We start from the raw sequence: 57,211 nt of genomic DNA, 5'->3' as shown, positions 1-57,211 counted from the left end.
AGCGCTTCGGCGCCCGTCGTCACGGACGGCGAAGCCGCTCGTCGCGCATCGGAGCAGTATGTTCCCGGTGAGATGATCACCATTCCGGTGATCAAGGAAGGCTCGGTGCAGGGCTATTTCCTCACGAAGCTTTCCTTCTCTGCGACCAAGGAGGGGATCAACAATCTCCGTGCTCCGCTCCGGCAGATGGTCACCGACGTGCTTTACGATCTGCTCGTCGGCTCGACGTTCATCGACCTTGCCGATACCGGCACCTTCGATCTGCCAACCTTCAAGACCACGGTGAAGGATGGCCTGAACAAGAAACTCGGCGAAGAGGTGATCACGGAGGTTCTCGTCGAGCAGCTCGAATACCTCACCAAGGACGACGTCAAGCGCGTCGCCAACAGCCAGAACGTGCCGCGGCAGAAGCCGGTTCCGATCGTCGACAAGAATGGCCATGTCGCCAGCGACAAGCTGCCGGAAGGCGCGGTCAAGGCAAGCAGCTCGCATTGACCGGAGAAACGCGAGCGCTTTGTCCGCTCGCTTTCCGACCTCGACCATTTCATTTTTGACGTCGGGGAATTCCGGGCGGAGGCCGCTGCAGGCTTTTCGTGGAAGCGCTCCTGCGAGCGCGACTGCCGTCAGTTTTTCTCCGGCGTACGGTACTGTTCGTTGACGAGGCCAAATTCGGCCATCAACCGGCCGATCGCCACATAGAAATGATAGAGCCCGGCGCTTGCCAGCCCGCTCTTGCTCCAGAGTTCGATGCCGCGTGGGATCGAAGCGCCGAGCAGCGCCAGCGATTTGCCGAAGGTCCGCATCCGCCCGCCGAAACTTGGGTCGCGTCGATGCTCGAGCATCGTCGAGATCGCGCCATTGCGCAGGCTGCGCGCCCGGATCCAGGATGCGCTTGTGCGGCGCGCCGGCACGGTTTCGGCGACCCAGGCATCCGCCGCCCAGGCGAAGCAGAAGCCCTGTTCCTTGCTGCGGCTGTAGAAATCCGCATCGCCGCCGCCGATGAAATTGAATGCCGGGTCCAGGAACGGCCGCGGCATCATGTCGAGCACCGGCCGGGTAACAAGCACGTTGCCGGAGGAATAGAGGATCGGCACCGGTCCGGTCGTGTCATAGTGGGGCGTGAAAACCGGGTGGCGCTTCCACTTCTGCCCGCCGTCGCCCTCGAAGACCGGGAGCTGCGGCCCGCCGACCATGTCGGCGCCCGTCGTTTCCTGTACCGTGATGAGGCAATCGAGCCACTCGGGTGCCGCGACCTCGTCGTCATCGATGATCGCGATCGCCTTGAGGTTCGGATAGGTTTCGAGCGCCATCGACCAGCCGGCATTGTAGGCATGGCAGTTGCCACGCTGATGCGCGACGATGACGATCGATTCGGAGGGATGGCCGAGGAAAAAGTCCTTGGCGGCCTGAGCGCCGGCCAGTCCTTCATCGTCGTTCTCCACGACGACGGTGGCGAAGGAGACGTCGGGCCTCTGGGAAACAATGGTTTTCAGCGACTTGACGACGTGTTCGGGCCGGCGAAACGTCGGCAGCACGACGACGAGTTCGATGTCGCCGGCGTCTTCCAGCTCTGTCCGGAAGTAGACGGAAATGTCCTGGCCGGTCGACGTCATGGCGAAACCTGTGCAAGCAAAATTGATGTGCAATACAACAAATCTTCCTAAACAGATGCTGAACCCGGACGGCAGATTTTGAAAGGGGGCTTTAAGCGCTCTTTCACCTCATACTGTTAAAGAAGTGCCCAGCTCCATTCATGACGTGTGGCAAAATGCATCTGGTCCTGGTTTCCTCACTCGTCCCCGTCGCCAATCCGGCGTCCGGATTCGACATCGCCAACCGGGCTGTTCTCGACGGCCTTCGTGCGCTCGGTCACCGGGTCAGCGTCATCGGTTTTCTCCAGCCGGGACAAACACCCGCGCTCGACGGCGAAATGCACCTCCTCGGCGAGCTCGAGGTTACCAATGCCAAGGTCGGCACGCTTCGGAAACTGCGCTGGCTCGCAACCGCGTTCCTTAACCGCACGTCGGTTTCATCCGGCAAGATGCTTACGGTATCGGCAAGCCGGATCCAGTCGATCCTCGACAGCCTTGCCCCATTCGATGGGTTGGTGCTCAATTCGGTGCAATTGCCGGCCGCCTTCGCGCAGGTCTTCCGACCCTATCCGTCGGTCTATGTCGCCCACAATGTCGAGGCGGATTCCGCCTTCGAGAGTGCCGAGCGGGCAAAGGGCACCATCGAGCGCTTTCTCTTCCGGCGCGAAGCGCAATATCTCGAACATTACGAGCAGCACCTGGCGCAGAACGCCGTCGCCGTCTGGACTTTTGCCGAGGCAGATCGCTTCGGTTTCGGCCGCGCTGTCAGTGAGCGTGCCTTCGTTCTGCCGCTGGTAACGGGTTGGGACGCGCCGGCGGCCCCGAACGGCGAACCTGATCAAGACCTCCAGCACGATCTCGGCCTGATCGGCACATGGAGCTGGCGGCCGAACAGGCTGGGCCTCGACTGGTTCCTCGCCGAGGTCGTTCCGCATCTGCCAGAGGATATGACGATCGCGATCGCCGGTCAGATGGATGGCGTGCCGACGGTCTCCCATCCCGGTGTCCGCTTCGTCGGCAGGGTGCCGGACGCGCGCGCCTTCGTCACCGAAAGCGCGGTCGTCCCGCTCATCAGCCGTGGCGGCACCGGCGTGCAGCTGAAGAGCCTCGAGACTTTCGAACTCGGCATGCCCTGCGTCGCGACGCAGGCGTCGTTGCGTGGCATCGATGCTATTCCCGACAATTGCTCCGCGGCCGATGATCCCGCGGAATTCGCGCGCCTCTTGGTCGACAAGGTTGCCAAGGTGCGGGCCGGCGATCGTCAGCGTCTCGACGGCTCGGCCTTCCACCGTGCCCAGAAAGTGCGGCTGATGCGGGTGATGCGCAATGAGCTGGCGGGCCTTGCGCCTGCGAGCGCTGCGGACGGGCCGTCGCTGCCGCCGGACTTGACGGTTCATGAAGGGGGACGATCGTGACGAAAATCGTTGCCACAAACAACGCTTCCCTGTCGCGGCGTCTGATCCTCGGAATGCCGGTCGTCGATCTCGGCTGGGCGAAGGCGTTCGCCTTTGCTGCAGAAGCCCTTTCGCGGCCAGGCGGGCAAACGGTCCTTGCCTTCCTCAATGCCAATAACGCCAACCTGATGATGCGCGACGGCGAATATCGTGCAGCGCTGGCGCGCCAGGTTGTCTTTCCGGATGGGCACGGCGTCGATATCGCTTCCTATCTTTTTTACGGGCGCATGTTTCCAGCCAATCTGAATGGCACGGACTTCGTGCCGTCACTGCTGACCTATGTCGAAAGGCCGCTGCGCATCGCCATGATCGGCGCGCGGCCGAAGGTACTCGCGCGTGCCGCCGAGAATTTTCAGGCGCATGCGCCGTGGCACGAGTTCCTGCCGGTTTCCGATGGTTTCTTCGATCGGGAGCGATCTAGGGAGATTCTCGCTGAAGTCCGTGCGTTGAAGGCCGATATCCTCCTGGTCGCGATGGGTAGTCCGGGCCAGGAGAAATGGGTCGATGCCCATGTCGGCCCTCAGGATGCTCGCCTTGTCATTTCCGTCGGCGCGCTCTTCGACTTCGTCGCGGAGGAGTTTCCGCGGGCGCCGAAATTCCTGCGCCGGCTGCGGTTGGAGTGGTTCTTCCGTCTGGCGATGGAACCGCGGCGCATGTGGCGCCGCTACGTTCTCGGAAACCCGCTTTTCCTGTGCCATGTCCTCTGGCACAAACTGTCGGGACGCTCGCGCGAAACGATCGCCGACACCAGCCTTCGGACGGGGACATCGTGAACGGTCAGACCATGCGCACTGCGGTTGTCACAGCGTCCTATGCGAACGATTTCGAGCGTTGCCGGCTCATGTGCGAAAGCATGGACCGCAAGCTTCAGGGCGATTGGAAGCACTATCTGCTGGTCGCCGATTTTGACGTGACGCTCTTCCGGCAACTCGAAGGGGCGCGACGGGTGGTCGTCAGCGAGGGCGATCTTTTGCCCTGGTGGCTGCATCCGGTTACGGATCCACTATCCGCCGGACGCAGGAAAGTGTGGCTCAGCCCCTTCGGTCTGCCGTTGCGTGGCTGGCATGCGCAGCAGCTTCGGCGCCTGGCGCTCGCGCGGCATATCGACGAGGCGGCAATGTTTGCGGTCGACTCCGATGTCGTCTTCCTGCGCGCCTTCGATCCCGCCAGCCTCTGGCAGGCGGACCGGCTGACGCTCTACCGCAAGGATGGCGCGATCGACGCGCATATGCGCTCCAACCATCTCGAATGGCTCGCCCATTCCGATCGCCTTCTCGGCATCGGCCCCTATAACCTGCCGGCCAATGACTACATCAATACGCTGATCACCTGGCGCACGGACACGTGCCGAAAGCTGCTCGACCATATCGAGGCGCAGCACGGCCGCAATTGGGTGCGGGCGATCACGCGGACCCGCGCCTTCTCCGAATGCACGATCTATGGCCGCTACGTCGATGAAGTGCTCGGCGGGGAGGGGCATGTGCCCTCCGATGCCGCGCTCTGTCACGTGCTCTGGTTCGAGGACAGCTACCGGCAGGACCTCTCAGGTCTCAGGGACTTCCTGAAGGATATGGAGCCGCACCAGATCGGCATCGGCGTTCAATCTTTCGTCGGGCACGACCTCGACGACATCCGTCGGGCGGTCGTCGAACTCGCCGCCTGAAGGTTCGACCGGCGTCAGATGACCCGTTCAGCGGGCTTCCTGAGCGCCGTGTAGGTCAGAACGAAGGAGAGGGCGTAGAGCGCGAAGAAGATCGCGTTGAGCGACGGCGCCCATGCGGCAACATCTGTCGTTGTCCGCAGCAACAGCACCAGCAGAGCCACCTTGACCACGCCGGCAATCATCAGGTTGAGCATGCGCCGCACCGTCCGGCCCGTCGCATAGAGCAGCTCGGAGTGATACTCGATCAGGTTGCGGAACGACGGAACGAGAAGGATCATCGCGATGATCGGAGCAGCGGCCGAGACGTTGCGGCCGAGGCCGTTCGGGAAGATCCAGAGATAGAGAGCCATGGCCGCGATGGCTGCAAGCGAAGCCAGCGCCACCAGGAGTTCGATCGACAACCTGATCCGCCAGCGCGCGATCGCCTCGGGCGTGCGCATGATGCGCTGGACGAGCAGGGTGTTGAACGACCGCACCGGAAGCGCCGTCAGGTCTGCAAGCCGCATCAGGATGGCATAAACGCCGGAAACCGCCGGACCGCCGATGGCAAGCACGGCGATCTTGTCGAATTCCGACTGGATGTAGAACAGCACCTCGGCACCGGCGACGGAGACGGAATCCGACCAGCGCCGGAAATAGAGCCTGGGCTTCCAGCGCAGCCGGACGCGAGGGTAGAACCACAAGAGCGCCACGGCGAGGCCAAGCGCATTCGCAGCCAGGTAGAAATAGGACCAGGCCTCAAGCGTCTTCCAGGATAGGAGAGTGAAGAGCAAGGCAGCACCGGTGCGGATCGCGGTACCGATCACCACGAGCAGCGCCGCGCGCCCGAAACGGCCAAGGCCGTTCAGCACGATGACCGCGGTTTCCAGTCCGCGCCAGCAGATGATTTCCGCCAGCATGAAGGCAGAAAAGGCGCTCGCCGTCATGTCCCGGGAAAAAAGGGCGAGGAAGGTGATGGCGCAGATGATCGCGATCAGCGGCAGCGAGAGCACCGCACCCACCAGGAAGCCGGCGCTGTAGGTCCCGACCAGCAGGGGCTTTACGGTGGCGACCCGGTAGAGCGGCGACATGAAACCGAAGGCAAGCACGCGCGAGATCATGATGCCGGCGGCTGACGCTGTGGCAAAGAGACCAAAATCGGCGATGACAAGCGTGTTCGCGACGGCGATGAAGTAGACGAGCGACAGCACAAGCCGCCCGGCCGAACCTCCGGTCATGGAGAGGTAGGCGTGGATCAGCGCCTGGTGGCGGAGATAAAGCGCTTTGACGCGATGAGGCACGGCCGACGTTCCAATAGCGCGTCTCCCGGCACGGCCGTTAGAAGCGCTCTATCTCTTTGTTTATGCTGAGTTCCGAGCGCAAGGCGCGTGTCGCATTTTGCTGGAGCTGCTTTGCTGCCTTCCGTCATAGGCGGGAAAGCTTAATAAGGCGTGAGATTGACCCCGTTTGCGTGTGCCGATCCACAGAAATTAACCATTTGTTTTCCATGTTTCCTTAGCTTGGCTTCACTATTCGGAATTCGCCGTCTCGGCAGCCGCGGGATCAGTCATGTTCAACATCGACGACGAGAAACGCCCGGTTCCGCGTGCATCGTTGCTCGATTTCGTAGCCGAGGACACGCGCGGTTCCGCGCGCGCGCAAAAGCCCCGTGCGGCCGGCGCTTCCGTGGCGAATTCTCCTCTGCTCAATCGCCTGTCCGCAGCCGAAGGCCCGACGGGCCAGTCCGGCGCTCGCGAGGCGACCCGTTCGGCAGCGCAAGCGACAATCGGCGAGAAAGCCTCGAAGGGAGCGAGTGGAGCGGCCAAGCATCGTCGCGCCCTGGGCGGCATGGGCGGCAGGCTGGTACAATGGTTGGCCGATAGCCGGGACGATGCCCAGGCGGCAGCCGCGCCCGCCGCTGACGCACCCGGTGACCGTCCTCTCGTCGACATCAAGACCGTCCTGCGCTCCGTCTGGCAACTGCGCAAGATCATTGTTGCGACGACCGCGCTCGGTGCCGTGGGCGGCATACTGCTCGCGCTCTCCACACCCAGCGTCTACGTCTCCGAAAGCAAGCTCTACATCGATCCGCGTGAGGTGCGGCTGACGGATTCCGATCTGTCGAAACAATCGCTGGCGACCGAAGGCATTCTCGCGCTCGTCGACAGCCAGCTTGAAGTGCTGCGCTCGCGCATCGTCATGGAGAAGGTTGCAACCGGCCTCGACCTCGAGAAGGATCCGGAATTTGCAGGCAAGGCCGGCGGCGACGCGTCCGCCCGTATGCTGAAGAAGCTGAGCGAGGCTATCCAGGTCTGGCGCGACCCGAAGACCTTCATCGTCACGGTCGAGGCGCAGACGCGCGACCCGGAGAAATCTGCGCTCATCACCAACCGGCTGGTCGAAACTTTTCTCGGTGAAGAAACCGCAGCGCAATCCGGCTTCTTCCAGAAAACAACGGTGGCGCTCGACGTCCGCATCAAGGAATTGAAAGCCGAGCTCGATGCGGCCGAGAAGGCGGTCGAGGACTATAAAGCGAGCTACGACATCGTCGGCGCCGGCGGCGAGCTGATCGCCGACAAGCAGCTCCTGAGCCTCAGCGACCAAGTGGCCGCCGCCCGCAACCGCATCGCCGAAGCAAAAGCGAAAGCGGAAGCCTCCGGCAAGGTGCAGCTGAACGACGTTTTGACCGGGGCCTATCCGGAGGAAATCAGCTCGCTGGCGCTGTCCGAACTGCGCAAGCAATTTGCCGCGACCAGGGCGCAACTGAGCGCGCTTGACGCGAGCCTCGGACCACGGCACCCGCAACGGATCGCCACCCAGCAGGCGCTGGAGGCCTCGCGCTCCGAAATCGGCAACGAACTGCGCCGCATTGCGGCCGCGGCCGGGACCGAGCTTGATCGCGCCCAGCGCACGGAGCAGGACCTGCTGCAGCAGCTTGCGGTGCAGAAGGCGCGGCAGATCGATTCGTCCGCCGAATTCGTCGAACTGCGTGAGCTGCAGCGGAAAGCCGCGGCAACCCGCGAAATTTACGAATCCTTCCTGAAGCGCGCCGGCGAAACGCGCGAAGAGGAAAAGCTGACGGCCAAGAACATCCGGGTGATCTCCAAGGCCGAGCCGGCGCTGCAGGCAAAAGGCCCCTCCCGCAAGATCATCGTGATTGCCGCCACCATGGCCGGCTTCTTCGCCGGCTTCGGCCTCGGCGTTTTGCTGGGCATCTACCGCAGCATGCACGGTTTATTTGCCGGCCCTGGTGCAGAGCCGCAGCGCGATCAGGATCCGGAACCACCGGAACCGGAGGATGATCCCAAACCCCCGCAGCGCTCGCAGCCGCAGGCCGATCCCACTCCTGCCAAGTCCGATCTACCGCCGCCGTTCAGCCCTGCGGCGCATCATGCTCAATCGCTGACAGCCGCCTACGCCGCTGCGCGTCGTGGCGAAGCTGAAGGGGCTACGGTCCGGCGCACGCCACCATACGCGGAAGCGGAGAACGATACCGAAATCGCCAAGGTCCAGGAAGATCTTCGAGCGCTGAGAACCCGCGTCGAACACTACTCCCTTCAAAAGCTGGCACGCGGCTAGGCCATCGCCGACGGGTGGGCTCTATTCCCCGACTGTGCGACGTTGCGATCGCTCTCTCATGATTTTGAGCGAAGCCGTCTCTCCTCTCACCCGTGAAAGGAAATACCGCGCGGTGGAACGAAACATCCGCCAACCTCGCCGCCGCCTCTTGCATTTATGCGTTTGGAACAGCATAGGGCGCTTTGAGGCCATCGCCTTTCCCCGGGCGAATTAGAGTGTGCCGCGTGAACAGGAAGCCAGGAGGAACATGCCGTGACGACTGTGATTGATGGCAAGAAAGTCGCCGCTTCGGTCATCGAGACTGTGAAGGCCGCGACCAAGGCGCTCGAAACGGATGCCGGTGTGCGCGCGGGCCTTGCGGTCGTGATCGTCGGCGACGATCCGGCAAGCCACGCCTATGTTTCCTCGAAGAGCAAGATGGCCAAGGAGTGCGGCTTCCTGTCGATCCAGCACACCCTGCCGGAGGCAACCACGCAGGAAGAGCTCGCTGCGCTGGTCGCGGAACTCAATGCGGATGCCGCCATTCACGGCATCCTCGTGCAACTGCCGCTGCCGAAGCACCTGAACTCCGAGCCGATCATCCAGTCGATCCTGCCGGAAAAGGACGTCGACGGCCTGCATATCGTCAATGCCGGCAAGCTCGCGACGGGCGATCTCGAAGGCGGCCTCGTCTCCTGCACGCCGGCCGGCGCAATGGTCTTCGTGCACCAGACCCACGGCGATGATCTCTCGGGGCTGAACGCTGTCGTCATCGGCCGTTCGAACCTCTTCGGCAAGCCGATGTCGGCGCTGCTGCTCGCTGCCAATGCGACCGTGACGACGGCGCATTCGCGCACCAAGGACTTGGCCGCCGTCTGCCGCAATGCGGATATCCTCGTTGCCGCCGTTGGCCGCCCAGAGATGGTGAAGGCCGACTGGGTGAAGCCCGGCGCGACGGTGATCGATGTCGGCATCAACCGCGTGCCGGCGCCGGAAAAGGGCGAGGGCAAATCCAAGCTGGTTGGCGACGTCGCCTTTGCCGAGGCCGCCGAGGTCGCAAGCGTGATTACCCCAGTGCCGGGCGGCGTCGGTCCGATGACCATCGCCATGCTGATGGCCAACACCGTGATTGCCGCCCATCGCAAGGCCGGCCGCAAGCCGCCGCGCTTCTAGTTCCTGCTCACATGGAATGACGAGACGCGTCGTGATTGCGGCGCGTTTTCATTTTTGCGGGGCGGGCCCGGTCGAGGCGCGCACGATGAGCTCAGCGCGCCAGAGTTCCTGTTCCGGATAGTCGCCACGTTTCAGGATTCCGCCGATCAGCCGTGTGGCGATCCGGGCTCCGGCCGCCCTGAGCGACGAGCGTGTCGTCGTCAGCGGCACGCTGAAATTCTCAGGTTTCAGCATCGGCAGCACGTCGTCATGGGCGATCAGCGAGATGTCCTCGCCGATTTTCAAGCCCGCCTGGTTGATCGCCCGGACCGCGCCGAGCGCCAGCACCGTACTGGAGCAGAGCACCGCGGTCGGCGGCTGCGCATGCTGCAGGAAGCGCTGCATGCTGCGGTAGCCGTGCTCGTCGGTCATCAGCGAATGTTCGACCAGAGCCTCGTCGAGCGTGAGGCCGTGTTCGGTAAGCGCCCTGAGCATTCCCTTCTGGCGGCGGATGGAAAAAGTCAGATAGTCCGGGCCATTGATCAGCGCGATCCGTTGATGCCCGAGTTGAATGAGAAGTCGCGCCGCATCGTAGAAGGCACTGGTGTTGTCGATGTCGAGGAAGGGGTAGTCGCGGCTTTCGCCGATCGAGCGCCCGTGGACGAGAAACGGGATCGATAGCGACTTCAGCATGGCAATGCGCGGGTCGTTGGCGCGCATATAGGCAAGGAACAGCGCATCGACATTGCCGCTGGCTGCCAGCCGCCGGAACGTCACTTCCTCGTCCTCCGGCGCACTCGGATTGAGCACGAAGTGGAAATCATGCTTGACCGCTTCTTCCGCAAGCCCCGCCAGGAACTCGCCGAAGTGCACATCGGAATCGATACCGGGCGCGATCGGCATGACCATGCCGATGGAGAAGGCTCTGCCGGTGGCCAATCGCTGGGCGGCGCGGTTCGGCCTGTAGCCGGTCTCGCGCACGGCCTGCAGCACGCGCTGACGGGTCTCGGCATTGACTTCCGGATAGCCGTTCAATGCGCGGCTGACCGTTGTCTGGGACAGGCCGAGCAGTTCCGCAAGTTGCTTGAGATTGACCGCCATGGTCAGGATTCCTCCCAAAGCGCTTTGGATATCCGTATGATTTTTGGTGTTTGGTCCCAGCGCCTCGGGTTGGTGTAGCATCCGTTTTTCGAGCAACAAAGCGGAATTCAACCATTGCGCGGTGCAAAACGTTACCGCAAAGCACAAATTCGTCGCATTGAGGACAGGGATGGGAAATCTCTTGACTCCTCGCGTGTCGCAATGGTTTGTTAGCGAACTCAAAGCGCTTTGAATTTTTGCGCATTATCGTCTGCCCGGCGGGATCCGGGTTCATCTTTGGGAGGAGAAGAACGTGAAGAGATCATTGCTGTTGGGCGCGGCAGCGTTTGCCCTGTTGGCAGGTGCCGCCGGCGCCGCGGACCTCAAGTTCAAGCCGGGCGAGGATTCGAAGTTCAACTGGGCGAGCTTCGAGGAGTTCAAGAAGGGCCACGACCTCAAGGGCCAGACGCTGACGATCTTCGGCCCCTGGCGCGGCGAGGACGAGGCGCTGTTCAAGAGCGTCTATGCCTACTTCACCGAAGCGACGGGCGCCGAGATCAAATATTCGTCCTCGGAAAACTATGAGCAGCAGATCGTCATCGACACCCAGGCCGGCAGCCCGGCCGAAATCTCGGTCCTCCCGCAGCCGGGTCTGATCGGCGATCTCGCCTCCAAGGGTTACCTGACGCCGCTCGGCGACGACACCCAGAAGTGGCTGCTCGACAACTACGCCGCCGGCCAGTCCTGGGTCGATCTTTCGACCTACAAGGGCAAGGACGGTAATGCCGCGCTCTATGCATTTCCCTACAAGATCGACGTGAAGTCGCTCGTCTGGTACTCGCCCGAAAACTTCGAGGACGCCGGCTACGAAGTGCCGAAGACCATGGAAGAGCTGAAGGCGCTGACCGAGAAGATCGCCGCTGACGGCGGCAAGCCATGGTGCATCGGCCTCGGCTCGGGCGGCGCGACCGGCTGGCCGGCGACCGACTGGGTGGAAGACATGATGCTGCGCACCCAGCCGGCAGACGTCTACGACAAGTGGGTCAAGAACGAGATTCCCTTCACCGATCCGGCTGTCGTCGGTGCGATCGATGAGTTCGGCTGGTTTGCCAAGAACGACAAGTTCGTCGATGGCGGCGCTGCAGCCGTTGCCTCCACCGACTTCCGCGACAGCCCGAAGGGCCTCTTTGCCTCGCCGCCGAAGTGCTACCTGCACCACCAGGCGTCGTTCATCCCATCCTTCTTCCCTGAGGGCACCAAGATCGGCGAGGACGCCGACTTCTTCTACATGCCGCCCTACGAGAGCAAGAAGGAGCTTGGCAATCCGGTTCTCGGCGCCGGCACGCTGGCGATGATCACCAAGGATACGCCGGCTGCGCGCGCCTTCATCGAGTTCCTGAAGACGCCGATCGCCCACGAAGTCTGGATGGCGCAGACGAGCTTCCTCACGCCGTACAAGAGCGTCAACGTCGATACCTACGGCAACCCGCCGCTGAAGAAGCAGGGCGAGATCCTGCTCAACGCCACCACCTTCCGCTTCGACGGTTCCGACCTGATGCCGGGCAAGATTGGCGCGGGCGCGTTCTGGACCGGCATGGTCGATTTCGTCGGCGGCAAGTCGTCGGCAGATGTCGCCGATGGCGTGCAGAAGGCGTGGGACGCCATCAAGTAAGAACCGGATGACGGGCGGCGGCGATGCCGCCCGTTGCGGATCCGGGTTCGCTGCAGAGGCGGGCAGAGGAAAAGTGTATGCGGTTTTCCGTTCGCTTCCCGCCTTCGTCTATGAGAAGCAGCGCACCCCAATGAGAACGGCGACAATCGCCAGCCCTGCACGCGACCGTGCACCGAGGGGGAGGGACATGTCATGTTGTTTCAGCTTTTGAAGGCTGCAGGGTTCATGTTGGGCGGGGTCATCGGCTGCGCCGCCTATTTCTGGGGAACCAGTTTCATTCTCGACCTGATGTTCCCGTCGAAGGGAAAATCAGGTGCCGTCGCGTCAAGAAATCTGCGTATCACCAACGCCATCCGTCCGTGGTTGTTTCTGGGACCGGCGCTCCTTGCGCTGACAGTGTATCTTATCTATCCCGTCTTCATGTCGCTCTGGTACAGCGTCCATGATCGCGCCGGACAGAACTTCGTCGGCGTCAGCAACTATGCCTGGATGGTCAACGACGGTGAGTTCCGCCAGTCGATCTACAATAATTTCCTCTGGCTGCTGGTCGTTCCGGCGCTCGCGACCTTCTTCGGCCTGGTCATCGCAGCACTCACCGACCGCATCTGGTGGGGCAACATCGCCAAGACGCTGATCTTCATGCCGATGGCGATCTCGTTCGTCGGTGCCGCGGTCATCTGGAAGTTCATCTATGACTTCCGCCCCGAAGGCGCAGAGCAGATCGGCCTCCTGAACGCCATCGTCGTCGCCTTCGGCGGCGCGCCGCAGGCCTGGATCACGCTGCCGTTCTGGAACAATTTCTTCCTGATGGCGATCCTCGTCTGGATCCAGACGGGCTTTGCGATGGTCATCCTGTCCGCTGCCCTTCGCGGCATCCCTGAGGAAACGATCGAAGCCGCTGTCATCGACGGCGCCAATGGCTGGCAGATCTTCTTCAAGATCATGGTGCCGCAGATCTGGGGCACGATCGCCGTCGTCTGGACGACCATCACCATTCTCGTGCTGAAGGTCTTCGACATCGTGCTGGCGATGACCAACGGCCAATGGCAGAGCCAGGTGCTCGCCAACCTGATGTTCGACTGGATGTTCCGCGGGGGCGGCGACTTTGGCCGCGGTGCGGCGATCGCCGTCGTCATCATGATCCTCGTCATTCCGATCATGGTCTGGAACATCCGCAATGCGGCCAAGGAAATGAAGGGGCACTGAGATGAATCCAGCGACACGCTCACCCCTCATGTGGGTCGTCCACCTCTCGGTCCTTATGATCGTCGCGCTCTGGACGTTGCCGACCGCCGGCCTGTTGATCTCGTCTCTGCGCGACAAGGATCAGCTCGCCGTTTCCGGCTGGTGGACCGCACTTTCGACCTCGTCGCAAAACACCGTCGTCCGGGCGCCAGGCCCAGAAAGCCAGGTCGAGCGCGAAGGCAAGTTCGTGATCTCCGGCAACCTGCTCGAAGGTCAGCCGGGCCAAATCTCCGCCTTCGGCTTTAACAGCCGCGAGCCGACTGCGTTCAAGGCCGGCGAAACCGCCGAACTCAACGACGGCGAAAAGCTGACCGTTCAGGCCGACGGCAATTTCGAGATCGTTTCCGACAAGAAGATGGAAGGTTCGCGCGGCCAGCGCGTCTTCGTCACCGCGTCTTCGCCGCCGCGCTTTACCTTCGACAACTATGTCGAGGTGTTAAGCGCTGAGGGCATCGGCCGCTCCTTCATCAATTCGCTCACGGTTGCCGTACCCGCGACGATCATCCCGATCATGATCGCGGCCTTCGCCGCCTATGCGCTTGCCTGGATGCCGTTCCCCGGCCGGGCGATCCTGATCGCCGTGGTCGTCGGTCTTCTCGTCGTGCCGCTGCAGATGTCGCTGATCCCGCTGCTGAAGCTCTACAACGGCGTTGGCACGATCCTGGGCGTGCCGGCCAAGACCTATGTCGGCATCTGGCTGGCCCATACCGGGTTCGGCCTGCCGCTGGCGATCTATCTGCTTCGCAACTACATGGCCGGCCTGCCGCGCGAAATCATGGAATCCGCCCGCGTCGACGGCGCCAGCGATTTCGATATCTTCGTTAAGATCATCCTGCCGCTGTCCTTCCCGGCGCTCGCCTCCTTTGCGATCTTCCAGTTCCTGTGGACCTGGAACGACCTGCTGGTGGCGATCGTGTTTCTGGGGGCGGGGCCCGACGAACTGGTTCTGACCGGCCGGCTCGTCAACCTGCTCGGTTCCCGAGGCGGCAACTGGGAAATCCTGACGGCTTCCGCCTTCATTACCATCATCGTTCCGCTGATCGTCTTCTTCAGCCTGCAGCGCTATCTTGTGCGCGGTCTGCTGGCGGGCTCGGTCAAGGGCGGCTGATTATCAAGGACCTCCAGAGAAAATGAGCATGACCGAAATGAGCACTTCCACTTTGCAGCCAGATCGGGACTGGTGGCGCGGCGCGGTGATTTACCAGATCTACCCGCGCTCCTACCAGGATTCCAATGGCGACGGCATCGGCGACCTCAAGGGCATCGTTGCCCGGCTGCCGCATATCGCCGCCCTTGGAGCCGACGCAATCTGGATTTCGCCGTTCTTCACCTCACCGATGAAGGACTTCGGTTACGACGTCTCGAACTATACCGATGTCGACCAGATCTTCGGCGGCCTTGCCGATTTCGACGCCGTGATCGCGCAAGCGCACCGCCTCGGCATCCGCGTGATGATCGACCTCGTTCTCTCGCACACGTCGGATCAGCATCCCTGGTTCGTCGAAAGCCGCTCGAGCCGGACCAATGCCAAGGCCGATTGGTACGTCTGGGCCGACTCCAAGCCGGATGGCACCCCGCCCAACAACTGGCTGTCGATCTTCGGCGGCTCGGCCTGGGCCTGGGATCCGACGCGCCTGCAATATTACCTGCACAACTTCCTGACCTCGCAGCCGGATCTCAACCTGCACAATCCGGAAGTGCAGGATGCGCTGCTCGGTGTCGAGCGCTTCTGGCTGGAGCGCGGCGTCGACGGCTTCCGCCTCGACACCATCAACTTCTACTTCCACGATAAGCATCTGCGCGACAATCCGGCGCTGGCGCCGGAACGCCGCAACGCCCAGACCGCACCGGCGGTCAACCCGTACAACTATCAGGAACATCTCTACGACAAGAACCAGCCGGAGAACCTCGCATTCCTGAAGCGGTTCCGCGCCGTCATGGACGAGTTTCCGGCGATCGCCGCCGTTGGCGAGGTCGGCGACAGCCAGCGCGGCCTGGAGATCGCCGGCGAATACACCTCCGGCGGCGACAAGATGCAGATGTGCTATGCCTTCGAGTTCCTGGCGCCCGATCCGCTGACACCGGCGACCGTCGCCGAGGTTCTCACGAATTTCCAGAAGGCAGCACCCGAGGGCTGGGTCTGCTGGGCCTTCTCCAACCACGACGTCGTGCGTCATGTCAGCCGTTGGGGCGCTGGCGTTGCCGATCGCGACGCGCATGCGAAGCTGCTTGCGAGCCTCTTGATGTCGCTGCGCGGCTCGGTTTGCATCTATCAGGGCGAGGAACTGGCACTGAGCGAAGCCGAGCTTGCCTATGAGGACCTGAAGGATCCCTACGGCATCCAGTTCTGGCCCGACTTCAAGGGCCGCGATGGCTGCCGCACGCCGATGGTCTGGGATGGTGCCGCGGTCAATGGCGGCTTCGGCAACGCGAAGCCCTGGCTTCCCGTGCCGGCAGAGCACCTGGAGCGTGCCGTATCGGCGCAGCAGGGTGATGACGCATCCGTCCTCGAGCACTACCGCCGCTTCCTGCATTTCCGCAAGGCGCATCCGGCTTTTGCCAAGGGCGAGATCGAGTTCCTGAACACGGATGGACAGGTGCTCGGCTTCGTGCGCAGCTATGGCAACGAGAAGCTTTTCTGCCTGTTCAACGTGAGCGGTACGCCGGCTGCGGCCACGCTGCCGAACGAACCGGTCGCCGCGCTTGAAGGGCACGGCTTTGCAGCCGAAGTGAAAGATAGAACGGTCAACCTGCCGGCCTGGGGCGCGTATTTCGCCCGGTTGGTGTGAAGCCGGCTGAATAATGATGAGAGCAAGAACTGACGGGAAGAACCGAAGGGGAGGGTGCAATGACGGGTCTGCTGCTTAAAGATATCCGCAAGTCCTACGGCGCGGTCGATGTCATTCACGGCATCAATCTCGACATCAAGCAGGGCGAATTCATCGTCTTCGTCGGTCCGTCCGGCTGCGGAAAATCGACGCTGCTGCGCATGATCGCGGGTCTCGAGGAGATCACCGGCGGCGACATGTTCATCGATGGCGAGCGGGTCAACACCGTGCCGCCGTCGAAGCGCGGCATCGCCATGGTGTTCCAGTCCTACGCGCTCTATCCGCACATGACGGTCTACGACAACATGGCCTTCGGCATGCGGATCGCCAAGGAATCGAAGGAGGAGATCGATCGCCGGGTGCGCAACGCCGCCGATATCCTTCAGCTCACCAAGTATCTCGACCGTCTGCCGAAGGCTCTGTCCGGTGGCCAGCGCCAGCGCGTCGCGATCGGCCGTGCGATCTGCCGTGACCCCAAGGTCTTCCTGTTCGACGAGCCGCTCTCGAACCTCGATGCGGCTCTTCGCGTCGCCACCCGCATCGAGATCGCCAAGCTCAACGAGCAGATGGCCGACACGACGATGATCTACGTCACCCACGACCAGGTAGAAGCGATGACGCTCGCCGACCGTATCGTGGTGCTGTCGCAGGGCCATATCGAGCAGGTGGGTGCGCCGCTGGAACTTTACGAGCGGCCGGCCAATCTCTTCGTCGCGCGCTTCATCGGCTCGCCGGCGATGAACATCATCCCCTCGGCGATTACCGCCACCGGCGCGCAGACCACGGTGAAGCTGGCCGGTGGCAAGAGCGTCACGCTCGATATAGCCACGGACGCATCGCAGAACGGCAAGACGGCGAGCTTCGGCGTGCGGCCGGAAGACCTGCAGGTCTCTACTGGCGAGGACTTCCTGTTCGAAGGCACGATCTCGATCGTCGAGGCACTCGGCGAAGTGACGCTGCTCTATATCGAAGGTCTGGTCGAGAAGGAGCCGATCATCGCCAAGATTCCCGGCATCCTGCCGGTTCATCGCGGCGACAAGGTGCGCTTCACCGCCGACAAGGCCAAACTGCACCTGTTCGATGCTGACGGTCGCAGCTATCGCGCCTAAGCTACTCCAGGAAAAGTGCACAGCGGTTTTCCGTCCGGAATTGTGGCTTGGAAGATCAATTCCAGGAAAAGTGCGTAGCGCCCTTCCGCCGGATTTGTCTAACGAGCAGATGTTCATCTCGACCCGCCCGTAAAATCGGGCGGGTTTTTTCAATGCAACCTACGGATCAAACCCTCTGTTAAATCTCTGCCGCTAATCTGTTTCAAAAGGGGATAGGAAAGGCATATCGATGAGAGGCGCGGCGCCCGTAATGCAGCAGCACTTCCTGAACAAGGAAGAGTCCTTCATGTACGATCGGGAAGCGAACTTTCCGATGGAGGACACACGGAACGAGGCGCGCATCGAATATACCGAGAAGGGCATGACGCAGTTGAGCTCCCGCCGCTGCGAGATCATCAAGCTCTCCAAAAGCGGCGCCGTCATCAGCATCCTGACGCAGTATCAGCTGCCGCAGAACTTCTATCTCGATATTCCGAGTGCCCGCATCCAGATGGTCGGCTGCCTGCTGAAGCGCGTGCATGCCAACAACGTCATCGAAGCGCGGTTCCTCCGCCTGCTGACCGACCGCGATCTCAATCGCATCTTCGTTTACAGCACCCATCCGAACCATCGCAACCGAACGCTCGACATCTACCGCTGAGGCCCAACGCGGCTTGAGGTGTGGGGCTTGACCGTCCTGTCGGCGCAATGAATGGTTGCGGTCTTCTTCAACGGATTGGGACCGGAACCATGCAGCGACCCTATCGGCTTTCCTGCCATTGCGGCGACATCGCAGTCGAGGTCGACGAGGAGCTTTCTGGCCTCGTCGAATGCAACTGTTCGACCTGCCGGCGCTCCGGCTTCCTGCATTGGAAGGTGGACGCCGCCAAGGTGAAGCTGCTCACCGAGAAACGTCGCCTGTCGAGCTACATCTGGCGCGGTCTCAACGAGGGCCATCACTTCTGCCCGACCTGCTCGACGCCGATCATGCGCAGCGGCTATCCGGACAACAAGATCTCCATCAATGCCCGCTGCATCGAAGGCGTCGATGTATTTACGCTGGAGATCGAACGCTACGATGGACGCAATGACATGTTTCCCGGTCCGCTGCCGTAAGCGGATAGTGTGGGCGCCCAGCTCGCCACTGTCTCGAAGAAAAGTTCGCTAGAAAAGGCCGCCGCCCCGGCTGAGGAGGCGGCGCTATTTGTGTCCTAGTGGAAGAGAACGCTCGCTCCATGGTCGGCAGCACCTGCAATCGCCCGGAACGGCGCGAAAAGCTCACGGCCCATGCCGAAATCGTTGTCCGAGAGGTCGGCATGCGCAGGTACCCGCGTCTTCAGCGCGATGTCCTCGACCAGCACCTCGATCGTTCCGGCGACCGCGTCGATACGCACGATGTCGCCCTCCTGGATCCGGGCGATCGGGCCACCGTCCTTGGCCTCCGGGGTGACGTGGATTGCCGCCGGCACCTTGCCGGAGGCACCGGACATCCGACCATCGGTGAGGATGGCGACGCGCTGGCCGCGATCCTGCAGAATGCCGAGCACGGTCGTCAGTTTGTGCAGTTCCGGCATGCCGTTCGCCTTCGGGCCCTGGAAGCGCACGACGGCGACGAAATCGCCCTCGAGCTTGCCGGCCTTGAAGGCGGCATTGAGCTCGGCCTGGTCGTGGAAGATCTTGGCCGGGGCCTCGATGACGTGGCGATCCGATTTCACGGCGGAAATCTTGATGACCGCCTTGCCGAGATTGCCGGTCAGCATCTTCAGGCCGCCGCTATGCTGGAAGGGTTGGTCGATGGTCGCAAGCACCTTCGGATCAGCGCTTTCCTTCGGTGTCGGCACGCGCTCGACGCTGCCGTCGGCTCCAAGCCGAACGTCGATCTTGTAGGCGTCGAGACCCTGTCCGACGACGGTGCGGACGTCATCGTGCAGCAGCCCGCCCCGCAGCAACTGGCTGATCAGGAAGCCCATGCCGCCGGCGGCATGGAAGTGGTTCACATCGGCAAGCCCGTTCGGATAGACGCGGGCCAGTAGCGGCACGATATCCGAAAGCTCGGAGATATCCTGCCAGGTGAGCACGATGCCGGCGGCGCGCGCCATGGCGACGAGATGCATCGTGTGGTTGGTCGAGCCGCCAGTCGCATGCAGGCCGACGACGCCATTGACGATCGAGCGCTCGTCGATCATCTCGCCGGCGGGCGTGAACTCGTTGCCCATGGCGGTGATCGCCAGCGCCCGCTTGGCGGCTTCCTTCGTCAGCGCGTCGCGCAGCGGCGTGCCGGGATTGATGAAGGAGGCGCCGGGCAGGTGGAAGCCCATGATCTCCATCAGCATCTGGTTGGAGTTGGCGGTGCCGTAGAAGGTGCAGGTGCCCGGCCCGTGGTAGGACTTTGATTCCGCTTCGAGCAGCTCGTCGCGGCCGACCTTGCCTTCGGCGAAGAGCTGGCGCACCCGCGCCTTCTCGTCGTTCGGCAGGCCCGAGGTCATGGGACCTGCGGGCACGAAGATGGCGGGCAGATGCCCGAAGGTCAGCGCCGCAATGACGAGACCCGGCACGATCTTGTCGCAGACGCCGAGATAGACAGTGGAATCGAACATGTTGTGCGACAGGCCGACGCCGGCAGCCATGGCGATCAGGTCGCGCGAGAAGAGCGAAAGCTCCATGCCCGGCTGCCCCTGAGTGACGCCGTCGCACATGGCCGGTACGCCGCCGGCAACCTGGGCGATGCCGCCCGCTTCTCGCGCGGCATCACGGATCAGCGCCGGATAGGTCTCGAACGGCTGGTGCGCCGAGAGCATGTCATTATAGGAGGTGATGATGCCGAGGTTGGCCACGCGGTCGCCCGCGAGCGCCACCTTCTCGGCGGGGGAACAGACAGCAAACCCGTGGGCAAGATTGCCGCAGCCGAGCACGCTGCGGTGCGGGCCGCTCGACGCCGCGCGGCGGACGCGGTCGAGATAGGGTTCGCGGTGCGGTTTCGAGCGCTCGACGATGCGAGCGGTGATCGAGGCAATGCGGGAATCGGCGGACATGACAAATCCTGTTCCGGAGTCTTCGACTCCTCATCTTCAGCCAGTCATCGGTCCGGAGCGCGGCGAGCTTGGGAGAGCGCACGTCGCGTCCCGGCATGTTCTCAGAAACACTTTCCCGTTCCGGCGGGAGCGCGCCACCGGCTGAACGTGTCTCCACTTTGATATTGGGCCGATTCGACCCAACAGCAGTCGATCTACGGCGCCCAGTAAATCTGCACCGGCGATGCGGCACGACGCAGCATCGCGCGGATCGGCATGTCCTTCTCGTCGCCGGCCTGTTCAGCCTTGGCGAGAACGGTCTTCTTGCCTTCGCCTTCGATGTGTAGCACCAGAAGCCGCGCATCCTGAAGGCTGGCGAAGGTCAGCGTCAGGCGGGTTTCGCCCGCACCTTCCGCCTCCATCGTGATCACGCCGCGCGGCGTCGCCGGATCGATGGCACGCGCGAGTTGCGATCCGCCCGGGAAGAACGACGCGGTGTGCCCGTCCGTTCCCATGCCGAGAATGGCGACGTCGAACGGCGCGCCGATTGCTGCCGTTTCCCGGCTTGCGATTTCAGCGGCCGCCTCGGCCGAGGGCGCCGCATGGTAGAGCGGCAGGAACTTGGCCGCGGCCGCCTTGCCCTGAAGCAGGTTGCTGGCAACCAGGCCATGGTTGGAACGATCACTTTCCGGCGGCACGAAACGTTCGTCAACGAGCGTCACGGTTACCTTGTCCCAGGCGATGTCCTTTTTGGACAGCGCTTTGAAGAAAGCCTTGGGGGTCGAGCCGCCGGAGACTGCGATGCTCGCCGAACCGCGTGCTGCAATGCCGGCAGAAAGTGCGCTGCTCACGGCGTCAGCCAGGCCTTCCGCCAATGCCGCGCCGTTTTCGAAAGTATGAAGCTCTGTCGTCATCATTGCACCTATATCGCATCGTTCCAGGTGCGGCCGTCACGCTCGATCAGCGCGATCGACTGGCTCGGGCCCCAGGTGCCGGCGGTATAGCCCTGGACCTGCTGCCCCGTTTCCTCCCACGCCTTCAGGATTGGGTCGACCCACTTCCATGCGGCCTCGACCTCGTCGCGGCGTACGAACAGCGTCTGGTTATTGCGGACGACGTCGAAGAGCAGCCGCTCATAGGCGTCGGCATTGCGCACGGCAAATGCCTCGGCAAAGCTCATGTCGAGCGAAACGTTGCGCAGGCGCATGCCGCCCGGGCCAGGATCCTTGATCATCAGCGACTGCTTCACGCCTTCGTTCGGCTGCAGGCGAATGACCAGCTGGTTGGCCGAGATGCGGCCGGCATTGTTGTCGAAGATCGAGTGCGGGATCTGCTTGAAGGTGATGACGATTTCCGACATGCGACCGGCAAGGCGCTTGCCGGTGCGGATGTAGAAGGGCACGCCGGCCCAGCGCCAGTTGCTGACCTCAGCCTTGATCGCCACGAAGGTCTCGGTGTTCGAGACACCGCCTTCGAGCTCTTCGAGATAGCCCTTGACCGGACCGCCGGCAGAGGCGCCGGCGCGGTACTGGCCGCGCACCGTCACCTGTTCGACGTTGGACGAGGTGATCGGCTTCAGCGCGCGCAGAACCTTGAGCTTTTCGTCGCGGACCGCTTCCGCGTCCATCGAGGTCGGCGCTTCCATGGCGACGAAGCAGACGAGCTGCAGAATGTGGTTCTGCACCATATCGCGAAGTGCACCGGCCTTGTCGTAATAGCCGGCGCGGTTTTCGAGACCGACGGCTTCCGCCACGGTGATCTGCACGTGGTCGATATGGGCGGAGTTCCACAGCGGCTCGTAGAGCGCATTGGCGAAGCGCAGCGCCATCAGGTTCTGCACCGTCTCCTTGCCGAGATAGTGATCGATGCGGAAGATCTGCTCTTCGCGGAAGACCTTGCCGATCGTGTCGTTGAGCTCGGTCGCCGATGCGAGGTCGCGGCCGATCGGCTTTTCGACGACGATGCGGGTATTCTTGGTGATCAGCTTGTGATCGCGGATGCGTTCGGAAATGTCGCCAAAGATCGCCGGGCCGACAGCGAGGTAGAAGGCGCGGATACGCTCCTTGCCCTCTTCGAGAATCTTCTTCAGCGCATCCCAGCCCTGGTCCGACTTGGCGTCGACGGAAACATAGAAGAGGCGCGCGGCGAACTTGGCGACTTCCTCTTCCTTGTACTCGTCCGCCTTCAGATGTTCCTTCAGCGCATCGACGGCGAATTTGCGATAGTCCTCATGGCTGAGTGCTGCGCGCGACGCGCCGATGATGCGGGTCGGCTCGGTGATCTGGCCTTCCAGTTGCCGGTGATAGAGCGCCGGCAACAGCTTGCGCTCCGCAAGATCGCCGGTGCCCCCGAACACCACATAGTCAAATGGTTCGACGGGAATGATCTGGCTGCTCATGGGATATCTCGATCTGTTCAGGTCACGGACACATATAATCTAATCGATTTAAATGCGCTAGGGTGCGGCGCAATAAAATGCCGCCGCGAGGGCTTCTCAGAACCTGTCGCGTAATGCGTACCAGCTTAACGCAAGGAAGAGAAGGGCGGAGCGGAACCGCGTACCACCGGGAAAAGCCGGGATTTTCAGGGCTTTCAGCAGATCGAGCTCGGTATCCTTGCCGAGCGCCAGGTCGGCATAGAGCTTGCCGCAATAGTTGGAGAGCATCACACCGTGACCGGAATAGCCGCCGATGGAGGTGACGCCGGGCATGACCTCGCGACAGAAGGGCGTGCGCGGCATGGTGATGCCGACGGAGCCGCCCCAGGCATGGGTGATCTCGATATTGGCGAGTTCCGGATAGATCTCGCTGATCTGCCGGCGGATGTGGGTCGAGATATCTAGCGGATTGTCAGCGGTATAGGCCTCACGGCCGCCGAAGAGCAGCCGCCCGTCCCGAGACTTGCGGAAATAACGTACGACGAAGCGCGAATCATCGACCGACTCGCCGCCGGGAATGACGTTTGGGTGGTCGGAAAGCACCGTCGTTGCGCCGATGAAGGACCGGATCGGCATGACGTGGCTGGCGCTCACCGGCTCCAAGTTGCCGATATAGGCGTTGCAGGCGACAAACACGCGATCGGCGGTGATCGTGCCGCGGTCGGTGGTGATGACGATCGCGCCTCCGCTGCGGTCGATCTTCAGGGCTTTCGTCTGTTCGAAGAGATTGGCACCGGCAAGGGCGGCCTGCTTCGCCAGCCCGACCAGCAGCTTCATCGGGTGGATATGGCCGGTGCCGGCATCGCGGATGCCGAAGTGGTAATGGCTCGACCCGAGCCGGCTTGCGGTTTCCTCCCGATCCATGAAGGAGAGATGCGGATAGCCAAAGCGTGTTGCCATCGCTTCCGCATGGTCGCGATAGTCCTTTTCGAGGCTTTTCTTGTGGCCGACCGAGAGCTGGCCGGGCACGAACTCGATGTCGATTTCGTGTGTGTTTGCGAAGTCGAGCACGTAGCGCTTGGCATTCTCCGCCATGTCGAAGAGCGCCTGTGCCCGCTCATGACCAAGGTTTTCTTCGGTCTCGTCCGCCCAGGCGCGCTGCCCGGTGCCGAACTGGCCGCCATTGCGGCCGGAGGCACCGTCGCCGAAACGGCAGGCGTCGATCAAGGTGACGTCGACGCCCTGCCGCGCCAGGTTCCAGGCGGCCTGCAGCCCCGTATAGCCGCCGCCGATGATCGCGACGTCGGCTTTCCGCGATCCCGGCATGGCGGGATACTCCGGTCGATCGGGAACCGTTGCCTCATACCAGGAGTAACCGGGCGAGATCGGGCTTTGCCAGGGCATGGAGAACCTCTGAGGTCAGACGTTGAGAAGCAGGAATTCGCGTTCCCAGGGACTGATGACCTGCATGAAGGTTTCGAACTCGCCACGTTTGACGCCGGCATAGATGGCGATGAACTCAGGGCTCAGCACCTCCGCAAGCGATGGTGCCGATTCCAGCAGTGCCACAGCTTCGAGCAGGCCGCGCGGCAGGTCGATCTCGCCCTCGTTGGCCGTGTCCTCGGTCGGTGCCGTCGGCTCGCGCTGTTCGACGATGCCGAGATAACCGCAGGCAAGCGAGGCCGCGAGCGCCAGATAAGGGTTGGCATCCGAGCTCGGCAGCCGGTTCTCGATGCGCCGGGCGACCGGTTCCGACACCGGGATGCGGAAGGCGGTCGTGCGGTTGTCGTAGCCCCAAGCGGTATTGACGGGCGCCGACATGTCGGGCGTCAACCGGCGGAAGGAGTTCACATAGGGCGCCATCATGACCAGCGTGCGCGGCACGTAGTGCTGCATGCCGCCGATGAAGTGGAAGAACTCCTTCGATGCCGATCCATCCGGGTTCGAGAACAGGTTCCGGCCGGTGTTGATTTCGACCACTGACTGGTGGATGTGCATCGCCGAACCCGGCTGGCCCTGCATCGGCTTGGCCATGAAGGTGGCATAGATGCCGTGCTTCAGCGCCGCCTCGCGGATCGTGCGCTTGAACAGGAAGACCTGGTCGGCCAGCTCGATCGGATCGCCGTGGCGAAGGTTGATCTCGAGCTGCGCCGGTCCCTCTTCATGGATCAGCGTGTCGATCTCGAGACCCTGCTTCTCGGAGAAGTGATAGATGTCGTCGATCAGCTCGTCGAACTCGTTGATGCCGGCAATCGAATAGCCCTGACCGCCAAGGATCGAGCGACCGGAGCGACCCTTCGGCGGATGCAGGGGATAGTCAGGGTCGTCATTGGTGGCGACGAGGTAGAATTCGATTTCCGGCGCGACGACCGGTTTCCAGCCCTTCTTCTTATAAAGGTCGACCACGCGCTTCAGGACGTTGCGCGGCGTGTAGCTGATCTGCTCGCCCTGCGAACCGACGATGTCACAGATCACCTGCGCCGTAGGGTCGGTCTCCCAGGGCACGACCGAAAGGGTCGAGAGATCAGGCACGAGCTTGATGTCGCTGTCGCGCGAATCGTAGCGGAACTGCCCGGTTTCGTCAGGATACTCGCCCGAGATCGTGTGCCGGTAGACGGCCGAGGGGAGCGCCAGCGAGGTGTTGGACGTGAATTTCGAGGTCGGCATCATCTTGCCGCGCGGCACGCCGGCAAGGTCGGGCGTGATGCATTCGACGTCTTCGATGCCGCGGATCTTGAGCCAGTCCGTGGCTTCCTTCCAGGTCTTCACACCGCGGAGGGAGTGCAAGGCGGGGGGTATTTTCGAAGTTTTGCTGATTTTCGTTGTTTGTTGGGCAGCACTTCTCTTGGAGGGCATAAATCACCGGTTTTGGCTTCGGATGACGCATCATAACCACAGATTGGCAATTGGCTAGATGGGCTTGGTCATTGACTTTCTTCTTTGCCACCGGGAAGGAAAGACAAAAGAGCTGGGGTGTTTCGTGGCTGAGAAGAAGGATGTGGTCATCATCGGCGCCGGTGCCGCGGGCATGATGTGCGCCATCGAAGCGGGCAAGCGCGGCCGCCGCACGGCTGTGCTCGACCATGCCAAGGCACCCGGTGAGAAGATCCGCATCTCCGGCGGTGGTCGCTGCAACTTCACCAATATCCATGCGGGGCCGAAGAATTTCCTTTCGGCCAACTCACATTTCTGCAAGTCGGCACTGGCGCGCTATACGCCGCGCGATTTCCTTGGCCTTGTCGAAAAGCACGGCATCGCCTGGCACGAAAAGACGCTCGGCCAGCTCTTCTGCGACCACTCGGCCAAGGACATCATCAGGATGCTGCTCGCGGAAATGCGGGATGTGCACGCCGAGTTGCGGTTGGAGACAACGATCGAAAGCGTCGAACGCCACGGGGCGGGCTTCCGCGTCATGACGGATGAGGGGCCTATCGATGCCCAATCGCTCGTCATCGCCAGCGGCGGCAAGTCGATTCCGAAGATGGGTGCGACAGGGCTCGCTTACCGGATCGCCGAGCAGTTCGGCCTTGGCATCGTCGAAACGCGGCCGGGCCTCGTGCCGCTGACCCTCGATCCGGCGCAGCTCGAAACGATCGGCGAACTGGCGGGTGTCGCAGCCGACGCCGAAGCCCGGTTCGGCAAGACGGCTTTTCGCGAGGCGGTGCTGATCACCCATCGTGGCCTGAGCGGCCCGGCGATCCTGCAGATCTCTTCCTATTGGCGCGAGGGACAGGAGATCGAGTTGCGGCTGATGCCCGATATCGACATCGCCGCGATCCTCAAGGAGATCCGCCGCACCCACGGCAAGCAGGCGGTGCAGACGGCGCTTGGCGATATCCTGCCGCGCCGGCTCGCCCAGTTTTTCGCCGACGGCGCGAAGCTGACCGGCCGTCAGCTTGCCGACCTCTCGGACAAAACGATCAACCAGCTTTCGGCCTTGATCCAGGCCTGGACGATCAAGCCCGCCGGATCGGAAGGCTATCGCACGGCCGAGGTCACGCTCGGCGGCGTCGATACCAAAGGGCTCGATTCCAAGACGATGCAGGCGAAGGCGGTACCCGGGCTCTTCTTCATCGGCGAATGCGTCGATGTGACCGGCTGGCTCGGCGGCTACAATTTCCAATGGGCCTGGGCATCGGGCTTTGCTGCCGGGCAGGACGCCTGATCTCCCCGCTTTTGTTGGGTCGTGCTTCAGCGATTGTTAACGGCTCTGATCGAACCTTTATTCTCGTCGGCACAGCCGGCGGTTGGTGTGATCGGATTGTCGCGTAAACGGAAATAACACTGTTTCCTATTTTTTGACTTTCCTCCGCCCCGGCATGGCTGCAATATATGTGTGACTGGCAAGCCGGTTCATCCGGGCCGATGGTTGCCGGTGAATGTGACAAGGACAGGATGCCATGAACCAACCACGCCGCCGTCCCCGCGCCATCGCGGTCGCCCGCACCGATGAAAGCCGTCAGCAGAAGGCCGCCACCACGCGCCTCGCCCTCATCGCTTTCTTCGCCGTAGCCGCGCTTGCAGCCCTTCCGGCCCTTTGGTTCTGATCTCAGGCAACCGGCCCTCGACGGCCGGTTCCTCGGGCGCAGTTGAAGCGCCCTGCGCCCCTTCGGATTTTCTGCCGCAGGTGAAACACGCTTATATAAATTTTAATCGTTCAAATTAGATAGTACGACGATGTGAGTTTCGTCAGGTTCGCATTGCCTGGAGGGGTGACGCGGATCCGCAATGATTGCCGACGGACTTGCGGCGTGCGCCGTATGATTTTCCGAAAAACATCAGCCTGTTTGCGCATCGGGTGGCTCTCGATCGTTCGCGCCTTCACGCCCCGTCGTTGAATGCGCAGACGTCCCGAGCTGCCGGGGAGGCGAATGCGAGCTGCGAGCCAAGGTGTTTTCAATGTTCATTGATAGAATTCTTGCCCGTTTCAAGATCCAGACGAAGGTGCTGTTTTTCATCCTGCCCTTCGTCGTCAGCATCTGTGCCGTCGGTATCACCGGCCTCTATGCATCCGGCCTGCTTCAGGGCCGCATGGAGATTTCCAACAGCGTGCTGCAGACATTGAGCGGCTTCAAGGATGTCTATGCGGGCATGAACGCCTTCCTGCATTCGACGACCGAGGAAACCAGGCAAGCCGTCCAGTCAAAGATTTCGGCCCAGAAGGACGTGCTTGCGGCAACGGCCGCACAGGTCGCCGGTCAGAGTGGCCAGGATGAGCTGACGGCCGCAATCGCCGCGACAAACGACATCGAGGCACGCATCGATGGCCTCTGGAAGCTGCATGTCGGCGAGCAGGAGCTGCGCGCAGCGATGGCGGCGAACCTCGACGCGCTGCTGATCGAGCGCTCCAAGATCAACGAGGAATCGAACCGGCTGCAATATGCTGTGCGGAAGAACGAAAACGCTGCCAAGACCATGCTGCGCGAAGCCGAAAAGCTGATGCGCGCCAGCCGCTTCTTCAACGAGTTCGGCACCGAGGTCAGCAAGGCGATCACCGTCGACGACAAGCTGAAGGCGGTCAAGGAACGCTTCCCGATGATCGGCCGCACCGAGCGCGACATCTTCCGCCTGCTGCCGAAGGATGAAAAGTCGCTTGCCGAAACGATCACTTCGGCCTCGAGCGAGATCGGCGCGCTGCTGAAGGCGCCGGCCGGCCCGGAGACGCTTGCCGGCATCTCCAAATATGTCGACCGTTTCCGCACTGCGAGCTTCCGCCTGGAGGCGGCATCGGTCGGCAAGATGCGTGACGCGACGCGGATCTTCGCCGAACTCGACGAACAGATCGTCAGCACGGAATCGGTGTTGACCGCGACCCGTCGGCTTTCGTCGTCGATCACCGATATCCAGATTTCGGCTGCGACCTTCATGGGGCAGACGACTGAGGACAACCGTAAGAAGCTGCTCGACAAGTCGCTCGCCGTCCAGCAGAACATGGCGACGCTGCGCGGCGTCGCCAGTGACGGTGCTTCCTTCGACAAGATTGCCGACACCCTGATGCCGATCCTCACCGCGATGAAGAAGGACCCGGCGGCGCTCGTCGAAATCACCGTCAAGCGGACCGCCGACTTCGACGCTGCCGGCCAATCGATCGACCAGATCTGGGGCGATCTCACCGGCTTTGCCGAGCAGCAGAAGGTGGCCGCCGGAACAGAACGCCAGGAAGCAAACCAGATCTCGGTGGCCGCAACCGTCGGCGGCGTCGTCATCGCGCTACTCGCCGGCATTGCGTTGACGCTGACGCTGAAGAAGCCGATCGGCCAGATCACCGCTGCCATGCGTCGCCTCGCCGATGGCCGCCTCGACACCGCGATCGACGGCGACGCCCGTCGCGACGAAATCGGCGACATGGCGCGCGCGCTCGGCGTCTTCAAGGAGAACGCGCTTTCCAAGGTGCGTATCGAGGCCGAGAGCGAAGAGCAGCGTACCCGCGCCGAAATGGAGCGCAGCCGCAACGATCAGGAAAAGCGCGAACTCGACCGCCAGATCGATCTGGCCGTCAGCGAGCTTGCCGCCGGTCTCGGCCGTCTCGCGCAGGGCGACCTCTCGCGCCAGATTGAGGTTCCGTTCCACGGTCGTCTTGAACAGTTGCGCGAGGACTTCAATGGCTCGCTGATCCGGCTGCAGGACACGCTCTCCCAGATCCGTGCCAATGCGCAGGCGATCCAGGAAAGCGGTTCCAGCATGCACCATGCAGCCGATTCGCTGTCGAAGCGGACGGAAGCCCAGGCGGCATCGCTTGAAGAAACCGCCGCTGCGGTCGACCAGATCACCGTGACCGTTCGTTCTTCGGCCGAGCGTGCCGGCGAAGCCAACCATGCCGTGATCCAGACGAAGCGCAGTGCCGACAGCTCGGCGACCGTCGTCACCAACGCGATCGCCGCCATGGGACGCATCGAGGAGGCCTCGCGCCAGATCGAGCAGATCATCGAGGTTATCGACGACATCGCCTTCCAGACGAACCTGTTGGCGCTGAACGCCGGCATCGAGGCAGCGCGTGCGGGTGAAGCAGGCAAGGGTTTTGCCGTTGTCGCTCAGGAAGTGCGTGAGCTGGCGCAGCGTTCGGCAGAGGCCGCGCGCGAGATCAAGGGGCTCATCAACAAGTCGACGAACGAGGTCAATGCCGGTTCGCACCTGGTCAAGGAAACGGGCGAAGTGTTGGCATCGATCAGCGCGCAGATCGTCACCGTCAGCCAGCATGTGGAGATGATCGCGACCGCAAGCCGCGATCAGGCCGTTGCGCTCAACGAGGTCAACGGCTCGGTCAACCAGATGGACCAGATGACACAGCAGAACGCGTCCATGGTCGAGGAAGCGACGGCGACGAGCCGGTCGCTCGCACACCAGGCCGACACGTTGATGATGCTTGTCGAGCAGTTCCGGCTGGAGCCGCAGGCAGACGACTACAATTCCCGGGCGGCCTGAGGCGACCGGCAATCGAAATCGCTGACGGCGGACTTTCCGCCTTCAGGCGAAGGCACGGCAAACCGGTATCGCCGTGCGACATAACAAGGGCAGGGGCTAACATTGCACCGCGTGGCCGCAGGGCTCCGCGGTGCTCTTTTTTTCAGCGTCAAGGCGCCTCATGCGCCGCTGGGCAATCCTGACGGACAGGGCGTTCAAGAAGCGCCGAAAATATCCCGGCGGCTTCGGATCGAAGTCTTCGTCCCAACGCCGGTTCTTCAAGGCCATGTCGGCGATATAGACCATTGCCATCATTTCCATGGTGATGCTCCTCATTTGGTGGGCATCACCTCTTTTATGCATCCAAAGCAGTTTTACATACACCGGATATCGCCCTATATTTTTCAGCTATGAAAAACCTGGATTGGGATATCTACCGCTGTTTCATGAGCGTGGCGCGCACCGGCGGCCTGACCGGCGCGGCACAGGCGCTCGGTTCGAGCCCGGCCACGGTCGGGCGGCGGATGCTGGAGCTCGAGGAGCGGACGGGCCGCGCCCTGTTCCTGCGCAGCCAGACCGGATACCAACTCACCGGCGACGGCGAACTCCTCTTCGAGCAGCTTCAGGAGATGGAAGCGGCGGCGCGCCGGGTCGAGAGCTGGCGGCGCGAAGGCGAAGGCGTGACCGTCCGCATCACGCTCGGAACCTGGATCGCCTGGTTCCTGGCAGAGAACTTCCCGGCGCTTTGTACCGAAAGGGACGGCTTCGGCCTGGCGATGACCATTGGCGAGACGCGCGCCAGCCTTGCCTACCGCGAGACGGATATCGGCATCCGCGCCTTCGAACCGGAGGAAAGCTACCTGGCAGCGAGCCCGGTCGGCGAACTCGCCTATGCCGCCTATCGCCGGAAGAACGCGCCATCCGCCGCCAATGCGCGATGGGTGGCCGTCGGTGCGGAAGAGGCGATCTCGGCCTATCTTCGCTGGCCGCACGAGCAGGTAGAAGGGCGGGCTGAGGGGCGCATCGTCGCCACGGTGACGAGGCCGCGCTCGCTCTTGGATCTCGCCCGTGCCGGTGCCGGCTGCGCCGTGCTTCCCTGTTTCGTCGGCGACCTCGATCCGATGCTGGAGCGGGCGGGCGATGAGATCCCGGCGCTCAGGCACCGGCAATGGATCGTGATGAACAACGAGGACCGCCACCGAAGGGAAATCCGCACGGTGGTCGACCGCATGACGAAGCTGTTGCGTAGCCATGCCGACGTCTTTGCCGGAAAACGGCCGCGTCGCGGTTGAGCGCCGTGAAGCCGGCCTAAGTCTCTGCCGGCGGGTGCGGGATACCAAGTTGCACGGCGGAGGCTTCGGTCAGCGCATCAGGAGCTTGACGAGGGCGGCCTGCGAATTGACCCGGGTCTTGGCATAAATGCTTTTAAGCTGGGTACGGATCGTCTCGTAGCTGACGCCGTTGGCATGCGACATTTCCTTCAGCGTCAGGCCGGCGGCGACGCCGGTCGCGATGCGGATTTCGGCCGGCGTGAGGCCGTAGCTGTCTTTCAGGTGGTCGAGGCGTTGGTCAAAAACCAGCGAGGACGCCGGCTCGACCAGCACCGCGACGGTGGGGCCATCGAGGAGTTCGGTGAAGATACTGGCGGTCCGCCGGACGAGCGTGATCCGAAAGGCGCCATTCTCCGCGGTCCTGACGACGCGAACCTGCGGCTGTGCCGGAGTGCCGACCGGCGAGGCCAGAAGCTCCACTGCCGCGTTGGTTTCCGGTTCTTCCATGAACAGGCGCCCATTGATCGTGACGCGAAACGGTGAGCCCTTCGCCGCCATCCGCTGCGCACTCTCGTTCATGGAGCGGATGCGAAGATTGTCGCCGACATAGACGACGCCGACGCCGATCGTATCGAGAAGCGTCTGGCCTTCGTGCTGCTCAGCCACCATCAGGTCGCGCCGCCGCAGGAAATCGAAGGCGCGCTTCAGATGGGGGGCAAGCAGGGTATATTGATCGGCCGCCTGCCGGTTGAACTCTTCGTCCGTTGACGACGTACAGGTCGATACGAGCAATGTGCGCGTCGGGCTGCGCACGATGGTGACGCCGACGGTGGTCTCGCAGCCGGTCTGGCCCTTCAGCCAGTCATTGTAGAATTCCGATTTCAGCAAGTCCGCGCGCGAGACGATATGTTCGCCGGCGAGACCGCGGCCCACGGGCACGAGCACCGACTTCGGTATCCAGGGATTGATCGCCGCGAAGTGGTTGTTGAACTGGTCGATGGCTTCCGGCGTAAAGCCGGAGACGTAGGGCACGCATGACGCCGGCGATGTGAGATCGTGGTAGTGCAGTGCCGAGCGCCCGTCGGGCATTGTCGTCGTCAGCCGGTCGAGAAAGTCCTGCCAGCCACAGTCACCAAAGGCGGCGCCGTAGATCAGCTCCGTCAACTCGGCCGTATCGGCAGCTCTCGGTGATCGATACATGCGCATCTCTGCCTAAGGTAGGTTCGGCTAATATAGGCAGGAGCGGGCGGTTCGATCAACCTGAAATAGTGGGTTGCCGGTGATCGCTGCGTCGTGAACGATCACCTCGAGCACGGAAAGGCCGGCATCGCTGCCGGCCTTTCTGATCTTGTGCGCCGAGATCTCGCGCTGCAGTTTTAATTACGTTCAACGATAAATTGTGTTTCGGACGAAAGATGCAGCGAGCGGACGAAGCGAGACGGATGAAATCAGGGCCATCGCAAGCGTCATCGCAATGAGCGTCATGGCCTGCCCTGGGTCACGATGACCGGGATCAGGAGGTCGCCCCAGTTCCCTTCGCCGCCGTGGTGGCGAGCCGAGCGGACGAGTTCGACCGAAACGCCGGCATCGACGGCCTTCATCACGGACTGGTTGAGGCGGTGCAGGTCGTTGGCGACCATGCGGATCGCTGCCTGCTGGTCCGGGGTCATCGCCGAAGACTGTTCCTCGGCCCGTTCCTTGACGCGTGTCTGGACTGTCATTGGACTTCTCCTTGAGGTTCGAGGCTTTTGAATTGCTCGGGGAGCGCGGCGGGCAGGGATTGCCACGCTCCCCTGCCGTTCACTCTGCGGCCGGGCGGAACTGGTCGTGCTCGGTCGATTCTTTCATCGCGGTCGTCGAGGACTGACCGCCGGTGATTGCCAGCGAAACGGCGTCGAAGTAGCCGGTGCCGACTTCCCGCTGATGCTTGGTCGCCGTATAGCCGTTGACCTCGGCGGCGAATTCCGCTTCCTGCAGTTCCGAATAGGCGGCCATCTGTCTCGCCTTGTAGCCGCGCGCCAGTTCGAACATGCCGAAGTTCAGCTGATGGAAGCCGGCAAGCGTGATGAACTGGAACTTGTAGCCCATCGCGCCCAGCTCGCGCTGGAACTTGGCGATCGTCGCGTCGTCGAGGTTCTTCTTCCAGTTGAACGACGGCGAGCAGTTGTAGGCGAGCACCTTGCCCGGATGCGCCTTGTGCACGCCCTCGGCGAACTTGCGGGCCTGCTCCAGATCTGGCTTGGAGGTCTCACACCAGATGAGGTCGCAATGCGGCGCATAGGCGATGGCCCGGGCGATGCAGGGCTCCAGCCCGTTCTTCACCTGGTAGAAACCTTCGACCGTGCGCCCGGCGTCATAGTCGACGAAGGGACGGTCGCGCTCGTCGATGTCGGAGGTCAAAAGCTTTGCCGCTTCCGCATCGGTACGGGCGATGACCAGTGTCGGCGTGCCCATGACGTCGGCGGCCAGTCGTGCTGCGTTCAGGTTGCGGATATGGGCGGCCGTCGGGATCAGAACCTTGCCGCCGAGATGGCCGCACTTTTTCTCCGAAGCGAGCTGGTCTTCGTAGTGGACGCCGGCGGCCCCCGCTTCGATGAAGGCCTTCATGATCTCGAAGGCGTTGAGCGGGCCACCGAAACCGGCTTCCGCGTCGGCGACGATCGGCGCGAACCAGGTGTCGACCGAAAGGCCCTTGCCTTCGGAGGTCTCGATCTGGTCGGCACGCTGCAGCGTGCGGTTGATGCGCTTTGCAAGCTCCGGTGCGGCATTGGCCGGATAGAGCGACTGGTCGGGGTACATCGCCGATGCGGTGTTGGCGTCGGCAGCAACCTGCCAGCCCGAAAGGTAGATCGCCTTCAAGCCGGCGCGGACCATCTGCATGGCCTGGTTGCCCGAGAGCGCTCCGAGCGCGTTGACGAAGTCATCCTCGTGAATGAGTTTCCACAAGCGGTTCGCGCCCATTTCGGCCAGCGAATAGCGGATTTCGACCGACCCGCGCAGCCGCTTCGCGGTCTCCGCGGTGTAGGGGCGTTCGACGCCATCGAAGCGGCCTTGCGGTGCGCTGGGAACAAGCTTGTAAAAATCAGTCATTACATCCTCCTGTCAAAATCGAACATCCATTCGACTTTCGTCGCACGGCGCTTTGTGTTTCGAGTTCATGTGACAGTTTTTACATTGCGCTGCGGTATTCGGCTATGGGAAACAATGAAATGGCGTGATCAAAAGGGTTATCTTGTCTTGCCTTTGACAGGTGTGCGAAGTAAATTTGTAAAAGGTGTAAATCGCCGTGCGCTTTGCAGATTGTAAAGGTAGTTACAAATGGCCGAGAACAAGATCTTCGCCGGGCCGCGTGTGAGGCGCATCCGCAACGGCCTGTCGCTGACACAGACGGCCATGGCCGAGGCCCTCGGCATCTCGCCGTCCTACCTCAATCTGATCGAGCGCAATCAGCGGCCGCTGACCGTGCAGCTGCTTTTGAAACTCGCGTCGGTCTACAAGGTCGATCTCGACGAATTGCAGGGGGAAACTGGTGGCAGCCTCGCGCAATTGCGCGAGGTTTTCGCCGATCCGCTGCTGTCGGCCGAACTGCCCGGAGAGCAGGAGCTGATCGAGGTGGCTGAAGCCGCCCCCAATGCGGCCGGTGGCGTCGTCAAGCTCTATCGCGCCTATCGCGAGCAGGCGGCCCGCCTCAAGGATCTCGCCGATCTGTTGGCGGGGCAGGGGCACATGGAGGCGCTTTCGGGCACGCGGCTGCCGATGGACGAGGTGCGCGAAACCTTCGAGGCCAGGCCCAACCATTTCGCCGCGCTCGAGGCAGCGGCGGAAGCCTTTCATGAGGCGCTGTCGCCAGGCGATGACCTTGTGGGCGCGCTCAAGAACTGGCTGAAGAAGGAGCATGGCCTGGTGGTGCGCAGCCTGCCGGTGCATGCCATGCCCAATCTGCGCCGCCGTTTCGACCGGCATTCCATGCGCCTCTTCATCTCCGAGCGGCTGTCGCCCTATGACCAGCTCCGCGAGATCGCCATGGAGGCGGTGTCGATTGCCTGCCACGAAGCGATCATCGCCGAACTCGAACCCTTGCGCTTCTCGACGGCGGAGGCGCGCCGCATCGCCCGCTTCGAGCTTGCGCGCTATGGCGCGCATGCACTGATGATGCCCTATGCCGCATTCCTCGCCGCCGCGCAGCGCGCGAAGTATGATGTCGACGTGCTGCGTGCCCGCTTTCAGGTCTCCTTCGAGCAGGCCGCCAATCGGCTGACCATGCTGCAGCGGCCGGGCGCGCAAGGAGTGCCCTTCTTCCTGATGGAGATCGACAATGCCGGCCACCGCTTGCGGCGGGCCGGCGCATCAGGCTTCCCGCAGGCGAAGTTCGGCGGCGGCTGTCCGAAGCTCAATATCCACGCCGCCTTTTCGGTGCCGGGGCAGGTTCTGGTCGATCGTGTCGAAATGCCCGACGGTGCCGCGTTTCTGACCGTGGCGCGCACGCTGGATGGCCCGCAGGCGGCGTTCCAGGAGCGGGTTCGGCGCACGGCCGTGCTCCTCGGTTGCGAAGCGTCCTTCGCTGATGAGGTGGTCTACGGTTCGGCGATGCTGCCGGCGGTCGCGATTGGTGCCGCCTGCCGGCTCTGCGAGCGGCAGGGCTGTCTCGCACGCGCCGAGCCACCGGTTACACGGCCGCTGGGGCTCGATGAGATGGCGACAGGGCTCAGCGTCTTCGATTTTCAGTAGCTGACGGGATGCTGGTTCGGCAGCAGCGGTGCATCCGGCGCGAAGCATTCCGCCGGCAGCCCCGTGGTGTATCCGCGGGTGATATGCGCCTTGTCCGCATAGGCCTTGTTGCGCATCAGGATCGCGTGCAGTTCCGGCAGGTTGTAGAAGGGCACGCCCGGATAGAGGTGGTGCTCAAGGTGATAGTTGATGTTGTGGGGGGCGAAGAACAGCTTCTCCCAGGCATGCGGATAGACCGTGCGTGAACTCGTCAACTCGTCGCTATAGTCCATACTGCCAAAGTGCTCGGCGACGCTGCGTATATAAAGGAACAGGCAGAAGAAGGTGAGGAACGGCACCACCCAGTAGAGCGCCACTTCCCGCCAGATGCCGAACAGCGTGAAGATCGCTGCGGCGGCCACATAGAAGCCGATGCGCAGCAGCTTGTATTGAAGCGTCGAGCGGTCGTTCTTTCCCATGCGTTTGGCCATGTGCAGCATGTCGCGCAGCGAATTGACCGCAACGAGGTAGCCAAGCAGCTGCGTTATGCCGCGAGCAAGCTTCTGCGGGAAGGTGAATTGCGGCATGCCGAGCTTCGCCGTCCAGTCCGGATCCTCGTCGGTATTGGCATGCTGGTGGTGCGCGAGATGGTTCTGGCGATAGCCGTCGACGGTGGCAAGCACCGGCCAGGCGAGCACGAGATCGCTCATCCAGTCGCTGAGTTTTCTATTGCGGATGATGCGGTAATGCGCCGCCTCGTGGATCATGCAGCCGAGTGCATGCATGCGTCCGGCGATCAGCACAACGGCGAGCAGATAGACCAGCGGATTGCCGGCATATTCGCTGACGGCGATCGCCGCTGCGATCATCGCCCAATCGAAAGCGATTGCGCCCAGCGCCTTGTTTGGCTTGAGCACGGAAAGGCGTTTCAGTTCCTTCGGGTCGATCCTGCGGCTTCGTCCGCCTATGGCCTTCTCGCCAACGATCTTCGCGCCCATCGCAATACCTGAACCTTGATGCACAACCGGCGGGAAAATCGCACGGCGATCATGGTTAATCAATTGTAAACGTCGGTCTGTACATGTCGAGCATCGACATGGTTAATTGCGGAGCGTGGCACTGCGCGGTTTGAGCGGCGGCGCGGCGGTCCGCCATAAGTGCCCGATTTTCCTCGACTTGTGAAAAGCGCCGGCCGACGCGGCCGCGCTTTTTATTGGCACGAAAGCGCTTGAGGTTATCGAGAAACATGCCTAACCTCCCCGCCTGAGCGATGCGGTGTGGGCCCGGACCTTGCGTCCCGAACGGGCCATGCCGGCGTGAAAAAATAAAGAGGGGAGTTGTATGTCCAAACTTATAGTTACAACCCTGGCGGCAGCCGTCTTGGCTGGCTCGACCATGCTTGCCTCGGCGCAGGAGCGGGTGGTCAACGTCTACAACTGGTCGGATTACATCGACAGCAGCATTCTCGAGGACTTCACCAAGGAGACCGGCATCAAGGTCGTCTACGACGTCTTCGATTCCAACGAGATCCTGGAGACGAAGCTGCTCGCGGGCGGTTCGGGGTACGACGTGGTCGTGCCGACGGCGACCTTCCTGCAGCGCCAGATCGCCGCCGGCGTGTTCCAGAAGCTCGACAAGTCCAAGCTTCCGAACCTTGCCAATATGTGGGACGTGATCATGGAGCGTACGGCCAAGTACGATCCGGGCAACGAATACGCCATCGACTATATGTGGGGCACCACCGGCATCGGCTACAACGTCGACAAGATGAAGGAAATCCTCGGCACAGACGAGAAGCCCAACTGGGACGTCATCTTCAAGCCGGAACTGGCTGCCAAGTTCAAGGATTGCGGCATCCATGTTCTCGACTCCCCGACGGATGTGATGCCGTCGGCGCTTGCCTATCTCGGCCTCGATCCGGATAGCCACAAAGCGGCGGATCTCGAAAAAGCGGCGGAATTGCTTGCCAGCGTTCGACCCAACATCCGCAAGTTTCACTCGTCGGAATACATCAACGCGCTCGCCAACGGTGACATCTGCCTTGCGGTCGGTTTCTCCGGCGACGTCTTCCAGGCCCGCGACCGCGCGGCCGAAGCGAAGGCCGGCGTGACCGTCGACTACGCGATCCCGTCGCAGGGCGCGCAGATGTGGTTCGATATGTTCGCGATCCCCGCCGATGCGCAGCACGTCGAGGAAGCCCATGCCTTCCTCAACTACATGATGAAGCCGGAAGTGGTCGCCAAGGCATCGAACTATGTCTTCTATGCCAACGGCAACAAGGCCTCGCAGCAGTTCCTCGACAAGGCCGTTCTGGAAGATACCGCCATCTATCCGTCGGAAGAGGTGATGCAGAAACTGTTCACGGTGACGCCCTTCGAGGCGAAGGAACAGAGGGTATTGACCCGACTCTGGACAAAGGTAGTAACCGGCCAGTAAGAGCGGAAAACGAATTGCCCGGACCTCAAAATCCGGGCAATTTTCTTAATGGGCGCCGGGGAAAACAAGAGCGCCCAATCGGCTGTATCATTCGGGGATAGATGATGAAGTCTCTCGGCAGTATTCGGCGGTCCTTTGCCCCCTGGGCGGATCCCGCTTCCAAGCCATTCATTTCCGTCAAGAACGTCACCAAGAAGTTCGGCGACTTCATCGCCGTCGACGATCTCTCACTCAACATCTATACGCGCGAATTCTTCGCCCTTCTCGGCGCCTCGGGTTGTGGGAAGTCGACGCTGCTGCGCATGCTCGCCGGCTTCGAGCAGCCGACATCGGGAGAAATCATCCTCGACGGACAGAACCTTGCCGGCATTCCGCCCTATCGCCGGCCCGTTAACATGATGTTCCAGTCCTACGCGCTGTTCCCGCACATGACGGTGGAGAACAACATCGCCTTCGGCCTGAAGCAGGACGGCATGCCGAAGGCCGATATCGCCGAACGCGTCGGCCAGATGCTCAAGTTGGTGAAGCTCGAAAAGTTCTCAAAGCGCAAGCCGCACCAGCTTTCCGGTGGCCAGCGCCAACGTGTGGCCCTGGCGCGTTCGCTCGCCAAGCGCCCCAAGGTCCTGTTGCTCGACGAGCCGCTTGGCGCGCTCGACAAGAAGCTGCGCGAGGAAACCCAGTTCGAACTGATGGATCTGCAGCAGGAGCTAGGCCTGACCTTCGTCGTGGTCACGCACGACCAGGAAGAAGCGATGACCATGGCCGACCGTATCGCGGTCATGAGCCATGGCAAGGTCGCGCAGGTGGCAACGCCCGCGGAAATCTACGAGGCGCCGAACTCCCGCTTCGTCGCGGACTTCATCGGTGATGTGAACATTTTCGAGGGCGCGGTTGCCGGAGCCGAGGGCGGCTATGTGCGCCTTGAGGGCACCAATGGCTTCCCTATCCGCATGGCAACCGCCGAAACGCCGGCGGCCGGCGCGAAATCGGCTGTCGCAGTCCGTCCGGAGAAGATCCGGGTCAGCCGGCAGCCCCCGGCGCATGCGCCGGTCAACGCCGTCCAGGGCGAGATCTGGGATATCGGCTATCTCGGCGACATGACGGTCTTCCACGTGCGACTGAAGGACGGGAGGGTGATCAAGGCATCATTGCTGAACGCGGTGCGCGCCGTCGAGGATGCGCTCGGTTACGACCAGGAGGTCTGGATTTCCTTCGGCGAAGACGCCGGCGTCGTTCTGAAGGATTGAGAGCATGACACGCGTCGCATCCGCTCTCTTCAGCCGCCTCGTCATCATCATCCCCTATGCCTGGCTGCTGTTTTTCTTCCTCATCCCCTTCTTCATCGTCTTCCGCATTTCGCTGTCGCAGACGGCAGTGGCGATGCCGCCCTATACGCCGGTCTTCGATCTCTTTGGCGGCCTGTCCGGAATCCTCGAAAAGGCGCGGGAATTCTCGTTCGACAACTACGTCTGGCTGACCGAAGACGTTCTCTACTTCAACGCCTATGTATCGAGCGTCATCATCGCGGGCGTTTCGACGGTTCTCACGTTGCTGATCGCCTATCCGCTGGCCTACGGCATGGCGAAGGCGCCGAAGACCATTCGGCCGACGCTGTTGATGTTGGTGATCCTGCCGTTCTGGACGAGCTTCCTGATCCGCGTCTACGCCTGGATCGCGATCCTCAAGCCCGAGGGCCTGCTCAATCAGTTCCTGATGAGCATCAACGTCATCGACCAGCCGTTGATCATCCTCAACACCAACTGGGCGATCTATATCGGCATCGTCTATTCCTACCTGCCTTTCATGGTGCTGCCGATCTATTCTTCGCTCGAGAAGATGGACCACTCGCTGACCGAAGCGGCACTCGACCTCGGCTGCACGCCGTTTTCCGCTTTCTGGCGCGTAACCTTCCCGCTGTCGCTGGCGGGCGTGGTCGCCGGCTGCCTGCTCGTCTTCATCCCGGCCGTTGGCGAGTTCGTCATCCCCGACCTGCTCGGCGGCTCGGAAACGCTGATGATCGGCAAGACGCTCTGGAACGAGTTCAACGCCAACCGCGACTGGCCGGTATCCTCGGCAGTGGCGACGATTCTGCTTCTGATCCTGGTGCTGCCGATCGTCTATTTCCAGAACGCGCAGGCGAAAGCCGACAGCGAGGGGAGGTAGGACGTGGGTACCTGGTCACGCTTCAACATCGCCTCGATCGTGCTCGGCTTCGGCTTCCTCTACTTGCCGATCGTGCTTCTGGTGATCTTCTCGTTCAACGAGTCGAAGCTCGTCACGGTCTGGGCGGGCTTTTCGACCAAATGGTATGCGCAGCTCTGGCACAACCAGGCGCTGCTCGATGCTGCCTGGGTGACGATCCGCGTCGCACTGATCTCGGCAACCTTCGCGACCGTGCTCGGAACGCTTGCCGCACTGGCGCTCGTTCGCTTCACGCGTTTCCGCGGCCGCATGCTTTTTTCCGGCATGGTCTATGCGCCGCTTGTCATGCCCGAGGTGATCACCGGCCTCGCGCTCCTACTGCTCTTCGTCGCCATCGGCCTCGACCGCGGCTTCTGGACGATCACGCTGGCGCATATCACCTTCACCATGTGCTTCGTCGCCGTGGTCGTGCAGTCGCGGTTGCTCAGCTTCGACCAGTCGATCGAAGAGGCGGCACTCGATCTCGGCGCCACCCCGGTCCGCACCTTTTTTGCGATCACGCTGCCGGTTATCGCGCCGGCGGTGTTTTCCGGCTGGGTGCTGGCCTTCACGCTGTCGCTGGATGATCTGGTGATTTCGAGCTTCACGACGGGACCGGGCGCCACGACGCTGCCGATGAAGATCTACAGCCAAGTGCGGCTCGGCGTGACGCCGGAAATCAATGCGATCTGCACGATCCTCATCGGCATTGTCGCAATCGGGGTCGTCGTTGCCTCCATCGTCACCAAGCAGCGTGAGGCACAGCGCGAGCGCGACGAGCGGGCCGCTTTTGCGCAATCCTGAGCGGGAGCGGCTCCACGCTTGGGCGTGAAGTGGCTTTGTCCGTTGTGAACGGCAACCAACGGCCGGCGTCCGTGACGCCGCCGTTTTCAGTTGGGTTCGCCGAGGACGGACAGGGGCGAGATCACCGCATTCGGCCAGGACCCGCCGACGAAGAAGCGCAGCCTTTGTCCGGCATTGAGCGTGTCGATGAACGTGCCGGCGAGCGCCAGGCTGCCGGTGCGATAGGGAATGACGCCATTGACCGAGAGGCTGCCGGTTTGGCTGGTGAAAAGCGCCTGGTTCAGTCGCGCCGACCCCTGGCCGAAGCTGGCTTCGATGTCGGCCGTCTGAAAGGCGAAATTGCCATCGCTCGCCTGAGCCAGCGAGAAAAACTCTCCGGCCCTGACAAGGTCCGCGAAGGCGTTTGCGTCGAATCCGGAGAGGGTGCCGTTGGCGAGCGAGAGCCTGATGCGCCCCGAAGCCTCGGCCGCCTGCTCAGTCCAGAACGGATGCTCGGTCACCAGGTCGAAGTTGACGTTGCCGCGGCCGGACGGGATCGGGCCGGTAAAGCCGAAGTCCGCGAGCGCTGCGGCGAGGTCGGCATTTTTCAGGACAAGTTCCAGTTTGCCGCCCTTCGCCAACCCCGCTTCCGAGACGGCGATCCGGCCACTGAGACGGCCATTGGCATAGGTGCTGTCGGCGATGTCGATGGAAGCGCGCCCATGGTCGACGATGATGCCGGCCGCCACGTCCACCAGCCGCAGCGGGCCAACCAATGCCTCCTGCGCCGACAGGCGGACATCGGCACGCCAGGTCTGCATGAAAACGTTGCGGATCTGCTTGGCGATGTCGTCAGGCTCCGTCGGCAACTGATCGATGAGGGGTTGCAAACCGTTGAGGCCGATGCGGTCGAAGGCGAGCGTGCCCTCAATACGGGGCGTATCATTGGCTGGCGTGGAGACGTCGAGAACACCGGTCGCGTTGGCGCCGCCCAGAGCAAGCTGCAGATCGTCGAACTTCAGGGAGCGATCACCGGTCGTGACATTGGCACTGAGGTTGAAACTGCTGTCGGGCAGGGTGCGCTCGGCTTTGCCCTCGAACCAGGCCGCCAGCGTGTGCAGGGATGCCGTCGAAAGCTGGAGCCGACCCGAGCTGATCGGTGTCTGCGAGAGACTGCCGACGCCTTCGAACGAGAGGTTCAATGGCGTTGAGGTCAGCGATGTCCTGAGCATCGTATCGCGGCCGGCAAGAAGCGCCAGCGGTTCGTTGCAGTCGAGCGTCCAGGTTACCAGCTGTCCACCAATGCTGCCTGAGAACTGGGCGCCCAGAGGCTCGGAGAAGGACGGCCACTTGACCGTTCCGGAGATGCCGGAAAATTCGCGGGTCTGATTGGTGATGAGGTCGATGACCTGCAGGCGTCCGTTTTCGACTGTGACGTCACCAAAGGGCGTATCGTCGCCAGAGGTCGGTCGCTCCGGCGCAGTCAACCAGTGCGGGCGTTGCCAGTTGAGCGTGCCATCCGTCCGCCTTTCCAGTGTGACGACCGGCTCGATCAAGCGGATGTCCTCGAGGTCCGGGTCGCCATCGATGGCTGAAAGCAGGCTGAAGGACGCGGTTATGCTGCCGATATGCACGAGCCTGCGCGATGTGCCATCTGCCGTCTCGATCGTCGCGGAGCGCAGCGTCAGGGTCGGTTCCGGCCAGAAGCTGATCTCCGGATTGCCTGTTATCCGGCTTTTCCCACCGGACCAGGCGTCGAGCATGTGCTCCACCGTCGGGCGCACGTCGGCGGTCGAAATCAGCAGAGGCAGTGCGGCATTGTAGGCGACAGCAAGCCCTACTCCGATCGCTGCGGCCCAGAGGACGTGGCGACGGCCGAGCCGCGACCGCAGGCGTGCGTCGCGCATCTTATGCAGGAAATTCCGTGTCATGTCTGCCTGGTCGCCATCGCTTGGATCACGCATGTTGGATAGGCCTTCGGTCTTCAGAAATCAAATGCGACGGACAGGAAACAGACAGGTAAATGTCGCCGGCTCGATGCCGAGACGACTGCAGGTACTGTTTATTTTGCGATGCAGCATGGTATAGAGAGCATGGAGCAGGAGTGGAGGAAAGCATGCAAGCAGAGCAGCCGTTGTGGGTTCCGAGTCCAGAGATCCGTGCGCATAGCCCCATGGCTGAATTCATCGCCTGGTGCAGCGAACGCTTCGGCAGAACCTTTGCGGATTATGACGCGTTCCATGCATGGTCGGTGGCCGAGCGTGGTGACTTCTGGACCGCAGTCTGGGAGCATTGCGAGGTCATCGGCGAGCGCGGCACGACCGCCCTCGTCAACGGCGACCGGATGCTCGATGCCCGTTTCTTCCCCGAAGCGAAGCTGAACTTCGCCGAGAACCTGCTTCGCGAAACAGGCGATGGCGATGCGCTTGTCTTCCGCGGTGAGGACAAGGTCGACTATCGGCTGTCGTGGAATGATCTGCGTGCTTTGGTGTCGCGACTGCAGCAGGCGCTGAAAGCTGAGGGTATTGGCCCAGGCGATCGCGTCGCGGCGATGATGCCGAACATGCCGGAAACCATCGCGCTGATGCTGGCGACCGCCTCGATCGGGGCGATCTGGTCGTCCTGTTCTCCCGATTTCGGGGAGCAAGGCGTTCTCGATCGCTTCGGCCAGATCGCGCCGAAGCTGTTCATCGCCTGCGACGGCTACTGGTATAACGGCAAGCGCCAGGACGTCGACGCGAAGGTGCGCGCGGTCTCCGCGAGCCTTGCGGTGCCGGCGCTGATCATACCCTATGCCGGCGACAGCGCAGCGCTTGCGGCCTCGGTTGCGGGCGGCAAGACGCTTGGAGAATTTATCGCACCGTTCGAGGCGAAGACGCTGACCTTCGAACGGCTTCCGTTCAGCCATCCGCTCTATGTGCTGTTTTCGTCGGGCACGACGGGTGTTCCCAAGTGCATCGTGCATTCAGCCGGCGGCACCTTGCTGCAGCACCTGAAGGAACACCGCTTCCACTGCGGCCTTCGCCGCGGCGAAAAGCTGTTCTACTTCACCACTTGCGGCTGGATGATGTGGAACTGGCTGGTCTCCGGCCTGGCGGTCGGCGCCACGCTGTGCCTCTTCGACGGCTCGCCCTTCTATCCCGACGGCAACGTGCTCTTCGACTATGCCGCCGCCGAGAAGTTCGCCGTGTTCGGCACTTCGGCCAAGTACATCGATGCGGTCCGCAAGGGCGGCTTCGTGCCGGCCAAGACCCATGACCTCTCGACCCTGAGGCTGCTCACCTCCACCGGCTCGCCCTTGTCGCCGGAAGGCTTCTCCTTCGTCTATGAAGGCATCAAGTCGGACGTCCAGCTCGCTTCGATCTCTGGCGGCACCGATATCGTCTCCTGCTTCGTGCTCGGCAATCCCTTGAAGCCGGTCTGGCGCGGCGAGATCCAGGGCCCGGGCCTCGGCCTCGCCGTCGACGTTTGGAACGACGAGGGGCAATCCGTGCGCGGTGAAAAGGGCGAGCTCGTCTGCACCAAGGCGTTCCCGTCGATGCCGGTGATGTTCTGGAACGACCCGGAGGGCGCCAAGTATCGCGCCGCCTATTTCGAGCGCTTCGACAATATCTGGTGCCATGGCGACTTTGCCGAATGGACCGAACATGGCGGCATCATCATTCACGGCCGCTCCGACGCGACGTTGAACCCCGGCGGCGTGCGCATCGGCACCGCGGAGATCTACAATCAGGTCGAGCAGATGGAGGAGGTCGTCGAGGCGCTCTGCATCGGACAGGATTGGGAAGACGACGTGCGCGTCGTTCTCTTCGTTCGCCTCGCATCTGGTGTCGCGCTGACCGACGATCTGACCAAGGCGATCAAGAACCGCATCCGCATCGGGGCGTCGCCACGCCACGTGCCGGCGAAGGTGATTGCGGTCACCGACATCCCCCGCACCAAGTCGGGCAAGATCGTCGAGCTTGCCGTCCGTGACGTCGTGCACGGCCGTCCGGTGAAGAACAAGGAGGCGCTCGCCAATCCCGAGGCGCTCGACCTTTTTGCTGGGCTCGAGGCCCTTAAAAATTGAGGGCGCGTTAACGTGTTCGCGCTCCCCGAATTAACCAAGCCTTCAGACTTGCTGAAAAATCACTAAATTTGCGGAGTCGCCTGGTAAGGTCTTGTTAAGGATTGGGGGCGCATGGTCATGTCAACTTGAGGCCGGTCGATGTAGGTCGACGCCCGGCAGCGATGCCGGCGCAGACATGATGTCATCCCTTCTCGAGCACTTGTTGGTTTAGCATTCGACTATCGAGGTGGCCTCCCAGCCACCTTTTTTTTATGCCGTTGCTGCCGTCAGAAACGCCCAGGGCAGGCTTTCCCAAGTCTTTCAGGACCGGCCTTCGAGAGACCGAGACACGGCAATGACCGGGATCATGCCGGCGATGACGATAATCATCGCGGCAACCGAAGCATCCTCGACCTTCGCCCGCGAGGCATCCTCGTAGACGAGGGTGGCGAGCGTGTTGAAGTTGAAGGGCCGCAGCATGATCGTGGCGGATAGCTCCTTCATCGTTTCGATGAAGACGAGCAGGGCCGCAGTCAGAACAGCCGGGCGCATCATCGGCAGCAACACGGTGCGCAGGGTTTGTCCGCCCGTGCGCCCGAGCGCGCGCGCGGCCATGTCGAGATGCGGAGAGAGCTTCTGGAAGCCGGCTTCGAGCGTGCCTTCCGCCATGGTCAGAAAGCGCACGCTGCAGGCATAGATGATGGCAAAGCCGGTGCCGGTCATCATCAGGCCGGTTGAGATGCCGAAGGTTTCCCGCATGCCGGCGTCGATCGCATTGTCGAGAGCAGCCAGCGGAAAGAGCACGCCGATCGCCAGCACCGTGCCGGGCACACCGTAGCCGAAGGAGGCGAGCCGCCCGGCCGTGTCGGAGACGCGGGAGTGCCCGGTGCGCGCCGCATAGGCCAGCACGAAGCCGAGCAACACCGTGGCCATCGCCGTCGCGCCCGAAACCAGGATGCTGTGGAAGAGCGCGTTCAGAAGGCGAGGCTCCACGAACTGGTCGATCCTCTTCAGGGCAAAATTGCCAAGGATGAAGAACGGCACGGCGAAACCGGAGAGGACGGGCAGCAGGCAGGCGAACATCGCCGCCCACTTCTTCCAGCCGGTCAGCGACAGCCGGACGGCGTCGTGGACAGCCGAGGTCGTCTTCTGGCTGGAAAAACGCTGGCGGCGGCGTGCGGCCCGTTCGATCATCATCAGGCCGATGACGAAGACCAGCATGATGCAGGCGATCTGCGCGGCGCCCGCAAGACTGCCGCGGTTCAGCCAGGTATCGAAGATCGAGAAGGTCAGCGTCTGCACGCCGAGGAATTCGACGGCACCGATATCGTTCAAGGTCTCCATCGCCACCAGCGTCAGGCCGATCATGATCGCCGGGCGAGCCATCGGGATCTGGATGCGAAAGAACACTTTCAGCGGACCCGCGCCGAGCGTGCGCGCGACGTCCGCAGCTGCCCGTCCCTGCATCAGGAACATCGAGCGGCAGGCGAGGTAGATGTAAGGATAGAGCACCGAGCTCAGCACCAGCACCGCGCCTCCGAGCGAGCGGATATCCGGAAACCAATAGTCGCGGCTCGTCTTGAAGCCGAAGATCAAGCGGATCAGGCTCTGCACCGGCCCGGTGAAGGTGAAGAGCTCACCGAAGGCATAGGCTGCAAGATAGGCGGGGATGGCGAGCGGCAGCACCAGGGCGGCGGAAAGAAATCGGCGAAGCGGAAACTCGCAGCTTGCCACCAGCCAGGCGGTCAGGATGCCGATGATTGCGGTGGTGGCACCGGTCAGCGAAACGAGGAGCAGCGTTCGCCCGGTCGCGCGCGGAATGACGTTTTCCATGAGATGCGGCCAGTTGCCGCCCCCGCCCGACACGGCGAGCCATGCGATCGCGATGATCGGCATCAGCACGATGACCGACGTCAGGCCGGCCCAGGTCGCCAGGAGAGGATGGGAAAGACCGGTTCCTGCACGTGCAAGACGCCGCTTTGTGCTCTGAGTGGTGGACTGCAATCGATCGATTCCGAAGCGAGACGGCAGGAATAGCTAACCGGTGGCCAGCAAACTGGCCACCGTGAGTCAACATTTCCTTATAACATCCGGTCTCAGTTCGCCAAGACGCGTTGTGACGGGAAGGAGATTTCCACCAGCGTGCCTTCGTTCGGCGCGGAGGTGATCGAGAAGTGTGCTCGGTTCGCTTCGGCCATGGCCTTCGTCAGCGGCAGGCCGAGCCCGGTGCCGTCGCCGCGCTTGCGTGCGCCCGTCGTCACCTGTCGGAATGGCTTCATCGCCTGGTCCAGCTCGTTGCGCGTCATGCCGACGCCGGTGTCGCGGATCCGCAGGATGACGCTGCCGTTCGCCTCGTAGGAGGTCGACACGACGATCTGACCGCCTGAGGGCGTGAAGCGGATGGCATTGGCCAGGATGTTGAGCGCGATCTGCTTGATCGAGCGGCCATCGGCGACGACGTTCGGCACGGTTGCCGAAAGCGAGGTGCGGATGATGACGCGCTGGCTGTTGGCCTGGGGCTGGACGAGAGACACGGCCTCGGAAACCGCCTCGTTGATCTCGACGGCGCCGAAGTCGAACTCCATCTCTCCGGCTTCGATCTTCGAGATATCCAGGAGATCGTTGACGATATCGAGCACATGGCGGCCGGAGCGGCCGATATCGCCGGCATATTCGATATAGCGCGGGTGGCCGACCGGGCCGAAATGTTCACTTGCCATCATGTCGGAGAAGCCGATGATCGCGTTGAGCGGCGTGCGGATCTCGTGGCTGACGCGGGCTAGGAACTCGGTCTTGTGGGCGTTTGCCGTTTCCGCTGCGCGCTTGGCGTTCCGGAGCTCTTCTTCCGTCCGCTTCCACTGAGTGATGTCGCGGATCACGGCGCAGAAGCCGTTCGATGCCGAAAGCCTCCCGATGGTCATGAACAGCGGAATGAAGCCGCCATTGGCCTCCCGCCCGATCACCTCGCGGCCGTCGTTCAGCACGCTTGCGACGCCGTGGCCGGAAAGACCGTGCAAGTAGTCGATCACGGCCTTCTGGCTTTCATGGGCAAAGAGCGCCGCGAAGGGCTTGCCGCGGATCTCGCCCTCGTCATAGTTGAAGAGCGCGCTCGCTGAACGATTCACCGAGCGGATATCGCCGTCATGGCCGAGAACGACCACGCCATCGGTGGCCGTTTCCAGAATGGATTTGAGCTCGTCGATCTCCGTCTTCAGTCGGTCGACCTGTTCGCCGCCTGCCACCGCCTCGTCACCCTTGGCCGGTTGGACGCTTGGCGCGCTTGCCGGCGTCAGTGCCAGCATCAGCGCGCTCTTGCCGTCCCAGCGGATCGAGTGCAGGCGCGCGGTGACCGGCCGCAATTGGCCGTCCTTGCGGATCAGCGTCATCGTGCCGTCCGGTTCGCCATCGATCGCCTCTTCGCCATTGGCAAACAGCGCGTCTATGCCGCCTTCCTGTGCGAACGCGTCGAGATCGCCATAGGCCGTGAGCCGCAGGAACTCCGGATTGGCATGCAGCAATTGCTCGCCGCGATGGACGAGCATGCCGATCGGCAGGCTGTCGAGAATCTCGCCGCTGAGACCGATATCGGCCGTTTGCTGCTGGACTTCTGCTTCGCCGGACGCATCCTCGCGTATCTCCGCGTCAAGCTCGGTTTCGCTTCCGCTTGCCTCGACAGGCGCAGCGTCTTCAATTTCCGGCTCGTCCAACGGGGGCTGCAGCGAAGCGGTGTCGTCGCTCACGCTCGGGGGGAGGGGCTCGGCTGCTGTCGCGCTGACTGTTTCGCCGCTTTCCGACGCGGCTTCTTCCTCTTCAGGCGGCTTGCCGAAATTCTCGCCCAGTTGCCGGGCGATCTCGCGAAAGGCGGCCTGTTCGCCGCGTGTCAGCCCGTTCGCCGCACGGTGCTGCTCAAGCTCGACGACCTTGTCGGAGGTCTGCCGGCCTGGTGTCTCGACGACGCGCAGCACCGGGCGCTCGCCCTGGAAGGGATTCGATGGGGGCGTGGGCTCTTCGACAAGGCCTTCCTCTTCAGGTGGAAGTTCCGTTGCTTCCGGCACGACCGAGAAAAGCGGTAGGTCTTCGGGATCGGCAGCGCTGCTTTCACCTGTGATAGGCTCTGCCGCAGGTTCAGGTGCGGGCGACGGTTGTTCTTCGGCCCGCGGTTCGGCCGCAACCAGGCCTTCGGCCTCAGCCTCGCCGGCTGGACTTTCGCTCTCGGCCCGTTCTGGCAGGGGCGCTTCCACGGGTTCGTCCGTCTCCGCCTCGGTGAGGCCGAGCGCCAGGCCGTTGGCGTTCTCGTCCTCGACGGCATCGGCCAGGCGCACGATGCCGAAACCGCGGAAGCCGTCGAATTCGCGTGAGCGGGAATAGGTGGGTAAGGCCGCAAGATCGACCGGAACCTTGAGGCTCGTGCCTTGAATGGGCCAGAAAATCGTCTTGCCGGACCAGGTGTCGCGTCGCTGCAGCAGCGTGCCGATCTTGTGGTCGCGGTCGAGGTCGTAGCGTACCGCGACTTCGGTGAAGCTTGCGCCGATCACATCGGCCGCGCGCGGGCCGACCGCGGTTGCGAATTCCTCGGAGATTTCGCTGAAGCGGCCCTCGGCATCGATTTTCCAGACGAAACGCACCGCACGACCGCCGGGCGTGAAGACGAACTCCGCCGGCTCCTCGGGAGCCTTGTCCACTTCGGTGATTTCGGTAGTTTCGTCTCCGGCCGCCGCGACGACAGCCGCTTCGGCAGCGATTCCAGTGGTCTTGACGCTCAGGTCCTCTGCGTCGGGTTCGTCCTCGGACGGTGCAAGTGTCGTCTCGTCGGCGGTACTGGACGGCTCCGGCTCGATGACGGCGTCCGCCAGGACGTCCACTTCATCCGTGACCTCGGCACCGTTGTCGGTCTGCGGTTCAACGTCCGATGCGCCGGGTTCGTCAGCCGTTTCCAACGGCTCGACCGGCGCCAGGCTTGCGGCCGGTTCGTCGCCCATTTCGTCGGTTGCCAATTCGGCGTCGGTCGCAATCTCGCTTTCGTCCGGACCCTGATCCAGGACGGGCGGCAGCACAGGCGCTTGCTCGGCTGCAGGAGAGTGTTCCTCGGGGTCGAGAGTGCCGAGAATGGTCTCGACGGCAAAGAGCAGGTGCAGTGACGGATCGTCGGCGATCTTGCCGACGGCTGCCGGCAGATGGCCCTTACGGGTGGCGACCGGCCGTTTGATCAGCCAGTCGTGGTCGCGCGAGACCGCGACGACGAGTTGCTTGCGCGTCTCCTCCGACATGCCGAGGTCGGGAAAACCCGTGGAATGCGCGACGATCGCGCCCTCGCTGTCGAGCACGGCCATGTGGGTGTCGGGGCCGTCCAGGCCGGCGATCATGCGTGCGGCCCGATCTTCGATGGAAAGCGGTGCGCCTGCATGCGGCGCGGTGAAGAGCACGGCATCCTCGTCCGGCCGAACGCGGATCATTTCGACGGCGACATTGAGCGGCGTGCCGCGAAAGCCCGAGTGCTTGCGGATCGAAAGCTGGCGGCGATCGCCGACGCGCACGAGTTGCGCGGCTGCGGCGCGCAACTGGCGCAGCGAAAGATCGTTCTGTTCCGGCCCTGCATCGATGAAGTCATAGATCGATCCGGCACCGAAGAACGCGGCGCCCTGATCGTTTGCCCAGAGGATGCGTGCGAAGTCCCGCGAAAACAGGATCGCCGCATCGCCACGGGCGAAATGCTCTCGCACCCGCGCATGCACGGCGATGTCGATGAAAGGATACTGTCTCGCGGGCATGAATGGGCCTATTGACGGATCGCTTACGGGTTAACACTCTATTAATACCCGGCGGATCCGCGGGGGTCCAGCGAGGCCCGAAGCTTCGTCCCGGCTTTCACCGCGAAAGGTTAATGCCGCGGTTTTTGTGCACTGCACAATTTTATTGCAATGCACAAGGAGATCGACTATATAGTGCACATCAAGCAACGGCGCCTCAGAAGAGGGCCTGACACCAAGGAGCGCTTTGATGGCTACCAAGAAGACCGACGACGTATTTTCCCTTTCCTCGTTCGACCCGGCGAAGTTCACCGACAGCTTCCGCGATTTCGCGGAAAAGGGTGCCGCCCAGTCGAAGGACGCCTATGCCAAGATGAAGACCGCCGCTGAAGAAGCGACGAAGACCGTCGAAGCGACGCTCGAAAGCGCTCAGACCGGCACCGTCGAACTCGGTCTCAAGGCCATCGACGCGCTGCGCACCAATGCCGAAAACTCGCTGTCGCACATGGAAGCGCTGCTCGGCGTGAAGTCGCTCTCCGAATTCGTCGAGCTGCAGACGAGCTTCGTCCGCAAGCAGGCCGAACTGGCCGTCGAGCAGGCAAAGTCGATGCAGGAAGCCACCAAGAAGGTTGCCGAAAACGTCGCCAAGCCCGGCAAGGACGCCGCCGAAAAGGCGATGTCGTCCTTCAAGAAGGTCTGAGCCTGCCCGTTGTGCCGTGCCGCCAGGGAACGACGGAACATTTTGTTGCCCCCTGAATTGCCGGCCGCGCCGAGAACGAATGGGACCGGATGGCTTGCCATCCGGTCTTTTTGCTGGATAATCTCAAGTTAAGGCTTGCAAAGCGACGGAAGTCTCCGTATGTGAGCCGCCAAGCGACTGATGTCGCTGTATGTGCGGTTGTAGCTCAGTTGGTTAGAGCGCAGGTTTGTGGCACCTGAGGTCGTAGGTTCGATTCCCACCAACCGTACCATTTCCTTCTTATCTCATTGATATTGAAGCGCTTGCGTAGCAGCCATCGCGGCAAACGCCGCGCGCTCAGAACAGCTTGGCCATCGCTCTCAGCGCCACCACGTCATCGACGCCATTCTGGTAAAGCTCGAACAGCCGGACTGCCAGCGCCTTGGCCTCCGATGAGCGGCGCGGGAGATTTCTCTCTCTGATCGCATCCCTGAAGACGTCTTCGATCTTGATGAATTCACCCGGCAGGATTGGCCGGCCCGTAACAGCGACAAGCATCGCTCCATCCTCCTTCTTCGAATCCGAGTGCGAGCCTCTTCTGTGCCGGGCTCGCCTGTTCGTGGCGGTCGCCCTGAGCCATTGCACAGGGTTCTACCGTGGAGCAGAAACGCAAAAAGACAACGCTCTGTTCCTGCCGCCGCGCTACCTAAATCGGGCTAATCGGCTGCATGGCTGCCGCCCAGGGTGGATGAGATACGGTCCAGTTGGGCCAACTGCCTATGGCGGGTCTCAGGCGTGAACAGGCAAGCCGCAGACCGACCGCAGACCGAATAGACATAGAGGCCAGAGCCCAGTAAAATTTCAACAACGATTCTGGCAAGGCGTTCCGGGAAGGGGCCATTGTCCATGGCCAACGAATCCATCAAGCGCAGACTCGCCGCCATCCTGGCTGCTGACGTCGTCGGCTACAGCCGGCTGATGGAGCGTGACGAGACGAGCACCTACACGCGGCTCATGGCGCGGTGGAAAGAGGTGCTGGAGCCGCTCGTCGCCACCCACCAGGGCCGGGTCTTCAAGACGACAGGGGACGGCGTGCTCGTCGAATTCTCCAGCGCCGTCAATGCCGTCGAATGCGCCGCAGCACTTCAGCGGGAAATGATGGCCGCAAACAGGGATGTCCCGGCGGATCAGGCGATCGTGCTTCGCGTCGGCGTCAATATGGGCGACATCATGGTCGCCGACAGCGATCTCTATGGTGATGGCGTGAATGTCGCGGCCCGCATCGAGGCGCTCGCCAGACCGGGCGGCGTAGCCATCTCGGATGGTGTTCATGAATATATGCACGGCCGCATCGACCTCCACTTCACCGACAGCGGTAACCACGAGGTCAAGAACATCGAACGCCCGGTCCACATCTGGAGCTGGTCGCCGGACGAATACGCGGGCGCTTCTGTCGAGGTCGTCGCCGAAACTCCGCCGCAGCTACCGGCTCGGCCCTCGATCGCCGTGCTGCCGTTCGACAACATGTCCGGCGATCCGGAGCAGGGTTATTTCGCCGACGGCATCACCGAGGACATCATCACCGATCTCTCGAAGGTTTCCGGCCTCTTCGTCATCGCCCGCAATTCCTCCTTTGCCTACAAGGGCAAGTCGCCGGATATCCGCAAGGTGAGCCAGGAACTTGGTGTGCGCTATGTCCTTGAAGGCAGCGTGCGCCGCGCCGCCAACCGCATCCGCATCAACGCCCAGATGATCGACGGCACGACGGGCGGTCATCTCTGGGCCGAGCGCTACGACCGCGGCATCGAAGACATTTTCGAGGTTCAGGACGAAGTGACCCGCACCATCGTCACGGCGCTCAAGGTGAAGCTGACGACCGGCGAAGAAGAGCGACGCGAAAGCCGCGGTAAGGTCGATCCGGAATCCTATGATCTGCTCGTCCGGTCCCGTCAGGCCATTCTGCGGTTCGATGCCGTGTCGTCAGCGGAGGCGCGCAGCATGCTCGAGCGCGCTATCGCCATCGATCCGGGTCTTGCAGCCGCCTACGCGTCCCTCTCGATCATCGCCTTGACCGATTTCATCAACCGATGGAACGGCGGGACGGTGGACAATCTGGAGCGTGCCTTGGAACTGGCGCAGAAGGCTGTTGATACCGACGACAACGAGCCGCATGGCTATCACGCGCTGTCAATCGCGCTCTGCTGGATGCGGCGTTTCGATGAGGCCGAAAGCGCCGCCCAACGGATGATCAAGCTCGATCCCAATTCCGCCGGTGGTCATACCGCCCTCGGCACAATCCGGGACTTTCAGAGCCAGTTCGAAGACGCGCTGCCGTTCTATACGCGGGCGCATCGGCTCGATCCGCAGTTCGACCTGTCGCTGCATTTCCTGGGGCGGACCTTGCTGAACCTCGGCCGCTTCGACGAGGCCGAGATCGCCTTCAAGCGCCGGCTGGCGCTGGCGCCGCGATCCGACATGACGCGCTTCTATCTCGCCTGCCTCTATGGTCGCACCGGGCGTCACGAGGAAGCGCGGCGCTATTGGCACGAGGTGTTCGAGGTCAACCCGAACTTCTCCATCGACCACCTCAAACGGGCCTTGCCCTATCGGGACCCTGCCGTGCTCGGCCGCCTAGTGGATGGACTACGGGAAGCCGGCATTTCCCTTTAGATGCGATACCGGACAGCATGCGTTCTGAGACGCTCTGGTCCATCGCTTCTGGACCATCGCTCATCAACGAGGAGAAGGGCGCGTGTCAGGAAGTCCACGCGGCCTCGCCGGGGTAGCGGCCCGCGGCACCAATCACCGTTTACTGCTTGCTCGCGAGCCAATGTGGGACCATTCTCAGGTTGATCCTGGCTATACGCTAAGACGAGAGGTCAGGCCGTGCGACGCTGTGCGGCCTCTACTTTATTGGTCCTTCGGGCGAGGAGGTTGACCATGTCTCCACAGTATCAGGACCATCCGTTGCAACTGGGCGACCAGGCTCCGAACTTTGTGCTGGATGCGATCTCACGCGAGGGGAAGATCGCACTTGATGATTTTCGCGGCCGTCGCCCTTTGTTGGTCGGGTTGTATCGGGGCCTGCTGTGTCCCTTCTGCCGTCGCCATGTCGCGGCAATGGCACAGTTAAACCCGGCTTTGCGCGAAAAAGGCGTGGACTCTCTGGCGGTTGTGAACACCCCGGTCGAACGCGCGCGGATTTATTTCCGCTATCATCCGATACCCGGCCTTCTTGCTGCATCCGACCCGGAGCGGGCGTCACACCGCGCCTTCGGCTTACCCCTCCTCGAGTTCACGGAGGATGAAACCGACTGGCCGCACAAGGTCGGAATGGACCTGGTCAAGACGATGCGGGTCGATCGGCCGGGGGAATTGCCAGAACCGATGGACCCGGCAACCGCCGGTGACCTTTTGAGCGAAAAGGATGGGTACGAAATCACAGACGCCGATCAGCAGGTGAGGACACCCGGTCACATGCAACTGGTCGGCCACTTCCTGCTCGATCGAGAAGGTGTGGTGCGCTGGAGCTTCACGGAAGTTGAGGACCAGGGCCAAAATATGTGCCAGGCGCTCAATCCCAAGGACTTGATGGCGGCCGCTTCACAAGTCGCGCATTGATAGCGAAAATTCGCTCGACGAGGCCGCCGGGTTGCCGACGCGCGATTGTGGCGGATTTCTCCGTTTCAGGCGTGTCGGACGAAGATCTGGCGCTCTGCCGTCACCAGTTCCTGCAGGAAAGCCACGACTGTGCGCACGCGCACGACCTCGCGGGCGCTTTCGCGATAGATGGTCCAGTAGGCGCGGCGGATGGGCGTCAGCCAAGCGGCGCGATGAGCGGTGGACTCTCTTTGTGACGAGCTTTCACCAGAAAATTCCATAGAATGTGATATAGATTATGACCCCAAGGGAAATCGCAAGCGATGACCGGATCATGAAGTCAACGAATCTGAATTGATATCCGAAGCTTCCAATGTACGATCTCATGGTTTTCTTCCTTTCTTATTTTTGTTTGTGATCGACTATAGCCGTGCTCTGGCCATGTTCGGCAGTTTGTACTTCTCCTCCGAGGGGTGGGCCCAAGGTGTTATTTGATTAATTGAAAACAAGAGCCGTCCCGCGAAATAGGCGACATTATTCCGAGCTGCCGGGCTTACGTTTCTGTTTGCAATAGAATGCCCGTGCGGCTGTCAGCAGCGCCTCTTCGTCCAGTGGGTAGAGGCGGAACTCGGTCATGAGAAATTGCGCCAGCCGCTGAATTTGTTGGCCCTGCCGCGATATTCCGCACTCAGCACAAGCCGCGTCAAATACGCGCCGGAGCGCGCCAATTTCGGTCTCACTCAATGCCGGGACGATATCATCGGAGTACCCGTGCATAGAACCTCTCTTTCAATTGTTGAACATCTGCGGGTGCCCCGGGGCGCGTTGCGTTTAAACGGCCTCGTGCAACGCGCTTTGACTGTTTGATTTCACGCGTGTCGCTATCGCCAAACCGCTGCGCACTTTTTGCGCGACATGCTTTAGGGCGTGTTGAGAGTACGCAGAGCCCGCGCCGCATTCTTTTGGCTGAGCCCCGTCATCGTCCATGAACCGATCTTTGCCGGCACGCCTGTGAACACATGGTAGATCGTGTACAACCTGTCGCATTCGACGCGGCGTCCGTATTGATAGAGCCTCGCGGATCTGTTGGGCGCCCCGCCTTCCGATTCCCATACACTAATGGCGAGTGCGTGTTCTTCGTCGCTATTTTTCATATCGCGTCCCTAACCTCGGTTTCGGTGTGTGTTCCAATGTTCAAAGCCGTCTGTCTCTCTGGATGGCTTCCTGAAGAAAATCGTCTGAACAGCACCGATGCATCCTTACTTCAGTGATGAGGGCGATAGGTTTCGGCCGCATAGGCCGACATCTTCGTTCGACTTTTGGGGCTAGCTGACAAGCCAGGCGGCAAACGCCGTTACCCAACGAATTTCTGTCTCTACGATTTGGGCGAGAAGGAGATTGCGTGCCTGTCGCGATCCACTGCGATGAGGCGTTCAAGCTCCTCAGGACCGATGGCAACAAGTCGCATTTGGTATTTGTTCTCGACCGTCGCCGGCAGCTTGATGAAGGTCGCCACGCGGCGATAGGCCAGCCAGGAGATGCCTTCAATCGACTCCTCGTCCTCATCAACTTCGTAGTCGCCCGGGGCCACCATCTCGCAGAGGCCTGGCATCCAGAACGGTTCATCGAAATGGACGGTTCGGTATTTCGTGCGGGTAA

At 62.2% G+C, this 57,211-nt stretch carries 46 protein-coding genes, 1 tRNA gene and 1 pseudogene (2 of these 48 only partly in view); 27 read left to right on the top strand and 21 right to left on the bottom strand.

All coding sequences use genetic code 11. The features are described from left to right. A protein-coding gene (locus V7S54_RS02500; RefSeq protein ID WP_065372802.1) for a hypothetical protein crosses the window boundary here: on the top strand, positions 1-495 show its 3' portion. 72 nt of this gene lie to the left of the window's left edge; only the last 495 of its 567 coding nucleotides appear in the window; its start codon lies off the left edge, out of view; its stop codon occupies positions 493-495. Between the two features lie 128 nt (positions 496-623). Here V7S54_RS02500 and V7S54_RS02495 read toward each other — a convergent pair whose 3' ends face one another. Continuing rightward, entirely contained in the window at positions 624-1,613 is a 990-nt protein-coding gene (locus V7S54_RS02495; RefSeq protein WP_058325601.1) for a glycosyltransferase family 2 protein, read from the bottom strand. A gap of 155 nt (positions 1,614-1,768) precedes the next feature. Between V7S54_RS02495 and V7S54_RS02490 the strand changes: the two genes are divergently transcribed. Genes V7S54_RS02490 through V7S54_RS02480 form a run of 3 tightly spaced genes read left to right on the top strand, consistent with a single transcriptional unit; the run spans position 1,769 to position 4,709 of the window. Next, complete coding sequence (locus V7S54_RS02490; RefSeq protein WP_065372801.1) at positions 1,769-3,007, top strand: glycosyltransferase family 4 protein; 1,239 nt, start codon at positions 1,769-1,771, stop codon at positions 3,005-3,007. Further along, positions 3,004-3,819 carry a WecB/TagA/CpsF family glycosyltransferase gene (locus V7S54_RS02485; protein WP_234792871.1) on the top strand — a complete coding sequence of 272 codons (816 nt, stop codon included), beginning with the start codon at positions 3,004-3,006 and terminating at the stop codon, positions 3,817-3,819. The genes V7S54_RS02490 and V7S54_RS02485 overlap by 4 nt, the downstream gene beginning before the upstream one ends. Then, positions 3,816-4,709 carry a DUF6492 family protein gene (locus V7S54_RS02480; protein ID WP_327077979.1) on the top strand — a complete coding sequence of 298 codons (894 nt, stop codon included), beginning with the start codon at positions 3,816-3,818 and terminating at the stop codon, positions 4,707-4,709. Before V7S54_RS02485 ends, V7S54_RS02480 begins: the two co-directional genes overlap by 4 nt. A 14-nt stretch (positions 4,710-4,723) precedes the next feature. On the opposite strand, the gene V7S54_RS02475 is transcribed toward V7S54_RS02480, so the two are convergent. Continuing rightward, positions 4,724-5,989, bottom strand: coding sequence for a lipopolysaccharide biosynthesis protein (locus V7S54_RS02475; protein ID WP_065372799.1), 1,266 nt, complete (start codon positions 5,987-5,989; stop codon positions 4,724-4,726). A gap of 268 nt (positions 5,990-6,257) precedes the next feature. Here V7S54_RS02475 and V7S54_RS02470 point away from each other — a divergent pair, with 268 nt between their 5' ends. Together V7S54_RS02470 and folD are read left to right on the top strand one after the other, a co-directional pair. Then, positions 6,258-8,267, top strand: a complete 2,010-nt coding sequence (locus tag V7S54_RS02470) for a GumC family protein (RefSeq protein WP_065372798.1) — start codon at positions 6,258-6,260, stop codon at positions 8,265-8,267. A gap of 252 nt (positions 8,268-8,519) precedes the next feature. Continuing rightward, on the top strand, positions 8,520-9,419 hold the full coding sequence (gene folD, locus V7S54_RS02465) for a bifunctional methylenetetrahydrofolate dehydrogenase/methenyltetrahydrofolate cyclohydrolase FolD (RefSeq protein WP_065372797.1): 900 nt from the start codon (positions 8,520-8,522) through the stop codon (positions 9,417-9,419). A gap of 48 nt (positions 9,420-9,467) precedes the next feature. Here folD and V7S54_RS02460 read toward each other — a convergent pair whose 3' ends face one another. After that, positions 9,468-10,499, bottom strand: a complete 1,032-nt coding sequence (locus tag V7S54_RS02460; protein ID WP_065372796.1) for a LacI family DNA-binding transcriptional regulator — start codon at positions 10,497-10,499, stop codon at positions 9,468-9,470. Between the two features lie 292 nt (positions 10,500-10,791). On the opposite strand from V7S54_RS02460, the gene V7S54_RS02455 reads away from it, so the two are divergent. The 7 genes from V7S54_RS02455 (at position 10,792) to V7S54_RS02425 (ending at position 18,427) form a co-directional block, all read left to right on the top strand. Further along, positions 10,792-12,150: an ABC transporter substrate-binding protein gene (locus tag V7S54_RS02455; RefSeq protein ID WP_065372795.1), complete on the top strand. Its 1,359-nt coding sequence runs from the start codon at positions 10,792-10,794 to the stop codon at positions 12,148-12,150. 192 nt (positions 12,151-12,342) lie between these two features. Continuing rightward, positions 12,343-13,356: a carbohydrate ABC transporter permease gene (locus tag V7S54_RS02450; RefSeq protein WP_093231965.1), complete on the top strand. Its 1,014-nt coding sequence runs from the start codon at positions 12,343-12,345 to the stop codon at positions 13,354-13,356. Position 13,357: 1 nt separating this feature from the next. After that, positions 13,358-14,503 carry a carbohydrate ABC transporter permease gene (locus V7S54_RS02445; RefSeq protein WP_065372794.1) on the top strand — a complete coding sequence of 382 codons (1,146 nt, stop codon included), beginning with the start codon at positions 13,358-13,360 and terminating at the stop codon, positions 14,501-14,503. 22 nt (positions 14,504-14,525) lie between these two features. After that, entirely contained in the window at positions 14,526-16,184 is a 1,659-nt protein-coding gene (gene bglA, locus V7S54_RS02440) for a beta-galactosidase BglA (RefSeq protein ID WP_336408039.1), read from the top strand. A 59-nt stretch (positions 16,185-16,243) separates the two neighbouring features. After that, positions 16,244-17,332 (top strand): ABC transporter ATP-binding protein, encoded by a 1,089-nt coding sequence (locus V7S54_RS02435; RefSeq protein WP_065372792.1) that lies wholly within the window; start codon positions 16,244-16,246, stop codon positions 17,330-17,332. 229 nt (positions 17,333-17,561) lie between these two features. Next, on the top strand, positions 17,562-17,972 hold the full coding sequence (locus V7S54_RS02430) for a hypothetical protein (RefSeq protein WP_065372791.1): 411 nt from the start codon (positions 17,562-17,564) through the stop codon (positions 17,970-17,972). An 89-nt stretch (positions 17,973-18,061) separates the two neighbouring features. Beyond that, entirely contained in the window at positions 18,062-18,427 is a 366-nt protein-coding gene (locus V7S54_RS02425; protein WP_065372790.1) for a GFA family protein, read from the top strand. Positions 18,428-18,522: 95 nt separating this feature from the next. Here V7S54_RS02425 and edd read toward each other — a convergent pair whose 3' ends face one another. The 5 genes from edd to V7S54_RS02400 all read right to left on the bottom strand — a co-directional run bounded on the left by edd (position 18,523) and on the right by V7S54_RS02400 (position 25,555). After that, positions 18,523-20,343 (bottom strand): phosphogluconate dehydratase, encoded by a 1,821-nt coding sequence (edd, locus tag V7S54_RS02420; RefSeq protein WP_065372789.1) that lies wholly within the window; start codon positions 20,341-20,343, stop codon positions 18,523-18,525. A gap of 194 nt (positions 20,344-20,537) precedes the next feature. Further along, positions 20,538-21,236 carry a 6-phosphogluconolactonase gene (gene pgl, locus V7S54_RS02415; protein ID WP_065372844.1) on the bottom strand — a complete coding sequence of 233 codons (699 nt, stop codon included), beginning with the start codon at positions 21,234-21,236 and terminating at the stop codon, positions 20,538-20,540. An 8-nt stretch (positions 21,237-21,244) separates the two neighbouring features. After that, a complete protein-coding gene (gene zwf, locus V7S54_RS02410; protein WP_057251016.1) occupies positions 21,245-22,720 on the bottom strand; it encodes a glucose-6-phosphate dehydrogenase in 1,476 nt (491 codons plus the stop codon). Between the two features lie 96 nt (positions 22,721-22,816). Then, positions 22,817-24,103 carry an NAD(P)/FAD-dependent oxidoreductase gene (locus V7S54_RS02405; protein WP_065372788.1) on the bottom strand — a complete coding sequence of 429 codons (1,287 nt, stop codon included), beginning with the start codon at positions 24,101-24,103 and terminating at the stop codon, positions 22,817-22,819. A gap of 15 nt (positions 24,104-24,118) precedes the next feature. Further along, on the bottom strand, positions 24,119-25,555 hold the full coding sequence (locus tag V7S54_RS02400) for a glutamine synthetase family protein (protein ID WP_057251012.1): 1,437 nt from the start codon (positions 25,553-25,555) through the stop codon (positions 24,119-24,121). Between the two features lie 124 nt (positions 25,556-25,679). Here V7S54_RS02400 and V7S54_RS02395 point away from each other — a divergent pair, with 124 nt between their 5' ends. The 3 genes from V7S54_RS02395 (at position 25,680) to V7S54_RS02385 (ending at position 30,121) form a co-directional block, all read left to right on the top strand. Continuing rightward, entirely contained in the window at positions 25,680-26,864 is a 1,185-nt protein-coding gene (locus tag V7S54_RS02395; RefSeq protein ID WP_065372787.1) for an NAD(P)/FAD-dependent oxidoreductase, read from the top strand. Between the two features lie 235 nt (positions 26,865-27,099). Further along, positions 27,100-27,246, top strand: a complete 147-nt coding sequence (locus V7S54_RS02390; RefSeq protein ID WP_176707518.1) for a hypothetical protein — start codon at positions 27,100-27,102, stop codon at positions 27,244-27,246. 352 nt (positions 27,247-27,598) lie between these two features. Continuing rightward, positions 27,599-30,121: a methyl-accepting chemotaxis protein gene (locus tag V7S54_RS02385; protein WP_065372786.1), complete on the top strand. Its 2,523-nt coding sequence runs from the start codon at positions 27,599-27,601 to the stop codon at positions 30,119-30,121. Positions 30,122-30,217: 96 nt separating this feature from the next. On the opposite strand, the gene V7S54_RS02380 is transcribed toward V7S54_RS02385, so the two are convergent. Then, entirely contained in the window at positions 30,218-30,406 is a 189-nt protein-coding gene (locus V7S54_RS02380; RefSeq protein WP_141679279.1) for a hypothetical protein, read from the bottom strand. A 104-nt stretch (positions 30,407-30,510) separates the two neighbouring features. Here V7S54_RS02380 and V7S54_RS02375 point away from each other — a divergent pair, with 104 nt between their 5' ends. Further along, positions 30,511-31,392 carry a LysR family transcriptional regulator gene (locus tag V7S54_RS02375; RefSeq protein WP_065372784.1) on the top strand — a complete coding sequence of 294 codons (882 nt, stop codon included), beginning with the start codon at positions 30,511-30,513 and terminating at the stop codon, positions 31,390-31,392. Positions 31,393-31,461: 69 nt separating this feature from the next. Here V7S54_RS02375 and V7S54_RS02370 read toward each other — a convergent pair whose 3' ends face one another. The 3 genes from V7S54_RS02370 to aceA form a co-directional block, all read right to left on the bottom strand. Next, positions 31,462-32,571: a helix-turn-helix transcriptional regulator gene (locus tag V7S54_RS02370; RefSeq protein WP_065372783.1), complete on the bottom strand. Its 1,110-nt coding sequence runs from the start codon at positions 32,569-32,571 to the stop codon at positions 31,462-31,464. A 281-nt stretch (positions 32,572-32,852) separates the two neighbouring features. After that, positions 32,853-33,092, bottom strand: a complete 240-nt coding sequence (locus tag V7S54_RS02365; protein ID WP_034800815.1) for an SMc00767 family acetate metabolism repressor — start codon at positions 33,090-33,092, stop codon at positions 32,853-32,855. Positions 33,093-33,171: 79 nt separating this feature from the next. Then, positions 33,172-34,461, bottom strand: coding sequence for an isocitrate lyase (aceA, locus tag V7S54_RS02360; RefSeq protein WP_065372782.1), 1,290 nt, complete (start codon positions 34,459-34,461; stop codon positions 33,172-33,174). Positions 34,462-34,689: 228 nt separating this feature from the next. Here aceA and V7S54_RS02355 point away from each other — a divergent pair, with 228 nt between their 5' ends. Further along, complete coding sequence (locus V7S54_RS02355) at positions 34,690-36,099, top strand: helix-turn-helix domain-containing protein (protein ID WP_065372781.1); 1,410 nt, start codon at positions 34,690-34,692, stop codon at positions 36,097-36,099. Here the strand turns inward: V7S54_RS02355 and V7S54_RS02350 are convergent. Both V7S54_RS02350 and V7S54_RS02345 read right to left on the bottom strand, forming a co-directional pair. Further along, the gene (locus tag V7S54_RS02350) at positions 36,093-37,076 is read right to left on the bottom strand and encodes a fatty acid desaturase family protein (RefSeq protein WP_336408037.1); all 984 of its coding nucleotides are present in this window, start codon (positions 37,074-37,076) and stop codon (positions 36,093-36,095) included. The genes V7S54_RS02355 and V7S54_RS02350 overlap by 7 nt on opposite strands. Before the next feature lie 55 nt (positions 37,077-37,131). Continuing rightward, complete coding sequence (locus tag V7S54_RS02345) at positions 37,132-37,326, bottom strand: hypothetical protein (protein ID WP_065372779.1); 195 nt, start codon at positions 37,324-37,326, stop codon at positions 37,132-37,134. Between the two features lie 93 nt (positions 37,327-37,419). Here V7S54_RS02345 and V7S54_RS02340 point away from each other — a divergent pair, with 93 nt between their 5' ends. From V7S54_RS02340 to V7S54_RS02325, 4 genes are all read left to right on the top strand, one after another. Further along, a complete protein-coding gene (locus V7S54_RS02340) occupies positions 37,420-38,514 on the top strand; it encodes a polyamine ABC transporter substrate-binding protein (protein ID WP_065372778.1) in 1,095 nt (364 codons plus the stop codon). A gap of 104 nt (positions 38,515-38,618) precedes the next feature. Next, positions 38,619-39,761, top strand: a complete 1,143-nt coding sequence (locus V7S54_RS02335; RefSeq protein ID WP_065372777.1) for an ABC transporter ATP-binding protein — start codon at positions 38,619-38,621, stop codon at positions 39,759-39,761. Between the two features lie 4 nt (positions 39,762-39,765). After that, positions 39,766-40,677 (top strand): ABC transporter permease subunit, encoded by a 912-nt coding sequence (locus V7S54_RS02330; RefSeq protein ID WP_065372776.1) that lies wholly within the window; start codon positions 39,766-39,768, stop codon positions 40,675-40,677. A gap of 3 nt (positions 40,678-40,680) precedes the next feature. Next, the gene (locus tag V7S54_RS02325) at positions 40,681-41,499 is read left to right on the top strand and encodes an ABC transporter permease subunit (RefSeq protein WP_065372775.1); all 819 of its coding nucleotides are present in this window, start codon (positions 40,681-40,683) and stop codon (positions 41,497-41,499) included. 86 nt (positions 41,500-41,585) lie between these two features. Here V7S54_RS02325 and V7S54_RS02320 read toward each other — a convergent pair whose 3' ends face one another. Then, on the bottom strand, positions 41,586-43,409 hold the full coding sequence (locus V7S54_RS02320; protein ID WP_065372843.1) for an AsmA family protein: 1,824 nt from the start codon (positions 43,407-43,409) through the stop codon (positions 41,586-41,588). A gap of 185 nt (positions 43,410-43,594) precedes the next feature. Here V7S54_RS02320 and V7S54_RS02315 point away from each other — a divergent pair, with 185 nt between their 5' ends. Beyond that, positions 43,595-45,547 carry an acetoacetate--CoA ligase gene (locus tag V7S54_RS02315; protein WP_065372774.1) on the top strand — a complete coding sequence of 651 codons (1,953 nt, stop codon included), beginning with the start codon at positions 43,595-43,597 and terminating at the stop codon, positions 45,545-45,547. A 300-nt stretch (positions 45,548-45,847) separates the two neighbouring features. Here the strand turns inward: V7S54_RS02315 and V7S54_RS02310 are convergent, their stop codons facing one another. After that, the gene (locus V7S54_RS02310; RefSeq protein WP_065372773.1) at positions 45,848-47,530 is read right to left on the bottom strand and encodes an ABC transporter permease; all 1,683 of its coding nucleotides are present in this window, start codon (positions 47,528-47,530) and stop codon (positions 45,848-45,850) included. Between the two features lie 92 nt (positions 47,531-47,622). Continuing rightward, a complete protein-coding gene (locus V7S54_RS02305; protein WP_336408036.1) occupies positions 47,623-51,294 on the bottom strand; it encodes a PAS domain S-box protein in 3,672 nt (1,223 codons plus the stop codon). Positions 51,295-51,523: 229 nt separating this feature from the next. Here V7S54_RS02305 and V7S54_RS02300 point away from each other — a divergent pair, with 229 nt between their 5' ends. Both V7S54_RS02300 and V7S54_RS02295 read left to right on the top strand, forming a co-directional pair. Continuing rightward, positions 51,524-51,973: a phasin gene (locus V7S54_RS02300; protein WP_065372771.1), complete on the top strand. Its 450-nt coding sequence runs from the start codon at positions 51,524-51,526 to the stop codon at positions 51,971-51,973. A 194-nt stretch (positions 51,974-52,167) separates the two neighbouring features. Continuing rightward, a tRNA-His gene (locus V7S54_RS02295) sits at positions 52,168-52,244 on the top strand. Positions 52,245-52,309: 65 nt separating this feature from the next. Here V7S54_RS02295 and V7S54_RS02290 read toward each other — a convergent pair. Further along, on the bottom strand, positions 52,310-52,510 hold the full coding sequence (locus tag V7S54_RS02290; RefSeq protein ID WP_065372770.1) for a hypothetical protein: 201 nt from the start codon (positions 52,508-52,510) through the stop codon (positions 52,310-52,312). 348 nt (positions 52,511-52,858) lie between these two features. Here V7S54_RS02290 and V7S54_RS02285 point away from each other — a divergent pair, with 348 nt between their 5' ends. Beyond that, complete coding sequence (locus tag V7S54_RS02285) at positions 52,859-54,622, top strand: adenylate/guanylate cyclase domain-containing protein (protein WP_065372769.1); 1,764 nt, start codon at positions 52,859-52,861, stop codon at positions 54,620-54,622. Positions 54,623-54,892: 270 nt separating this feature from the next. Next, on the top strand, positions 54,893-55,573 hold the full coding sequence (locus tag V7S54_RS02280) for a peroxiredoxin-like family protein (protein ID WP_065372768.1): 681 nt from the start codon (positions 54,893-54,895) through the stop codon (positions 55,571-55,573). Positions 55,574-55,638: 65 nt separating this feature from the next. Here the strand turns inward: V7S54_RS02280 and V7S54_RS02275 are convergent. The 3 genes and pseudogenes from V7S54_RS02275 to V7S54_RS02265 form a co-directional block, all read right to left on the bottom strand. After that, positions 55,639-55,764 (bottom strand): annotated as a pseudogene (locus tag V7S54_RS02275) (LysR family transcriptional regulator); the annotation flags it as partial. 322 nt (positions 55,765-56,086) lie between these two features. Then, entirely contained in the window at positions 56,087-56,329 is a 243-nt protein-coding gene (locus tag V7S54_RS02270; RefSeq protein WP_065372766.1) for a hypothetical protein, read from the bottom strand. Between the two features lie 598 nt (positions 56,330-56,927). Then, positions 56,928-57,211, bottom strand: the 3' portion of a protein-coding gene (locus V7S54_RS02265; RefSeq protein WP_065372842.1) for a hypothetical protein. The gene runs 4 nt beyond the window's last position; only the last 284 of its 288 coding nucleotides appear in the window; the start codon falls outside the window, past its right edge; the stop codon is at positions 56,928-56,930.

The sequence above is a fragment of the Ensifer sp. CCNWLY38 genome (genome assembly GCF_037120565.1).
In the GTDB taxonomy this organism is placed as follows: Bacteria; Pseudomonadota; Alphaproteobacteria; order Rhizobiales; family Rhizobiaceae; genus Ensifer; species Ensifer adhaerens_H.
This window is presented reverse-complemented; position numbering and strand designations above follow the sequence as displayed.

What these genes read in the sequence shown, in the direction of transcription:
- V7S54_RS02495 (WP_058325601.1), bottom strand. Translation starts at nt 1,613, where the DNA reads ATGACGTCGACCGGCCAGGACATTTCCGTCTACTTCCGGACAGAGCTG.
- V7S54_RS02490 (WP_065372801.1), top strand. Translation starts at nt 1,769, where the DNA reads ATGCATCTGGTCCTGGTTTCCTCACTCGTCCCCGTCGCCAATCCGGCG.
- V7S54_RS02470 (WP_065372798.1), top strand. Translation starts at nt 6,258, where the DNA reads ATGTTCAACATCGACGACGAGAAACGCCCGGTTCCGCGTGCATCGTTG.
- V7S54_RS02460 (WP_065372796.1), bottom strand. Translation starts at nt 10,499, where the DNA reads ATGGCGGTCAATCTCAAGCAACTTGCGGAACTGCTCGGCCTGTCCCAG.
- V7S54_RS02450 (WP_093231965.1), top strand. Translation starts at nt 12,343, where the DNA reads ATGTTGTTTCAGCTTTTGAAGGCTGCAGGGTTCATGTTGGGCGGGGTC.
- V7S54_RS02445 (WP_065372794.1), top strand. Translation starts at nt 13,358, where the DNA reads ATGAATCCAGCGACACGCTCACCCCTCATGTGGGTCGTCCACCTCTCG.
- bglA (WP_336408039.1), top strand. Translation starts at nt 14,526, where the DNA reads ATGAGCATGACCGAAATGAGCACTTCCACTTTGCAGCCAGATCGGGAC.
- V7S54_RS02435 (WP_065372792.1), top strand. Translation starts at nt 16,244, where the DNA reads ATGACGGGTCTGCTGCTTAAAGATATCCGCAAGTCCTACGGCGCGGTC.
- V7S54_RS02430 (WP_065372791.1), top strand. Translation starts at nt 17,562, where the DNA reads ATGAGAGGCGCGGCGCCCGTAATGCAGCAGCACTTCCTGAACAAGGAA.
- V7S54_RS02425 (WP_065372790.1), top strand. Translation starts at nt 18,062, where the DNA reads ATGCAGCGACCCTATCGGCTTTCCTGCCATTGCGGCGACATCGCAGTC.
- edd (WP_065372789.1), bottom strand. Translation starts at nt 20,343, where the DNA reads ATGTCCGCCGATTCCCGCATTGCCTCGATCACCGCTCGCATCGTCGAG.
- pgl (WP_065372844.1), bottom strand. Translation starts at nt 21,236, where the DNA reads ATGACGACAGAGCTTCATACTTTCGAAAACGGCGCGGCATTGGCGGAA.
- zwf (WP_057251016.1), bottom strand. Translation starts at nt 22,720, where the DNA reads ATGAGCAGCCAGATCATTCCCGTCGAACCATTTGACTATGTGGTGTTC.
- V7S54_RS02405 (WP_065372788.1), bottom strand. Translation starts at nt 24,103, where the DNA reads ATGCCCTGGCAAAGCCCGATCTCGCCCGGTTACTCCTGGTATGAGGCA.
- V7S54_RS02400 (WP_057251012.1), bottom strand. Translation starts at nt 25,555, where the DNA reads ATGCCCTCCAAGAGAAGTGCTGCCCAACAAACAACGAAAATCAGCAAA.
- V7S54_RS02390 (WP_176707518.1), top strand. Translation starts at nt 27,100, where the DNA reads ATGAACCAACCACGCCGCCGTCCCCGCGCCATCGCGGTCGCCCGCACC.
- V7S54_RS02385 (WP_065372786.1), top strand. Translation starts at nt 27,599, where the DNA reads ATGTTCATTGATAGAATTCTTGCCCGTTTCAAGATCCAGACGAAGGTG.
- V7S54_RS02380 (WP_141679279.1), bottom strand. Translation starts at nt 30,406, where the DNA reads ATGGTCTATATCGCCGACATGGCCTTGAAGAACCGGCGTTGGGACGAA.
- V7S54_RS02375 (WP_065372784.1), top strand. Translation starts at nt 30,511, where the DNA reads ATGAAAAACCTGGATTGGGATATCTACCGCTGTTTCATGAGCGTGGCG.
- V7S54_RS02370 (WP_065372783.1), bottom strand. Translation starts at nt 32,571, where the DNA reads ATGTATCGATCACCGAGAGCTGCCGATACGGCCGAGTTGACGGAGCTG.
- V7S54_RS02365 (WP_034800815.1), bottom strand. Translation starts at nt 33,092, where the DNA reads ATGACAGTCCAGACACGCGTCAAGGAACGGGCCGAGGAACAGTCTTCG.
- aceA (WP_065372782.1), bottom strand. Translation starts at nt 34,461, where the DNA reads ATGACTGATTTTTACAAGCTTGTTCCCAGCGCACCGCAAGGCCGCTTC.
- V7S54_RS02355 (WP_065372781.1), top strand. Translation starts at nt 34,690, where the DNA reads ATGGCCGAGAACAAGATCTTCGCCGGGCCGCGTGTGAGGCGCATCCGC.
- V7S54_RS02350 (WP_336408037.1), bottom strand. Translation starts at nt 37,076, where the DNA reads ATGGGCGCGAAGATCGTTGGCGAGAAGGCCATAGGCGGACGAAGCCGC.
- V7S54_RS02345 (WP_065372779.1), bottom strand. Translation starts at nt 37,326, where the DNA reads ATGTTTCTCGATAACCTCAAGCGCTTTCGTGCCAATAAAAAGCGCGGC.
- V7S54_RS02340 (WP_065372778.1), top strand. Translation starts at nt 37,420, where the DNA reads ATGTCCAAACTTATAGTTACAACCCTGGCGGCAGCCGTCTTGGCTGGC.
- V7S54_RS02335 (WP_065372777.1), top strand. Translation starts at nt 38,619, where the DNA reads ATGAAGTCTCTCGGCAGTATTCGGCGGTCCTTTGCCCCCTGGGCGGAT.
- V7S54_RS02330 (WP_065372776.1), top strand. Translation starts at nt 39,766, where the DNA reads ATGACACGCGTCGCATCCGCTCTCTTCAGCCGCCTCGTCATCATCATC.
- V7S54_RS02320 (WP_065372843.1), bottom strand. Translation starts at nt 43,409, where the DNA reads ATGACACGGAATTTCCTGCATAAGATGCGCGACGCACGCCTGCGGTCG.
- V7S54_RS02315 (WP_065372774.1), top strand. Translation starts at nt 43,595, where the DNA reads ATGCAAGCAGAGCAGCCGTTGTGGGTTCCGAGTCCAGAGATCCGTGCG.
- V7S54_RS02305 (WP_336408036.1), bottom strand. Translation starts at nt 51,294, where the DNA reads ATGCCCGCGAGACAGTATCCTTTCATCGACATCGCCGTGCATGCGCGG.
- V7S54_RS02300 (WP_065372771.1), top strand. Translation starts at nt 51,524, where the DNA reads ATGGCTACCAAGAAGACCGACGACGTATTTTCCCTTTCCTCGTTCGAC.
- V7S54_RS02290 (WP_065372770.1), bottom strand. Translation starts at nt 52,510, where the DNA reads ATGCTTGTCGCTGTTACGGGCCGGCCAATCCTGCCGGGTGAATTCATC.
- V7S54_RS02285 (WP_065372769.1), top strand. Translation starts at nt 52,859, where the DNA reads ATGGCCAACGAATCCATCAAGCGCAGACTCGCCGCCATCCTGGCTGCT.
- V7S54_RS02280 (WP_065372768.1), top strand. Translation starts at nt 54,893, where the DNA reads ATGTCTCCACAGTATCAGGACCATCCGTTGCAACTGGGCGACCAGGCT.
- V7S54_RS02270 (WP_065372766.1), bottom strand. Translation starts at nt 56,329, where the DNA reads ATGCACGGGTACTCCGATGATATCGTCCCGGCATTGAGTGAGACCGAA.